Annotated in this window: 68 protein-coding genes and 2 pseudogenes (2 of these 70 running past the window's edge); 47 read left to right on the top strand and 23 right to left on the bottom strand. The window is 29.8% G+C overall.

Features of this window, described 5'->3' with window-relative positions; all coding sequences use genetic code 11:
• Positions 1-583 carry the 5' portion of a hypothetical protein gene (locus LQ617_RS07095; RefSeq protein WP_239740056.1) on the bottom strand. It extends 74 nt beyond the left edge of the window, so only the first 583 of its 657 coding nucleotides appear in the window; the start codon lies at positions 581-583; its stop codon lies beyond the left edge, outside the window.
• A 10-nt stretch (positions 584-593) separates the two neighbouring features.
• Positions 594-1,212: pseudogene (locus LQ617_RS07100) on the bottom strand (tyrosine-type recombinase/integrase); the annotation flags it as partial.
• Positions 1,213-1,746: 534 nt separating this feature from the next.
• Here LQ617_RS07100 and LQ617_RS07105 point away from each other — a divergent pair.
• From LQ617_RS07105 to LQ617_RS07115, 3 genes are all read left to right on the top strand, one after another.
• Positions 1,747-2,310: a hypothetical protein gene (locus LQ617_RS07105; protein ID WP_239740057.1), complete on the top strand. Its 564-nt coding sequence runs from the start codon at positions 1,747-1,749 to the stop codon at positions 2,308-2,310.
• A 108-nt stretch (positions 2,311-2,418) separates the two neighbouring features.
• Complete coding sequence (locus LQ617_RS07110) at positions 2,419-3,195, top strand: hypothetical protein (protein WP_239740058.1); 777 nt, start codon at positions 2,419-2,421, stop codon at positions 3,193-3,195.
• Between the two features lie 154 nt (positions 3,196-3,349).
• Entirely contained in the window at positions 3,350-4,954 is a 1,605-nt protein-coding gene (locus tag LQ617_RS07115; RefSeq protein ID WP_239740059.1) for an SIR2 family protein, read from the top strand.
• 123 nt (positions 4,955-5,077) lie between these two features.
• On the opposite strand, the gene LQ617_RS07120 is transcribed toward LQ617_RS07115, so the two are convergent.
• Positions 5,078-5,350 (bottom strand): hypothetical protein, encoded by a 273-nt coding sequence (locus LQ617_RS07120; protein ID WP_239740060.1) that lies wholly within the window; start codon positions 5,348-5,350, stop codon positions 5,078-5,080.
• A gap of 404 nt (positions 5,351-5,754) precedes the next feature.
• Here LQ617_RS07120 and LQ617_RS07125 point away from each other — a divergent pair, with 404 nt between their 5' ends.
• Complete coding sequence (locus LQ617_RS07125) at positions 5,755-6,540, top strand: hypothetical protein (protein WP_239740061.1); 786 nt, start codon at positions 5,755-5,757, stop codon at positions 6,538-6,540.
• 279 nt (positions 6,541-6,819) lie between these two features.
• Here the strand turns inward: LQ617_RS07125 and LQ617_RS07130 are convergent, their stop codons facing one another.
• The gene (locus LQ617_RS07130; RefSeq protein WP_239740062.1) at positions 6,820-7,704 is read right to left on the bottom strand and encodes a sulfite exporter TauE/SafE family protein; all 885 of its coding nucleotides are present in this window, start codon (positions 7,702-7,704) and stop codon (positions 6,820-6,822) included.
• A 254-nt stretch (positions 7,705-7,958) separates the two neighbouring features.
• Positions 7,959-8,456 carry a GNAT family N-acetyltransferase gene (locus tag LQ617_RS07135; protein ID WP_048539890.1) on the bottom strand — a complete coding sequence of 166 codons (498 nt, stop codon included), beginning with the start codon at positions 8,454-8,456 and terminating at the stop codon, positions 7,959-7,961.
• A 303-nt stretch (positions 8,457-8,759) separates the two neighbouring features.
• On the opposite strand from LQ617_RS07135, the gene LQ617_RS07140 reads away from it, so the two are divergent.
• Positions 8,760-9,398 carry a DUF4352 domain-containing protein gene (locus tag LQ617_RS07140; RefSeq protein ID WP_204255696.1) on the top strand — a complete coding sequence of 213 codons (639 nt, stop codon included), beginning with the start codon at positions 8,760-8,762 and terminating at the stop codon, positions 9,396-9,398.
• Between the two features lie 620 nt (positions 9,399-10,018).
• Complete coding sequence (locus LQ617_RS07145; RefSeq protein WP_239740063.1) at positions 10,019-10,576, top strand: hypothetical protein; 558 nt, start codon at positions 10,019-10,021, stop codon at positions 10,574-10,576.
• Positions 10,577-10,638: 62 nt separating this feature from the next.
• On the opposite strand, the gene LQ617_RS07150 is transcribed toward LQ617_RS07145, so the two are convergent.
• Positions 10,639-11,046 carry a hypothetical protein gene (locus tag LQ617_RS07150; RefSeq protein ID WP_204173373.1) on the bottom strand — a complete coding sequence of 136 codons (408 nt, stop codon included), beginning with the start codon at positions 11,044-11,046 and terminating at the stop codon, positions 10,639-10,641.
• A gap of 144 nt (positions 11,047-11,190) precedes the next feature.
• Between LQ617_RS07150 and LQ617_RS07155 the strand changes: the two genes are divergently transcribed.
• The gene (locus LQ617_RS07155; protein ID WP_239740064.1) at positions 11,191-11,796 is read left to right on the top strand and encodes a hypothetical protein; all 606 of its coding nucleotides are present in this window, start codon (positions 11,191-11,193) and stop codon (positions 11,794-11,796) included.
• Between the two features lie 97 nt (positions 11,797-11,893).
• Here the strand turns inward: LQ617_RS07155 and LQ617_RS07160 are convergent, their stop codons facing one another.
• Entirely contained in the window at positions 11,894-12,514 is a 621-nt protein-coding gene (locus tag LQ617_RS07160; RefSeq protein ID WP_037588780.1) for a LysE family translocator, read from the bottom strand.
• A 248-nt stretch (positions 12,515-12,762) separates the two neighbouring features.
• Here LQ617_RS07160 and LQ617_RS07165 point away from each other — a divergent pair, with 248 nt between their 5' ends.
• From LQ617_RS07165 to LQ617_RS07205, 9 genes are all read left to right on the top strand, one after another.
• A complete protein-coding gene (locus LQ617_RS07165; protein ID WP_037588781.1) occupies positions 12,763-13,116 on the top strand; it encodes a hypothetical protein in 354 nt (117 codons plus the stop codon).
• A gap of 20 nt (positions 13,117-13,136) precedes the next feature.
• Positions 13,137-13,295: a hypothetical protein gene (locus LQ617_RS07170; RefSeq protein ID WP_159315288.1), complete on the top strand. Its 159-nt coding sequence runs from the start codon at positions 13,137-13,139 to the stop codon at positions 13,293-13,295.
• 180 nt (positions 13,296-13,475) lie between these two features.
• A complete protein-coding gene (locus LQ617_RS07175; RefSeq protein ID WP_239740065.1) occupies positions 13,476-14,405 on the top strand; it encodes a thermonuclease family protein in 930 nt (309 codons plus the stop codon).
• An 18-nt stretch (positions 14,406-14,423) separates the two neighbouring features.
• Complete coding sequence (locus LQ617_RS07180) at positions 14,424-14,504, top strand: type I toxin-antitoxin system Fst family toxin (RefSeq protein WP_481816974.1); 81 nt, start codon at positions 14,424-14,426, stop codon at positions 14,502-14,504.
• A gap of 232 nt (positions 14,505-14,736) precedes the next feature.
• The gene (locus LQ617_RS07185; RefSeq protein WP_239740066.1) at positions 14,737-15,333 is read left to right on the top strand and encodes a histidine phosphatase family protein; all 597 of its coding nucleotides are present in this window, start codon (positions 14,737-14,739) and stop codon (positions 15,331-15,333) included.
• An 11-nt stretch (positions 15,334-15,344) separates the two neighbouring features.
• On the top strand, positions 15,345-15,812 hold the full coding sequence (locus LQ617_RS07190) for a GNAT family N-acetyltransferase (RefSeq protein ID WP_239740067.1): 468 nt from the start codon (positions 15,345-15,347) through the stop codon (positions 15,810-15,812).
• A 106-nt stretch (positions 15,813-15,918) separates the two neighbouring features.
• Positions 15,919-16,686: a hypothetical protein gene (locus LQ617_RS07195; protein WP_239740068.1), complete on the top strand. Its 768-nt coding sequence runs from the start codon at positions 15,919-15,921 to the stop codon at positions 16,684-16,686.
• Positions 16,687-16,825: 139 nt separating this feature from the next.
• Complete coding sequence (locus tag LQ617_RS07200) at positions 16,826-17,746, top strand: AEC family transporter (RefSeq protein ID WP_204168167.1); 921 nt, start codon at positions 16,826-16,828, stop codon at positions 17,744-17,746.
• A 170-nt stretch (positions 17,747-17,916) separates the two neighbouring features.
• On the top strand, positions 17,917-19,314 hold the full coding sequence (locus LQ617_RS07205; RefSeq protein WP_159315282.1) for an MFS transporter: 1,398 nt from the start codon (positions 17,917-17,919) through the stop codon (positions 19,312-19,314).
• Positions 19,315-20,285: 971 nt separating this feature from the next.
• Here the strand turns inward: LQ617_RS07205 and LQ617_RS07210 are convergent.
• The 5 genes from LQ617_RS07210 to LQ617_RS07230 form a co-directional block, all read right to left on the bottom strand.
• Positions 20,286-20,534: a GlsB/YeaQ/YmgE family stress response membrane protein gene (locus LQ617_RS07210; protein ID WP_025904335.1), complete on the bottom strand. Its 249-nt coding sequence runs from the start codon at positions 20,532-20,534 to the stop codon at positions 20,286-20,288.
• A gap of 119 nt (positions 20,535-20,653) precedes the next feature.
• A complete protein-coding gene (locus LQ617_RS07215; protein ID WP_204255689.1) occupies positions 20,654-20,848 on the bottom strand; it encodes a hypothetical protein in 195 nt (64 codons plus the stop codon).
• Positions 20,849-21,027: 179 nt separating this feature from the next.
• Complete coding sequence (gene arsC, locus LQ617_RS07220; RefSeq protein ID WP_204252751.1) at positions 21,028-21,423, bottom strand: arsenate reductase (thioredoxin); 396 nt, start codon at positions 21,421-21,423, stop codon at positions 21,028-21,030.
• Between the two features lie 17 nt (positions 21,424-21,440).
• A complete protein-coding gene (gene arsB, locus LQ617_RS07225; protein ID WP_239740069.1) occupies positions 21,441-22,730 on the bottom strand; it encodes an arsenite efflux transporter membrane subunit ArsB in 1,290 nt (429 codons plus the stop codon).
• A complete protein-coding gene (locus tag LQ617_RS07230) occupies positions 22,730-23,044 on the bottom strand; it encodes an ArsR/SmtB family transcription factor (protein WP_239740070.1) in 315 nt (104 codons plus the stop codon). Before LQ617_RS07230 ends, arsB begins: the two co-directional genes overlap by 1 nt.
• A gap of 200 nt (positions 23,045-23,244) precedes the next feature.
• Here LQ617_RS07230 and LQ617_RS07235 point away from each other — a divergent pair, with 200 nt between their 5' ends.
• From LQ617_RS07235 to LQ617_RS15995, 5 genes are all read left to right on the top strand, one after another.
• A complete protein-coding gene (locus LQ617_RS07235; RefSeq protein WP_204252753.1) occupies positions 23,245-23,451 on the top strand; it encodes a hypothetical protein in 207 nt (68 codons plus the stop codon).
• Between the two features lie 26 nt (positions 23,452-23,477).
• The gene (locus tag LQ617_RS07240) at positions 23,478-23,798 is read left to right on the top strand and encodes an ArsR/SmtB family transcription factor (RefSeq protein ID WP_204252754.1); all 321 of its coding nucleotides are present in this window, start codon (positions 23,478-23,480) and stop codon (positions 23,796-23,798) included.
• A gap of 85 nt (positions 23,799-23,883) precedes the next feature.
• Positions 23,884-24,768: a permease gene (locus LQ617_RS07245; RefSeq protein ID WP_239740071.1), complete on the top strand. Its 885-nt coding sequence runs from the start codon at positions 23,884-23,886 to the stop codon at positions 24,766-24,768.
• A 19-nt stretch (positions 24,769-24,787) separates the two neighbouring features.
• Positions 24,788-25,843, top strand: a complete 1,056-nt coding sequence (locus tag LQ617_RS07250) for a methyltransferase domain-containing protein (RefSeq protein WP_239740072.1) — start codon at positions 24,788-24,790, stop codon at positions 25,841-25,843.
• 24 nt (positions 25,844-25,867) lie between these two features.
• On the top strand, positions 25,868-25,990 hold the full coding sequence (locus tag LQ617_RS15995; RefSeq protein ID WP_275590257.1) for a hypothetical protein: 123 nt from the start codon (positions 25,868-25,870) through the stop codon (positions 25,988-25,990).
• A gap of 568 nt (positions 25,991-26,558) precedes the next feature.
• Here the strand turns inward: LQ617_RS15995 and LQ617_RS07255 are convergent.
• The 5 genes from LQ617_RS07255 to LQ617_RS07275 all read right to left on the bottom strand — a co-directional run bounded on the left by LQ617_RS07255 (position 26,559) and on the right by LQ617_RS07275 (position 32,143).
• Positions 26,559-26,930 (bottom strand): DUF6262 family protein, encoded by a 372-nt coding sequence (locus LQ617_RS07255; RefSeq protein WP_204252757.1) that lies wholly within the window; start codon positions 26,928-26,930, stop codon positions 26,559-26,561.
• Positions 26,931-26,934: 4 nt separating this feature from the next.
• Positions 26,935-29,031, bottom strand: a complete 2,097-nt coding sequence (locus LQ617_RS07260; RefSeq protein ID WP_239740073.1) for a tyrosine-type recombinase/integrase — start codon at positions 29,029-29,031, stop codon at positions 26,935-26,937.
• A complete protein-coding gene (locus LQ617_RS07265; RefSeq protein WP_239740074.1) occupies positions 29,031-30,041 on the bottom strand; it encodes a tyrosine-type recombinase/integrase in 1,011 nt (336 codons plus the stop codon). Before LQ617_RS07265 ends, LQ617_RS07260 begins: the two co-directional genes overlap by 1 nt.
• A gap of 192 nt (positions 30,042-30,233) precedes the next feature.
• Positions 30,234-31,487 (bottom strand): Y-family DNA polymerase, encoded by a 1,254-nt coding sequence (locus LQ617_RS07270; protein WP_239740075.1) that lies wholly within the window; start codon positions 31,485-31,487, stop codon positions 30,234-30,236.
• 116 nt (positions 31,488-31,603) lie between these two features.
• Positions 31,604-32,143, bottom strand: coding sequence for a GNAT family N-acetyltransferase (locus LQ617_RS07275; RefSeq protein WP_239740076.1), 540 nt, complete (start codon positions 32,141-32,143; stop codon positions 31,604-31,606).
• A gap of 329 nt (positions 32,144-32,472) precedes the next feature.
• Between LQ617_RS07275 and LQ617_RS07280 the strand changes: the two genes are divergently transcribed.
• The 4 genes from LQ617_RS07280 to LQ617_RS07295 all read left to right on the top strand — a co-directional run bounded on the left by LQ617_RS07280 (position 32,473) and on the right by LQ617_RS07295 (position 34,958).
• Positions 32,473-33,012: a 2'-5' RNA ligase family protein gene (locus LQ617_RS07280; protein ID WP_239740077.1), complete on the top strand. Its 540-nt coding sequence runs from the start codon at positions 32,473-32,475 to the stop codon at positions 33,010-33,012.
• Positions 33,013-33,081: 69 nt separating this feature from the next.
• Positions 33,082-33,342 (top strand): hypothetical protein, encoded by a 261-nt coding sequence (locus tag LQ617_RS07285; RefSeq protein WP_239740078.1) that lies wholly within the window; start codon positions 33,082-33,084, stop codon positions 33,340-33,342.
• Between the two features lie 113 nt (positions 33,343-33,455).
• Positions 33,456-33,833 carry a YxeA family protein gene (locus LQ617_RS07290; protein ID WP_239740079.1) on the top strand — a complete coding sequence of 126 codons (378 nt, stop codon included), beginning with the start codon at positions 33,456-33,458 and terminating at the stop codon, positions 33,831-33,833.
• 135 nt (positions 33,834-33,968) lie between these two features.
• A complete protein-coding gene (locus LQ617_RS07295) occupies positions 33,969-34,958 on the top strand; it encodes a LysM peptidoglycan-binding domain-containing protein (protein ID WP_239740080.1) in 990 nt (329 codons plus the stop codon).
• A 51-nt stretch (positions 34,959-35,009) separates the two neighbouring features.
• Here the strand turns inward: LQ617_RS07295 and LQ617_RS07300 are convergent, their stop codons facing one another.
• Positions 35,010-35,909, bottom strand: a complete 900-nt coding sequence (locus LQ617_RS07300) for an arsenic resistance protein (protein ID WP_345773047.1) — start codon at positions 35,907-35,909, stop codon at positions 35,010-35,012.
• Between the two features lie 197 nt (positions 35,910-36,106).
• Here LQ617_RS07300 and LQ617_RS07305 point away from each other — a divergent pair, with 197 nt between their 5' ends.
• The 7 genes from LQ617_RS07305 to LQ617_RS07335 all read left to right on the top strand — a co-directional run bounded on the left by LQ617_RS07305 (position 36,107) and on the right by LQ617_RS07335 (position 41,037).
• Positions 36,107-36,850 (top strand): hypothetical protein, encoded by a 744-nt coding sequence (locus tag LQ617_RS07305; RefSeq protein ID WP_239740082.1) that lies wholly within the window; start codon positions 36,107-36,109, stop codon positions 36,848-36,850.
• A 12-nt stretch (positions 36,851-36,862) separates the two neighbouring features.
• Positions 36,863-37,297: a pyridoxamine 5'-phosphate oxidase family protein gene (locus tag LQ617_RS07310; protein ID WP_239740083.1), complete on the top strand. Its 435-nt coding sequence runs from the start codon at positions 36,863-36,865 to the stop codon at positions 37,295-37,297.
• 242 nt (positions 37,298-37,539) lie between these two features.
• Positions 37,540-38,091 carry an NADH-quinone oxidoreductase subunit J gene (locus tag LQ617_RS07315; RefSeq protein WP_239740084.1) on the top strand — a complete coding sequence of 184 codons (552 nt, stop codon included), beginning with the start codon at positions 37,540-37,542 and terminating at the stop codon, positions 38,089-38,091.
• Positions 38,092-38,366: 275 nt separating this feature from the next.
• Entirely contained in the window at positions 38,367-38,636 is a 270-nt protein-coding gene (gene rpsN / locus LQ617_RS07320) for a 30S ribosomal protein S14 (RefSeq protein ID WP_025904347.1), read from the top strand.
• 48 nt (positions 38,637-38,684) lie between these two features.
• Positions 38,685-39,884: a GTP-binding protein gene (locus LQ617_RS07325; RefSeq protein ID WP_239740085.1), complete on the top strand. Its 1,200-nt coding sequence runs from the start codon at positions 38,685-38,687 to the stop codon at positions 39,882-39,884.
• A gap of 131 nt (positions 39,885-40,015) precedes the next feature.
• A complete protein-coding gene (locus LQ617_RS07330; protein ID WP_204170683.1) occupies positions 40,016-40,522 on the top strand; it encodes a GNAT family N-acetyltransferase in 507 nt (168 codons plus the stop codon).
• A gap of 11 nt (positions 40,523-40,533) precedes the next feature.
• Positions 40,534-41,037, top strand: coding sequence for a GNAT family N-acetyltransferase (locus tag LQ617_RS07335; protein ID WP_239740086.1), 504 nt, complete (start codon positions 40,534-40,536; stop codon positions 41,035-41,037).
• A 558-nt stretch (positions 41,038-41,595) separates the two neighbouring features.
• Here the strand turns inward: LQ617_RS07335 and LQ617_RS07340 are convergent.
• Positions 41,596-42,264, bottom strand: coding sequence for an HAD family hydrolase (locus LQ617_RS07340; RefSeq protein WP_198471393.1), 669 nt, complete (start codon positions 42,262-42,264; stop codon positions 41,596-41,598).
• A gap of 236 nt (positions 42,265-42,500) precedes the next feature.
• Between LQ617_RS07340 and LQ617_RS07345 the strand changes: the two are divergent.
• The 3 genes and pseudogenes from LQ617_RS07345 to LQ617_RS07355 form a co-directional block, all read left to right on the top strand.
• Positions 42,501-42,652, top strand: a pseudogene (locus LQ617_RS07345) (ArsB/NhaD family transporter); the annotation flags it as partial.
• A 240-nt stretch (positions 42,653-42,892) separates the two neighbouring features.
• On the top strand, positions 42,893-44,521 hold the full coding sequence (locus LQ617_RS07350; protein WP_239740087.1) for a peptide ABC transporter substrate-binding protein: 1,629 nt from the start codon (positions 42,893-42,895) through the stop codon (positions 44,519-44,521).
• Positions 44,522-44,670: 149 nt separating this feature from the next.
• Complete coding sequence (locus LQ617_RS07355; protein WP_025904351.1) at positions 44,671-45,171, top strand: GNAT family N-acetyltransferase; 501 nt, start codon at positions 44,671-44,673, stop codon at positions 45,169-45,171.
• Here the strand turns inward: LQ617_RS07355 and LQ617_RS07360 are convergent.
• Positions 45,168-45,569 carry an NUDIX hydrolase gene (locus LQ617_RS07360; RefSeq protein WP_025904352.1) on the bottom strand — a complete coding sequence of 134 codons (402 nt, stop codon included), beginning with the start codon at positions 45,567-45,569 and terminating at the stop codon, positions 45,168-45,170. The genes LQ617_RS07355 and LQ617_RS07360 overlap by 4 nt on opposite strands.
• Positions 45,570-45,711: 142 nt before the next feature.
• Between LQ617_RS07360 and LQ617_RS07365 the strand changes: the two genes are divergently transcribed.
• From LQ617_RS07365 to LQ617_RS07385, 5 genes are all read left to right on the top strand, one after another.
• Positions 45,712-46,401, top strand: coding sequence for an MBL fold metallo-hydrolase (locus LQ617_RS07365; protein ID WP_239740102.1), 690 nt, complete (start codon positions 45,712-45,714; stop codon positions 46,399-46,401).
• Positions 46,402-46,475: 74 nt separating this feature from the next.
• Positions 46,476-47,012 carry a hypothetical protein gene (locus tag LQ617_RS07370; protein ID WP_239740088.1) on the top strand — a complete coding sequence of 179 codons (537 nt, stop codon included), beginning with the start codon at positions 46,476-46,478 and terminating at the stop codon, positions 47,010-47,012.
• Between the two features lie 165 nt (positions 47,013-47,177).
• Complete coding sequence (locus LQ617_RS07375) at positions 47,178-48,338, top strand: DUF4352 domain-containing protein (protein WP_239740089.1); 1,161 nt, start codon at positions 47,178-47,180, stop codon at positions 48,336-48,338.
• A gap of 47 nt (positions 48,339-48,385) precedes the next feature.
• Complete coding sequence (locus LQ617_RS07380; protein ID WP_239740090.1) at positions 48,386-49,318, top strand: nucleoside hydrolase; 933 nt, start codon at positions 48,386-48,388, stop codon at positions 49,316-49,318.
• Positions 49,319-49,514: 196 nt separating this feature from the next.
• Positions 49,515-50,915, top strand: a complete 1,401-nt coding sequence (locus LQ617_RS07385; RefSeq protein WP_037588804.1) for an MFS transporter — start codon at positions 49,515-49,517, stop codon at positions 50,913-50,915.
• 59 nt (positions 50,916-50,974) lie between these two features.
• Here the strand turns inward: LQ617_RS07385 and LQ617_RS07390 are convergent, their stop codons facing one another.
• Positions 50,975-51,391 carry an organic hydroperoxide resistance protein gene (locus LQ617_RS07390; protein ID WP_239740091.1) on the bottom strand — a complete coding sequence of 139 codons (417 nt, stop codon included), beginning with the start codon at positions 51,389-51,391 and terminating at the stop codon, positions 50,975-50,977.
• A 139-nt stretch (positions 51,392-51,530) separates the two neighbouring features.
• Here LQ617_RS07390 and LQ617_RS07395 point away from each other — a divergent pair, with 139 nt between their 5' ends.
• Positions 51,531-52,493: a DMT family transporter gene (locus LQ617_RS07395; RefSeq protein WP_239740092.1), complete on the top strand. Its 963-nt coding sequence runs from the start codon at positions 51,531-51,533 to the stop codon at positions 52,491-52,493.
• An 87-nt stretch (positions 52,494-52,580) separates the two neighbouring features.
• Positions 52,581-52,763, top strand: coding sequence for a CsbD family protein (locus LQ617_RS07400; RefSeq protein ID WP_037588806.1), 183 nt, complete (start codon positions 52,581-52,583; stop codon positions 52,761-52,763).
• Between the two features lie 69 nt (positions 52,764-52,832).
• Here LQ617_RS07400 and LQ617_RS07405 read toward each other — a convergent pair whose 3' ends face one another.
• Positions 52,833-53,627: a DUF4352 domain-containing protein gene (locus tag LQ617_RS07405; RefSeq protein WP_204170694.1), complete on the bottom strand. Its 795-nt coding sequence runs from the start codon at positions 53,625-53,627 to the stop codon at positions 52,833-52,835.
• 271 nt (positions 53,628-53,898) lie between these two features.
• On the opposite strand from LQ617_RS07405, the gene LQ617_RS07410 reads away from it, so the two are divergent.
• The 3 genes from LQ617_RS07410 to LQ617_RS07420 all read left to right on the top strand — a co-directional run bounded on the left by LQ617_RS07410 (position 53,899) and on the right by LQ617_RS07420 (position 55,830).
• Entirely contained in the window at positions 53,899-54,312 is a 414-nt protein-coding gene (locus LQ617_RS07410) for a universal stress protein (RefSeq protein WP_239740093.1), read from the top strand.
• Positions 54,313-54,424: 112 nt separating this feature from the next.
• Positions 54,425-55,162 (top strand): type I 3-dehydroquinate dehydratase, encoded by a 738-nt coding sequence (gene aroD, locus LQ617_RS07415; RefSeq protein WP_037588809.1) that lies wholly within the window; start codon positions 54,425-54,427, stop codon positions 55,160-55,162.
• A gap of 128 nt (positions 55,163-55,290) precedes the next feature.
• On the top strand, positions 55,291-55,830 hold the full coding sequence (locus tag LQ617_RS07420) for a nitroreductase family protein (RefSeq protein WP_126476604.1): 540 nt from the start codon (positions 55,291-55,293) through the stop codon (positions 55,828-55,830).
• Positions 55,831-55,881: 51 nt separating this feature from the next.
• Here the strand turns inward: LQ617_RS07420 and LQ617_RS07425 are convergent, their stop codons facing one another.
• Complete coding sequence (locus LQ617_RS07425) at positions 55,882-56,202, bottom strand: thioredoxin family protein (protein WP_037588811.1); 321 nt, start codon at positions 56,200-56,202, stop codon at positions 55,882-55,884.
• A 141-nt stretch (positions 56,203-56,343) separates the two neighbouring features.
• Here LQ617_RS07425 and LQ617_RS07430 point away from each other — a divergent pair, with 141 nt between their 5' ends.
• Positions 56,344-56,697: an arsenate reductase family protein gene (locus tag LQ617_RS07430; protein ID WP_025904366.1), complete on the top strand. Its 354-nt coding sequence runs from the start codon at positions 56,344-56,346 to the stop codon at positions 56,695-56,697.
• Positions 56,698-56,764: 67 nt separating this feature from the next.
• Positions 56,765-56,890: the start of a glycine cleavage system protein GcvH gene (gene gcvH / locus LQ617_RS07435; RefSeq protein WP_025904367.1), read on the top strand. It continues 255 nt past the right edge of the window; 126 of the gene's 381 nt are visible here — the first part of the coding sequence; its start codon is at positions 56,765-56,767; its stop codon lies beyond the right edge, outside the window.

Below are 56,890 nucleotides of genomic sequence, written 5' to 3' on the forward strand. Positions count from 1 at the left end.
TTTCTTCATAGTTGTTATCTAATTCAATGAAATTGTTTAATATATTAAATTCTTTAAGAGTAAATATACATAGTCTTTTTTCACTATTCTTATATTTATCTTTGCATATGAATTTGAAATTGAATGTTTTAATCTGATTCTTTTCCCAATGATCTTTTAATAAATATCTAGCAAATACTCTTATAGATTCCTGACTATCTAAAGTAAAACTTGTTATACCTGGATTTTTATTGAATTTGAATATAAGATATTTACAATATTTAATCATAATGACGTTCATACGGTCAAAATAAGTCTGTGGATTTTCTTTCTCTGTATATCTTAACGCTGCACGTAATTGATATACATCACCAATTTTTATTTCTTCTTTACCAGCTATTAAAAATAATGTCTTTCTCCACTCTGATTTTGAATCAAGGTTATCTAACATTGTACGACTAAATGTCTTAAACGTAGTATATATAGTAAAGATACCAATACCCAGTGTTGCTAATGGAGTACCAATTGAATTTATTAAATCAACCCAAGTATATGATGACGTGGATATATAATTTTGTATTAATGTAAATCCTGCTTCAAACATCTATTTCACCTCATAAATATTTCGCTATTTCTTTTTGTGTACTAGGGTATAAATGCCCGCATCTGTTCATTAATTCAGTTGTATCAGCATGTCCTAATCGCCGGGCTATTATCATTATGTTAGCACCATGATTGATTAAATATGATGCGTGGCTATGTCCTAATTAATGTATAACAATACGTGGGAACGTTTGCCCGTCAGGTAAGTTATCATCTAAAATTTCAAGTGCAATTGTAACCCAACTATTAATTGTTGATTCACTGAATGATATAAAGAACGTTCCAAATAATACATAGTTATTATATCATGATTTATATTCATTTAAATAGTCCATAAAATGGTGTGGAAAGTATATAACACTTATCGCTGCTATAGTTTTAGGAGTAGTTACTGTACCATGAGAATCTTTTTTGTGAATGCAGATATATAATTATCACTAAAGTTTATATCACGTCACGTAACATCCCTTATTCAACTTTCCTAGAAGTAGAATAAATAACAGTTTACATAAAGAAAAGTTTTTGTTGAATAGTTAGTAATACTTCTATAAATTCATTATTTTGTTCAACAGCCTAATATTTTAATCGTTTGTTTAATTCTATCTTAAAATTACCTACAAGAGACGCAACATATTATATAATACGATTATAAAATGTATTTAATATATTCCAAAATCATTTCGAAAGAACACATCAATTCTAATGAATCGTGATCATTATAATAGCTTAGTAATAGAGTTAGGAGAGAAGGGATTAGGAGCATTGGCTACTGAGTTGAGAAAAAAACTAATGTTAATAATATCGTAGTGAATGATGATACAGAAGATGTATTTGTTGGTGACTTAAAATACAGTGTATAAGCCAAATATGAGTCTATAATGTATAACAAACGAAAAGATGCAATGAAAGGTGTATACCAATTTACATTAAAATATATATGATGTAAAAGTTGTACCTGAATTATTGAGAATAGTAAAAGTAAAATAGTGAATACCCTCCCACCAATGCGGCAGTGGAGCGGTTTCCTTGTAACAAGAGATGCCACTTACTTTACAACGCGGAGGATTTTTCATAAAAGGGTGAAAATAGTAAAATCTTGTTTAAAATAATGAATTAACATAATATAAAAAAGAAAATAAATTTATATACATAGTGAGGTAAATAATGATAGTTGAATTAGGTGTTACAATATTAACTTCATCAGTGATTTCAGCTGGAATATCAAGTCTTGTAAGTTGGAAAATGAAAAATAAGGAGTTAATCGTAACGTTAAAACTCGAAGAAAAAAATATGTGGATCAATAATATCAATCAAGGAATTAAAGAATATAACAATCATTTAATTGATTATTCATCAAGTTTAATGAAATATTCTCTTAATGAAATGGATAAAAATGAAATTGCTAGTAAATTAATTCAGTGCAATAATTCAAAAAATAGTTTGATTTACTTTATATTACAATGTGAATATGCAGTTAATTTGAGAAGTGAAGCAGTTGAGTTATTAAATGAAATTACTAATAAAGTCAATCAACAAAGAGAACTTGCTGTAAAAGGTAATAGGGAGAAAATAGATTATCAACATTTACATAAAGGTATGGATGAATTTGAACAAGATATAGGAAACTTAAACTTTAAATTTACAGAAAAACTAGGTGAAATGGTAAGAGTTGAGAAAATCATTATGACAAATGAAATAATAGAAGGGAAAAAACAATCATCTATATAGATTGATTGTATAGATTAGGAGTGTTTTTGTTCGTTTTATGTTCTGTCTATTCCTTTTTTAATAAGTTGTGTATTATGTATTTAAATTTAATAAGTGGATGGGTGAAAAATGAAAAATACATATGAAATAACACTGTTTGATGGAAATGGGTATAACATTAATGGTCATGTTAAGTATTTACATTTAAATGTGTTTGAAAATGACCATGATATTAATATTAAAAGGTATTCTTTTACATCTGATTTGACCAACGATGAAGACTATAGTGATGAAATTAATTGGTGTATTAACTATTTATTACTAGAAATATACAATGGTGGTCGCATTTTATGTGGCCACAAACCTTTTATACCACATTATATGAATAATCAATTAAAGAGTTTGGATAATCATGTAAAAGCTTATGAAGCCATAAACAAACATATTTTTGATTCTAATAGTCTAAATGCAAAAGATACAGAATTTACAAACGTGATGCGAATAATAATGGAAAGTAAAAATTTAAGAGATTTAAGTATATTGCTAAACAGAGTTACTCTCCAAGATGAAAATTCACTTATCAATTTGTATAAAATCAAAGATTTTATTAGAACTTATAAAGATTTATTCTCAAAATATAATCAGCAATATAATGATGAAATAAAAAGAATAAACGCTGTATATAAGAGCTTAGATAAGTACCATAGACTTGTAAATAATTACTTGACAATTGGTTTAGCAGCAAGACATGGACTACAAACACAATCGCCTACTAAAAAAGATTATGATATAAATGAAATAATAAAAGTTTCAATTGAAGCTATTCAGTTAGTTATAAATTTTAGTAAAAGGAATATATTGTTTAATATTGATAATTTAGTAGAATTAGATTTGAATAATAAGTAATTATAATTTATAGTTAACCTCATAATATATTTAACAACGCGACAAGCAACAGGTGCTACTCATTTTGTTAAGCACTTTTCTATAAAGTTAACTTTTAAAATTAAAGTGCAAAATGTATAATTAATATAAATTGAAAAAGGAGGTATTTATTAAGTTGAGCAATGTCTTAGATGAATTAATTCAAACGAATGAGTTTCCGATAATTTTTATTGGATCAGGTATCTCTAAAAGATTCATAGAAGATTCACCTTCCTGGGTGGAATTATTAAAAGAATGCTGGGAAAAAGCTGATATGGGTAATTTTTACGGCGAATTAAATAAATTAAAAAGTGATATTATTAAGAAAAGTCCTGAAAAGTCAAAATACGAAATTAATCATGATATTAATATAAAATTAGCTACTGAAATTGAAGAAAAGTTTAATAATGAATTTTATGAAGATAAAATAAAGATTGAAGGATTTTCATCTAAAGAAGCTTACCAACTTGATATATCACCATTTAAAAAGTTTCTATCTAATAAATTTAAACTTATTAAATTAAAAAAGGAAATGGAAAATGAGCGTATTTTATTTCAAAAAATGTTGCGTAAATCTCAGATTATTTTAACTACTAATTATGATGAATTTATTGAAAATATCTATAATAAAGATAATAACTATAAAGTAAAAAAATACATAGGCCAAAAAGGCTTTTTCGAAGATACAGAAAATTATTCCGAGATCTATAAAGTTCATGGATGTATTTCCGAACCAAAAAGTATTGTAATAACTGAGTCTGATTATAATTATTTTTATGAAAATTCTGTATTAATAAGTGCAAAGATTATTTCTATGATGATTAATTCTCCCATTATTTTTATGGGATATTCATTAACCGATGTTAATATAAGGAATATAATCGGAGATTTTACTAAATCATTAGATGATAAAGAACTTATGTATTTTGAAAAAAGACTTATTTTAATTGAATATGATGAAAATGAGGACGATATTAAAGAAGAAAGAGTAAAAGACTCAGATCTTGGTTGTAGCATTAGAGTTATAAAGACTAATAATTTTTATGAGGTATTTGATAAAATATCTAAGATAAATCAGGGGATTGCACCGGCAGAAGTGAGAAAATATAAACACGTAATGAAAAAACTTATTATTGATAGAGGAAAAGAAGGTGCATTAAATTCTGTATTAATTTCACCAGAAGAAATTGATAAAATTGAAGAAAAAATACAAAATAGTAATATAGCTATAGCTATAGGTGATAGTAAGTACATTTTTCAAATACCAGACAATATTTCATATGCCTTGGATTACATTTCAGATAATGATGAAATAAGTAATGAAACTAGGTTAAGATATGCTAACATGCAAACTGGTAATGCAAGGTTTCCCTGTAACAAATTTTTAACAATGCATAATATTAATAACTCAAAGCTACACGATACTGAGAAAGAAAAGCTGCGAAATAAAGTTTTAACACTTTCAGATTTTTCTAAGCATTATAAATCTATTAATAAATCATCGATTATTAAAGATTGGAACTTATCAATTGAGGGATTAGTTAACATGGGAAATAAAAAAGCAAAAATATATGAAACAATTGCTTATCATATTAAAGAATTAAACCTTGTTGATGTTAAAAATTTTTTAATTGAGGAATTAAATGAACTAAGGGAAAAAGGAGAGATACAATTAACTACAGAGTTAAGAAGATTGCTATTAATATACGATATAATTAAATACAAAGAAGGCAGCCCCTAACCACTAAGTGTGATTGACACTGCCTCCCTGTTTTCTTACTCTAATTTTAACAAATAATATGTATAAATTCAAACTAATTATAAGTAGTATTATTTTATCACCCACCTTAATTGGTGGGTGTTTTTATATTAGTCCTTCACGTTCGATTTCATTTAATTTATGCATATTAACTAAAAAGTCGTGTTCTCTAAATTTTTCACTAGGATTATAATAAGGCATTTCAATTATACCTGAATTGAAAAGAACTTGTAGTATATCAGAAACGTCTTTATAATCATGTCCGTTTTGATAGACCCTGTCTTTTAAAACCTGTTTACTTGTTATTTCTTCTTTAAAAATGGAATTAGTAATAACTTTTATAACTTCCTTATCATATTTGTGTATTTCTTGATTCATGTTATATCCCCTCCATATATATAATTTTACTCTATCTCCACAATACAATCCATTTTCTTTTAGTATAAACTAATACCTGCGTAGTCAATTTAGGTATGCAGGTCAAATAATCTAGGGTACCAAATCAATAATTCGATTTATAAGTCATTGTTATAAGACAGACACCTTAATAAAAAGACGCCCCAATTTAGGGCGTAAAATAAATAGTAGAAAATCACTACTTCATCATTTAATAGAAAGTCGGAAATCACGACAATAGATTATAAATAACACGTTGCTCATTGTGATTCTGACAACAATTAATACTTTTATGTGGGTAGTTATAGGTTAACTTGCCTAGAAATCGCTTTGAGTGATTTAATTTTATAAAAAATAGTGTATGATTAATATAAAAAGGTGAGAAAATGAGTAAAGAAAACTTAAGAACAATCATTGTGATCATTGTTGTAAGTATGATTGCTATATTGTCTTTTGGCTTAGTAATAGGGCAAATGGTAGAAAAAGAATACATATATGAAACGTTACTGCTTATTATTTCATTTGTCGGTGTTTTTGCTACATTTGGCGGTGCCTATTTGGGTGCTCGTATAGCAGGTGAATACACTTTAAACGCAGTGGAAAAACAAAATGAGAAAGAACAGCATAGTAAAAATATAAAAATAAGAAATAAAATGACTTTATCGATAGTTAGAGTTGAGGATGAAATTTCAGGTTTATCAGAGCACTTGAGCTCTTTTTACGAAACGAATGATCCTAAAGGTTTGACAGAAAGTAATGTTATAGTTGATGTTTTCGCAACCCCATTCTTAGAAATATCAAAAAACGATGAAACGTATGAAAGTGATAAAGATATTTACATACCAATGTTACAATTTATTTCGGCGTGTAATAGAATGCAAAATTATAGTAGTCATTCATTTGATTACTCGCTACCCAGTGAATTAAATCAACCTATAATAACGAGATATAGAGATATATTTTTAAATGAATCCGAAATTTGTGAAAGAAAAGAAAAAGAAACAGATTACCATCCATATATAGTAGATGCATCCATTATATTTAATATTTTAGTAAAAGAATTAAATGTTTTAAAAGAAAAAGTATTAGAAGAAGATTTGTATAACAGTATTGGATTTATTGATGGTGAATATCATGAACAGAGAGTTTATAAAATTGGTAATTATAAATAAGAACATAATCAATCATAGAGTGCACAAATTTATGTTGTTTTTGCAATTTTAACATTTTACACTTATGTACTAAGGCAATGTAAACATTGATATGACAATACTTATAGCGATTTTTAAATGTATATATAAACGGTATAATGAACTCCCGCCGTCTCCATTATATAGCCTATAACCCTTGTGGTTATGGGCTTTTTATTTTTGACGCCACAGTATTGCCCCAGATTTGCCACAGTAAACCCTCTCATCCGCAATGGTTGAGAGGGGGTTTTTGTCTTATTTTTATGTACTTGTGTTTAATTTTTTAAATTTACTTTTATAAAAAGTTACCAATACTAATGATAACCAAGATAGAATGATCAGTATTTTAATAGACCAAATAATATGTGAATTATTAATATATAAGCTTGCTAACGAACTTACATTTGTAAATATTATAAGACCTCCAACTCCTATTGCAAGGACACTAACTGGTAAAGATTTTACTAACCAAGCTGATATAGGAGCAGCTACTACGCCACCTAAGCTTAAGGATAATACTAAAATCCAATTGATTGATGACCAATCTAAAAATATTAAAAAGCCTATCGAAGAGGCAACAGTTACAAAAAATTCACTTGCTGAAACTGTACCAACAACGTACCTTGGTTCTAATTTTTTACTTGATAATAACATAGGCGTATTTACAGGGCCCCAGCCACCGCCTCCTATAGAATCAAGTAATCCTGCTACTGTAGCTTGTGGTACTAATACAAAATTAGATATCTTTTTTACACCAGTAATTTTTGGTTCATCTGGTTTATTTTTAAATAGAAATTGATAAATGATATAAATACCTAAAGATAATAAGAAGATTGAGATAAATAGTTTGATGAAATCTCCATTAATATTACTTAAAAAGAATGCACCTATAAATGCAGCAATTGAACCAGGGATAGCAAGTTTTAAAACTGACGGTTTGTGGACATTTTTAAACTTTAAATGTGATGTTCCAGCTGCGGCAGTTGTTAAAATTTCAGCAAAGTGGACAGTTGCTGATGCTATGGCTGGGGCAACACCAAATGTAAGTAACACTGATGCAGATGAAGCGCCATATCCCATTCCAAGGGAACCATCTACTAATTCTGCTAAAAATCCAGCTAAAGCAAATATAATAATTTTGTTCATGTAATAGCCTCCAGTTAATTGTTAATTATATTAATCCTATCTGTTTACTAAGGATTAGTACATATATTATCTTTTATTTATACTTATGTCAATATTATTTATAATTATTATTGTTTAATATAAAATTTATTAGTAATAATTTTTTGATTGATGGTTAAAATTTTGTTTTTTTCGTCCGATTATTGCCCGAAATTTGCTAAAAAAATCCACTGCCTCATTGGTGAGGAGTGGATATAAAGTAATATTGTATTATTTTATGAAATATACTCATGCTTTAACAATGCCATGATATATGCATCTTTGTATTTACCTTTTGTATAAAATTGTTCTTTAAGTAATCCTTCGATATTAAAACCTTGAGATTCGTATATATGAACTGCTTTTTCATTATCTGTATCAACATATAAATAGATCTTATGCATGTTTAATATATCAAATGCATAGCTTGTTGCTTTTTCAAAAGCAAATTTAGCATACCCTTTACCATTAAATTCTGGTTTAATAATTATTTGAATTTCACAATTACGATGAATATAATTAATTTCAACTAACTCTACTATTCCCACAACTTGATTCTCATCTTCTACAATAAACCGTCTTTCTGATTCGTCTAATAAATGCTTATCAAATAAATATTGAAGTTCCGTTAAAGATTCGTAAGGCTCTTCAAACCAATAAGACATAATTGAATATTCATTGTTCAATTTATGGACAAATGGTAAATCACTAACTTCTAGTGCTCTAAGTTTCATAATTACACTCCTATATTTTTCTATTTCTAGTTTAACGAATGAATATAATCATTAGCAAATATTATGAGAGTTGAATAATTTTAATAACAGTAACAGGAAAGTCGTTTCGAAACAACTAATTTTATCGTGTGATATTGGTTGTTTTTTTATGAAAAAATTTAATAGGGGATTTACTGACTATAAATGAATTTTAATGTTTTTAATAATAATGAATAGTAAATCTTGAAAATACAATTTAGTGCTATTAAAATTGTAAAAAAATAGGTATTATAGATTGGATATAGGGTAAAGGAGCAATGTGGAATGGATAAGGGAAATCAAAGGATTGAAAGTGGAAATGGTTGGCTTTACGCACTTTTAGGTTGTTTAGGTGGAATTATGATTGTAATTACAATTGTTGGTGTGATTTTAATTCTTTTTTTCTTTGCTATAGATGAAGAGATTAATGAAAAAGAGGAAGTGCATGTAGCTCGTAAAGAAATTTCGAACAAGATTTATGAATTAGGTGATACGGTTAAGAATGATGGAGTAGAAATAACATTGGTTAAAGCTGAATTTGTAAAGCCTACTGATGATCTAGATTTTCCACCGAATAATGGTAAAGCTTTGAAAGTTTATTTCAAATTTAAGAATAATAATGATGCACAAGTACTAATTCAAAATGATGGTTTTACCATGAAAGTTAATGGAGAAAACTATCAAGAATGGTTTGGTAATAGTGATAGGGCAGTTGGTTTCTCACATCAACTAAATAAAGACAATACAGGCTCTGGGTATATCGTATACGATGTACCTGATAATGATAAATATACTTTGGAAATGAACTTTATGCCAAATATTGAGCCGACTCAAGCAAAATGGGAAATTAATAGTTCGAGTATTTCTACGGTGAATAACACATCTAATAAATATTCTGTAGAATCTTCTGATATTAAACAATAGTAGAAGATTATAAGGGAAGTACATTAGATATTTATAAGTATAGAGAACATGAAAAGAGAGATGTAGGTAGTTGGGTATTTGCATTTTATACTAAAGATGATGATCTTGCAGATTCATATAAAGTAGATGAGGATGTTGTAGAAGAATAAATTGAATTTGTAAATTTAGTAAAAAAGTGATCAAGTTAGATAGATGGTGGCTAATCTCTTATAAAGGGGTGATGCCTATGGTTATAGTTGTTACTCCTAGAAAGGAATAACATGTCTGACTATGAGATTTTAATGATAGTCTTTACTGTCATTGCTTTAGTCATGATTAAAGAAAACCAAAAAAAATAACCATCACTAACTTTGACCGAGTTTGATGGTTCTTTAAGCATTTTTACAAAGTCACCGTCTTTTTAACGGGCTCACTTGGGTGATACACAATAAGTGTGTCACCCTTTTCTATATATAAATTAACATATTTCATTTATGTTGTCTATTTCAAATGATAGGTTGAAGGTGTAGAAGAGTAAATAGAATTTTCCGCTCAAAAATAAATATAAAAAGTATATACTAATCAAGTATAATTAGATTATAATCAAGTTAATAATATTATATTTATATAAGGGGAGAAATATGAAAAAGCTAATTGTTTTATTATTATCATTATTACTAGTATTAGGAGCATGTGGAGAGAAAAAAGAAGAATCAATTTTAGATCCTGCACCAAAAGATGAGAAAAAAGAAAAGAAAGAAACTAAAAAAGAAAATAAAGATTCAAAAGACAAAGAAACAAATAAGGAATCAGAACCTAAAACAGAAGAAGAGTCTACTGAGGAAAATATAACTAATGAACAACAAGTAACAGAAGAAGTAAATACTTCAGAACAACCACTTCAAGAACAACAAAGTGTCGAACAGCCGGTTGAACAAGAGCAAGTTTCTCAGAATCAGAATAATCAAGCTAATGAATTGAATGACTTTTGTGCTAATGCCTATCCTGAAATACCAGAACCATGCAGAACACCAGCTATTGAAGAAGCTGGAAAACAAAAGTATGAAATGGAAATGAAAGCAATGGAAGATAGAGATAATGGTGTGATTTCTGAAGAAGAAAGTATTAGAAGACAAGAAGAAGCAACTCAAATTTTAATAGATGCTCAAAGAAGTGAATTTGGTCAACCAACAAATTAAAAAATAAATTTTTATAAATATCTGATTAATAAAAGTCCTAGCTGATTAGTTAGGACTTTTTGTTAAATAAATGACTTTAATTTATTTATAAAGATATGAAAGGATTCCTTAGTAACATTCATACGTACTGAAAATCCCGATTCAGTAGCCATATTCATGTGATTTAATCCAGAATCAAAATTTATATATAAAACTAAATCTGTCTGATTTAATTGAATAATTGTAAACCAAAAATCTGGTTCATTAAAGAAATAGTCTGGAGAATTATTGGTGAAATTACTAAGTTTTAAGTTTTGAATATCATCCTCGAATAAAAGTATTTCTTTTTCAATACTAGTATTTTCATAAGTTATCATCATCTTGAAAAAGATATATCTTATATCATCGATAGTTATAGACTTAATATGCTCAAGTGATAATAGTATATTATTTACTTTAAAATCAATATCCTTTAATGTTATAGAGCTCATAACAATATTTAATACTCCTTTCTGAAAAAGTTTAACCGCTTATAAAATTTGTAAAAATATGTATAACTACTCTTATTATTATATAATAATCTTATGAGTTTGAAATAATTTAATAGGTCTTAATAAGTATAGGAGGTGCTACTTTTGAAAAATAAAGCTTATATTGAATTTTATATTGATTGGTATTGTATGTTTTATGACTTGTATGAATATGAAGTAAACTTTGGATCAGGCTTATATGGAGATTTTAGAAAAGAATTTCAACCATATTTTCGCATGATTCGAAATGATGGAGAGCATACTAGTTTTTTTGGTGTCAATAAAGAGCAATCAGAAGAACGGGTAAAGAAAATAAAAAGTAATACTAATCATTGTTTATATGAGTTGTATCACATGTTAAAAGGCAAAAAAGTATATGATTTATTATTTGACCCGAAAGAACATTTTATTGAATTCCAAAGTAACCAACCAAGTTATTGTAATAGCGTATTACATGATTTAGTAAAAGATTATTTCAATAGCGAACCTTATTACCCTTATTCTGAGATACTGAATGTACCTGTAACTGATGCAGATCAGGAGATCATTGATGCGTATAGAAAAGTTTTTGCAGGGGTCGATGTAAAGACTTATCTTTCCATAGATGAACATACGAATAGAACATATGAATTACATATAACTTTAGATAAAGAAGAAGTGAGCCGTCAGAAAATTGAAGCTTATGAAAAGGAAAATAATATCATATTATAAGTGCTTTCCTAACTCTAGATAATATTGTAATTGAATAATAAAATGAATGTTTACGTCTAATAAAAAGTCCTAGCTATTTAATTAGCCAGGACTTTAATTATTTCTCCAATCTAAATATACTGATAGCTAAGCCGATTAAGACGGTGCCTATTGCATAGTCGAGAATGGATTTAAATTTGTGATTATTAAATAATTGTCTTATGTAATTAAATAGAAAACTACAGATAAAGAACCACACAAATACTGTGATGATAAATAAAGAGGATAGAATGATTATTGTCATTGATCCGTCTTGTTTTGTAATAAATTGAGGTAATATACTCACATAAAATAGTATTGCTTTCGGATTAAACATTGTACTTAAAAATCCTTGTTTATACGATGAAGTCAGACTAATATTAGATTGTATTGTTGGTTCAGTTGTAATGTTAAAAGTCTTTTTAGCATTTAAAATGGTCTTAACACCTAAATAAGCAATATAAACAGAACCTAATATTTTGATAGCACTAAAAACATAATACGAAGTTGTTAATATAAAAATTAATCCAAATGCTGCTAAAGCTGAATAAAAAACATGTGCACTCGATATTCCTAAGCCAGCCATAATGCCATTTTTAGCATTTCCTTTTAAAGTATTATTTAATACAATGAAGAAATCCGGTCCTGGAATAATAATGATCATTAATGCAATAACTACGAAACTTAACCAATTATCCATATATGCAACACCTCTTATTGATGATTTGTTTTAAATAATATAACAAAGAAATATTAAAATAACTATACTATTTTATAATTAAGTGGTATTTTTCACTGAATTTAAAGGGTATTTTAGAAGAGTGATATGAAATTTTCATGGGCAATGTGTTACGACATGTTGCCCTTATTTCATAAGTATATTACTATTATTCATAACAAATGTTATTTATTAATTATGGAATTAATTAAAATACTAAAGGTGATTAAATGAAAGCATTCTTATTGTTGATGGCATTTATTGTTGAAGGTTTACTGATATTACTAGGAATAGGCTTTGATCTTTATACAGGGCATCTTGGTATTAGAGATGCATTTTATGATTCATGGATTACGAGTCACTTTCATGTGAAGCGGAATACGGTAGGTATGTTAACTGCAGTGGCTTTTGCTTATCTTTCTTTAATGACATTGTTTATTATCGTCCATATCGTTTATAGAGATAAGGGAGAAAAAATTAAAATAATGTCTGCTTTATTTATTTTAGGCACTATGGCTTATGCATTTTATATATTTATAAAAGGTATCAATTATCTAGTTGAATTTGCTTCTGTACATTTATAAATTGAGATAGGAGGCGTCATATGGGTAAAGAAAATAAAAAACATAAAGCTGATAAATTATCTTTTGGGGATTATTTAGAAGGGTTCTTTTATATTGGAGATATTATCAGAGCAATATTTGTTACAATTCCAAGAGCTATAGGCTGGATATTTAGAATGATATTTCGATTATTTGACTAAAAACATCGTAAAGGTGTTTTTATTTTTTTTGGTTTGAATCCATTGAACATTTTTTATTTATACATGTTGTAAATATAATCTTTTAAGGTAATTTAATCGAACAAGATAATAAAAACATACGATAAATTTTTGTTAATTTAGTATAATTAACAAGTGAATATTTAAGTAGGAGTAAGTGTTATGAAAAAGATTATATTGTTATGTGTAAGTATTTTATTCCTAGCAACTATTGCTAGTGGTTGTAGTAATGTAAGTACTGATAATAGTGAAGATGAAAACGTAAAACAAGAGAATACAGCAGTAAAGAGTATAAAAAAAGAATTAGAAGAGGCAAATAAAAATCTAAAGGAAAAAGTAGAGAATTCTGAGAAAAATTCCAATAATAATGAGAAATCAAGTCAAAATGATACGCAAGAAAAATCATATAAACCAGGTACAACTGACAGAATTCCAGTTGAATTAGCGGGTACTGTTGATGGAGATACTGCGAAATTTATTTATAATGGCAGCCAACAATCATTTAGGTTTTTACTAATTGATACACCTGAAACGAAACACCCAAGACTAGGTAAGCAACCATTTGGACAAGAAGCATCAGATAGAACGAAAGAATTGTTAACAAATGCAAATAAAATCGAAGTAGAGTTTGATGTAGGTGGACAAACAGATAAATATCAACGTTATTTAGCATACATATATGTAGACGGTAAAATGCTTAATGAAATATTGGTGAGAGAAGGATTAGCTAAAGTAGCATATGTATATCCGCCAAATACAAGGTACTTAGATCAATTAGAGAGTGTACAAGAAAAAGCCAAAGAAGAAAAATTAGGCATTTGGAGTTTAGGAAGTGCATTTGAAGATAATCAAGCAAGCACACAACAATCTACAACTGAACAATCAGCATCAAATAATACTCAAAGTTCAAACAGAGCAAAAAGTGCTACAACACAAACACCAAATAATACTTCTCAAAATGCAGGATCAGAATATTATCCAAATTGTACAGCACTTAGAAAAGTATATCCCAATGGCGTACCTAGTACACATCCAGCATACAATGGTAAACTAGATAGAGACAAAGATAACTTTGCATGTGAAGTAAATTAATTAGCGTTTAAATTAGTAATTATTATAGTTTCAACCATTATAAGTGGTAGTATTGTTGCTTTATTTGAGAATTGGTTACGCAAACAGAACAAAAAATAATAGGTGACTAACCACACTAAAAAACCCCCTTATTCTCCGAAAATAAGGGGGTTTGGTGTTGTCCATGATGGAAGCTATCATGTTTGTATTGTATGGAAATATTATACAATAATTATAAGACTAATTCAAATATTTTTAAACTAAATTTCAATGTATATTTACTGAAATTTAGCGTGTTATGTACCGTTATAAGTGATACAATAGATTTTAAATTATTTAATGTGAGGTTTGAATGATGACAAATGTATATTTTTTAAGACATGGTGAAACGGATTGGAATTTGGAAGGTAGAACGCAAGGTAGAACGGATATTCCTTTGAATCGTAATGGCGAATTACAAGCTAACGAAAGTGGCGTAGCTTTAAAGGATAAAGAGATTGATGTGATTATTACGAGTCCTTTAAAAAGAGCTAAAAAAACTGCCGAAATCGTTCAAGAACAATTGAATGTAGATTTGATTGAAAGAGAAGCGTTTATTGAATTATCATTTGGTGATGCTGAAGGTTTGACGCTTGCTGAAAGACTCGAACGATTCCCAGATCGCATATTTCCTAATAGTGAAGATGGGGCTAGCATCGAGCGTAGATTCGTAAATGGATTGGCTGAAATACATGAAAAATATCCAAATCAAAATGTAGTAGTCGTATCTCATGGCGCCTTTATAAATGCTATACTATATCATTATTCAAATGGAGAAACAGGGACAGGAAAAATTAAACTTACAAACGGTAGCATATCGTCGTTAAAAATATCAGACGATAAAGTAGAAATATTAGAATGTAATCAAGTAAATCACTTGTCTCAATATAAGAAAATTGGTGAGATATAAAGGATGATTGTATGAAAATTAGAATGTTCGATTCAAAAGATGCAAAAGCAGTTAGTGAAATGATTATTCACACATTGAGAACAACCAATGTAAAAGACGAGCCTGTTGAAGAGATAGAAAAAGTTGTGAGTAGCATGACACCTGAAGCAATAATTGAAAGAGCAAGTTTTACAAATTTTTATATATTTGAAGAAAATAATCAAATAATAGCAACAGGTGCAATTGGACCGTATTGGGATAGCGAAACTGAAAGTAGCTTGTTTACCATTTTTGTATCACCAGATCATCAAGGAAGAGGTGTTGGTAAGCTCATAATAGAAACTCTTGAAAATGACTATTACTTTAAACGCGCACGACGTATAGAAATTCCAGCGTCAGTTACAGCAGTAGAGTTCTATAGAAAGTATGGTTATGATTTCAAGAATGGTATCAAATTTCAAGATGATGAAGGTATTTATAGAATGGAAAAATTTAAATAAAACTACCTAAGCTTTAGTTATCTTTCAATAGTGGTGGATTTGATAATAAATGAATTAGTTCTTTAAACATAAATAAAATATAAACGCTTAAGAAAGGAGTGGTTTAATGTATTCTGAGACAGAAAGAGATTTAATAAGAGAGCAAGTAACAAGTAATTTAATAAATATAGGTGTTAATGGAATTATTCAAATTGGATCAGGTGTAAAAGGCTACAATGATCAATATTCTGATTTAGATATGATGATTGTTTACAATGGTGACTTAATACATATGATTGAAAAAATAAAAAAACTATATTATGAATTGGGTGCTTTTTATATTAAAGAATTGCAACTTAGAGAAAATATATATTTAATAACTCCATTTTTTGAAAATGGTTTAGAAATTAATTCTTCGTTATTACCAATTAATCTTGTGAGCATTAAATCACCCTTATGGAAAATAGTTCATGATGATAATGGGTCATTATATAATAAAGTGAATGAAGAAAATAAAAAATTTAATAAAAATACTGATAATAAAAAAGTAGATGAAAATGATATTTTTGAGTTTATGTACGCTAGAAGAAAATTATATATTGCTTTAAAAAGAAATGATTTAATAAATGCTAATCAAATGCTTGAAATGATGAGAGACTATGTATTGGAATTTCAAGTTAAATTTGAAAATAAAAAACTACATCAGTTTAAAGCATATAGTGATTTACAAGAAGATTTTCAAGAAGCTTTTATGAACACTTTTCCATCTAAAATTGACTTGAATAGTATAGAAACTAGTTGTGAAAAAGTTAGTGTTTTATTAGAAACCATAATAAAGGATAAAGTTGAAGTTTCGGATGAGATTAAATGCGTGGGTAGTGATTTATTTAAATAAAACTACCTAAGCTTTAGTTATCTATATTTCTATATTCATAACTTAAACTTATCATTCAAAATACTAAATTTGTCATATTTATTATGATTCATTTGTGATAGCTTGAATATAAGAGAAATATAGAGAGAAAGAGGATATTATGTTTGTATTCATTTTAACGGAAGTGTTATTACCGCTTCTTATTTTAATTTTTGTTGGGTTTTTATTACAGAGAAAGTTTGCATTTAATTTAAAACATTTTTCTACACTTATTACTTATTGTTTAATGCCTGTTGCGGTTTTTGCGAATATTTATGATATTACGATTCAGATGGATTTGTTGTTAAAGGTTCTTTACTATATTGTAGCTTATAGTTTAGTTATGATTTTAATTGGTAATTTATTTGCTAAAGTATTGAATCTTCAAAAAGGTGAGAGTGCGGCGTTAAAGAATAGTATCTCTTTGATGAATTCTGGGAACTATGGTTTGCCGGTCAGTCAGTTAATCTTTAGTCAAAATCCTATTGGTGTTGCTGTACAAATCTTCGTGCTTATTTTCCAAAATCTACTTACGTATTCTTATGGTATGTATAATTTACTTTCCACTACTAAAAGTTTAAAAGATATTGTCATTTCTTTTTTGAAGTTACCTGTTTTTCACGCACTGATTTTAGGTATTATATTTCAAGTAGGGCATATTAAATTATCTCAAGTGTTTCTTATTCCTATCCATCAAATTTCAGATAGTTTTGCGCCAATTGCTTTAATTTTATTAGGTGCTCAATTAGCGCATATTAAATTGAAATTATTGCATAGAGCGATTATGGGATCGTTGATTGGTAGGTTGATAATTGGACCACTTATTGCACTTAGTTTAATTTATTTATTCCATATTGATGGCGTTATTGCACAATCGTTATTTATAGCTAGTGCCTTTCCAACTTCAAGAAATACATCAACAATTGCTTTTGAATATGATGTGGAACCAGAACTACATGCTCAAATTGTATTATTCTCTACATTATTAAGTTCAGTCACAGTTTCAATCGTCATTTATTTTTCATATATACTATTTACTTAAGTGAATATCGTTTAAATTTATAATGTCCGTGCTTACTAATATGTAAGCGTGGACATTTTTTGTTTGTATACCATTAGATGAAAAGTGTATATTATTATATTTAAATATTAAGTTGACACTATAAAAAAGTGAGCGTATACTCTTTAAACATGAAAAGGAGCTGTATACGTTTGAAGTTTAATAAAAAGAAAATCAACGTCGTAGATATCGGTATGGCAAAGAAAAGTGTGTTTGCTACTGGTATTGGTAATGCAATGGAATGGTTTGACTTTGCACTATATTCTTACCTTGCAGTTATCATTAGTAAGAATTTCTTCAGTCCAGTTCAAAATGATGAATTAAAATTAATTTTCACTTTTGCAACATTTGCGATAGCATTCTTACTTAGACCAGTTGGCGGAATCGTCTTTGGTAAAATAGGTGACAAGCTAGGTAGAAAAGTTGTCTTAACATTTACAATTATAATGATGGCAATTTCTACTTTGATTATTGGACTATTACCTACATATGATCAAATCGGAGTTTGGGCACCAATTTTATTATTGCTAGCTCGTATTTTACAAGGTTTCTCAGTAGGTGGGGAATATGCTGGTGCGATGGTTTATATCGCAGAGTCTTCACCGGATAATAAAAGAATTAGATTAGGTAGTGGATTAGAAATCGGTACTTTATCTGGTTACATTGTGGCATCTATCCTTGTTACAGTATTATTCTGGACATTATCAGATGCTCAAATGAATTCTTGGGGTTGGAGAATTCCATTCTTCTTAAGTGCACCAATTGGATTGATTGGTCTTTATTTGAGAACGCATTTAGAAGAAACACCAATTTTTGAAAATGATATCGCTGATCAAAAAGATCAACTAAGCGTTATTGAAATTATAAAACAATATAAAAAAGATATCTTATTATGTATTGTGTTTGTAGCCTTCTTCAACATTACAAACTATGTATTATTAGGTTACATGCCATCATACCTAGATGAAACAGTTGGTATTAGTGATCGTATTAGTACACCGATAACAGCGGTTGTTTTACTGATTATGGTACCGTTCGCACTTACATTTGGTAGACTTGGTGACAAAATAGGTAATAAGAAAGTAATTTCTTTCGGTCTAATCTTAGGTATATTAGTATCTGTTGTTTCATTCCAATTCTTAAACATTGGTGGACTAGGATTCTTATTCCTTGGATTACTATTGTTAGGTATCGTATTATCAGTTTACGAAGGTACAATGCCAGGTTCATTACCAACATTGTTCCATACAGATATTCGTTACAGAACATTATCATGGACATTTAATATTTCAGTTTCGTTATTTGGTGGTACAACACCATTAGTAGCTTCATGGTTAGTACACGTGACAGGTAATAATTTAGCACCTGCATTCTATTTATTAGGTGTGAGTATTATTGGTCTGATTGTTGTCTTAACATTATTTGAAGATACTTCTAAAAAATCATTAAAAGGATCTTATCCAACTGTAGCATCGAAACAAGAATTTGTTCATGCTGTAGAAAATCCGAAAGATTCATTATGGTGGCATAACGAAAGTACAAAATCATAATTTATATTAAAGAGTCTGGTACAGAAATGTTCCAGACTCTTTTTCATATTTTTAGAAATATGAGGGTCAACATTGCAAGTGAGGTGTGACAAGCAATGTTGGAGGGCTGAATATTGCAAGTGAGGCGTGACTAGCAATGTTGGAGGACTGAATATTGCAAGATTGATCAAACAAGCAGCATAGAAGCTCCGTATATTGCAAGACTACCCAAACAAGCAACATAGAGGCTCCGTATATTGCAAGACTACCCAAACAAGCAACATAGACGCTTCCTATGTTGCAAGACTGATCAAACAAGCAACATAGAATCTCCGTATGTTGCAAGACTCATCAAACAAGCAACATAGAGATTCCGTATATTGCAAGACTCATCAAACAAGCAACATAGAACCTCACGTTTACATTGATTTTTCCTTATAAAAAGATTGGGACACAATATAATGTCTCAGTCTCTTGTAGTTTCTTGACAGTAGGTGACTGAATTGAAATGCGCTTGTACTAAGCTTTTTCAACTCTAGTCATCCTTGCAGAAACGGGACTACGAAATTTTTGTTATATGTGTAATGAAAGACTTAATTGGGTAAAGTAGTGAAGAAGTAATAGTAAATGATATATTGTAAGAGGAGCTGATAAGGATGGGAAACATAGTAAAACGTATTTTAAGATATGTTGGTACAGTTTTAATTATGAGACTTATAAGAAATCTTTTTAGTAAAGGTTCTAATAAACGTTAATAAATCATTAATTTCTTTAGATTATTATTAAAATAATGTTTAGAGTTTATATACGTCGGGTATTTTATTATTACAAAGCTATTTACCTAGAGTGGTTTTGAAAATATTTATTCGTATATGACATAAGCACCGCACAAATTTGTGTGGTGCTTTTATTTGTTAAATATATCTGTATCAAAAAAGAAGCATATCACAAAATCAATTAAGTGATATGCTTCTTTATATTTATTGTACTTTCTATTTTTTAATTGCTTTTAAAATGAATGAAAGTACTAAGATTAAGATGATTGAACCGATTAATGCTGGAATAATTGCAATTCCACCTATGACTGGTCCCATATCTCCTAATAATTTACCACCAATTGCTGAACCGATAATACCTGCGATAATATTGCCAATAATACCGCCTGGAATATCTTTACCTAAAATAACACCTGCTAGCCAGCCGATTAAACCGCCGACGATTAACATTAATATAAAGCCCATATATAATTACCTCCTATTTTTACACTTCTTTATATATATCCAATGTGAAGATTCGTTAAACACTTATAAAGAAAATAATTGGTAAAATTAAACAATAATTGTAGTAAATAGTTGGTTTTTTAAAATATTGGTATTATTTTATGAGCTTCCAGGATATCTTTAGTCCAAAAATATTGTTTGCCTTGTCCTGTATATGCTGGTACTAAAACATCATTTCTAATACAGGCATAGAACCATTCTGGATCGACACCACTATATAATAAAGTTTGGTATTCAATAAAATCTGATTCCCAGTTTATATTAAGTTCTTTCATAACTTTACACTCCATAAATATTAAGCTTTATGACCTGCAATTAAGTCTTTTCTTATCAATACTAAAATGCTAAAAATACTGATATAAGTGAATAAATATATAATATACATGTCCAATATACTAAAGGAAGAGGAAATAATATAATATAGTTTAAATTAGTTAATGAGAAGTGTTTATAATTATTTCAATTTAAAATTTTCTATAGCTAATTTGATTTCGTCTCTAACACGCTGGAATTCTGACCATTCTTTACCTGCGGGATCATCAAATCCCCAATGCTCTTTTTTAACGTTTGTTGGTAAAATTGGACAATTATCATCTGCGTCACTACATAACGTTACGACCAGGTCTGATTGTTTTAAAATCACGTTATTAATCAAGTCTGATGTATGGTTTGATATATCAATATTGACTTCTTTCATAGCTTCTATTGCTTTAGGATTCACACCATGTGTTTCAATACCAGCAGAATAGACATTCCAATCTTCACCCAATATTTCCTTTCCCCAACCTTCAGCCATTTGGCTACGGCAAGAATTTCCTGTACATATAAAATAAATTGTTTTTTTAGCCATAATTAAAACCTCTTTTCTTAAAATGTGATTAGTGTAAGGTATAAACCTAGTAGGGTTACGAATAGGACTGGAATAGTAATGATAATTCCAGTTTTAAAATATGTTCCCCAAGAAATCTTTACACCTTTTTGCGTTAAAACATGAAGCCACAATAATGTTGCTAAAGATCCAATTGGCGTAATTTTAGGTCCTAAATCAGAACCTATAACATTCGCATAAACCATGCCTTCTTTTAATATTCCTGTAGCACTGGATTGATCAATCGCTATTGCATCTATTAAAACTGTTGGCATGTTATTCATAATTGAAGATAAGAAAGCAGCTATAAAGCCCATACCCATGATACTGCTGAATAACCCATAACCAGAAATATTTGTTAGGACATCCCCAAGAATCGTTGTAATACCTACATTTTTTAGTCCAAACACAACAAGGTACATACCAATAGAGAATACAACAATATTCCATGGTGCGCCTTTAATTACTTGTTTTGTATGAACTGCTTTAGATTTACGAGCTAATATTACAAAGATAAGAGCAATAATACCCGCAATAATTGATACAGGAATTTGGATTAACTCACTTACAAGATATCCAACGAGTAGTACTGTTAATACTACCCATGAAATCTTAAATAATTTAGGATCTTTAATTGCACTTTTAGGATCTGAAAGATTTTCTGTATCGAACCTTTTAGGTATAGATTTTCTAAAATATAACCATAAAACGAGTATACTAGCAATCAGAGAGAATATATTAGGAATAATCATTCGACTAAAATACTCAATAAACCCAATATCAAAGTAATCTGCAGAAACGATATTAACTAAGTTACTTACAATTAAAGGTAGTGATGTAGTATCAGCAATAAAACCACTAGCAATAATAAAAGGAAAAATCACTTTTTTATTAAAACCTAGATTTCTTACCATTGCTAATACAATAGGAGTTAAGATTAAAGCTGCACCATCATTGGCGAAAAATGCTGCTACAATTGCCCCTAATAGCATGATGAAAACAAACATTTTTAAGCCATTACCGTTTGAAGCTTTGACCATATGTATTGCAGACCATTCAAAAAAACCAATTTCATCTAATATTAATGAAATAAGAATAACAGCTACAAAGGTTAAAGTAGCATTCCAAACAATACCTGTTACTTCTAATACATCGGAAAAACTTACGACACCCGTAATGATAGCAACAACAGCTCCAATTAAAGCTGTAATACCAATATCTAAACCTTTCGGTTGCCATATCACAAAGATTAAAGTTAAAAGAAAAATCACAATTGCTAAAATTGTCATCAACACTCACCTGACTTCATATTTTTACATACACATCGTTGGTTAGACAAGTTAATAAGGTTTAAACTTTGTTTAACATAATCTAAAATTTCATGATTAAGTTGATACATATGCTTATTTCCATTCTTTCGGGTTTTAACTAACTCGTTATCTACTAATGATTTCATATGATGACTTAATGTAGGTTGTGAGAATTGAAAGTGTTCCAATAAGTCACAAGCACATAATTCACCGCAAGATAGCAAATCTAATATTTCTAATCTACCTGGATCAGATAAAACTTTTAATATAGTAGATAGATCTTGATAAGACATAACCATACCTCCCTTACGATACATAGATTAACATCTATATAGATTTATGTCTATGAAGTTTTAAATTAATTTGTGCTTAGTTCAAGGTTTGACGTAAATAACTAGTTCTATTACCTTGCAAAAGTTGAAAGAATAATTTATATTTAATACATCAAAAAAAGTTGATGTATTGCTTTAGTATTTAAAAGGAGTTAGATTTTATGAGAATCAATCATGCAAGTACACTATCTGTTGATTATTTTGTAAGTTATTTAAATTTAATTATGATATCAAGAGAAGTTACTTTAAAAGAAGCTATATTATATATGAAGAAAGAATTTTTTAAAGGCGAAACTGATATGTATGGTGAAATAACAGAAACTCACTTTAATCTAGCAATACAAAAACTTAAACAAAAAGAGAGTTAATAAAATATAAGAGAGGTGATCTTTCAATGGAAGTTATTAAATCCTACCCTAATAAAACTGAGGAAGAGCAATTTGATTTTTATGAACAGATGTTTAATGCACTTGCTGATAAAGTTAGACTTAAAATTTTACATTCAATACGTCAAAGTGATACAAAATCTTTGTGTGTATGTGATTTAGAAGAATTATTAGAATTAAAACAATCAAAACTATCTTATCATTTAAAAAAATTAGTAGATGCCAATATTCTTATTGCTGAAAAGCATGGTACATGGAACTATTATAGAATTAATGAGCAACAAATACAGTTAGTTTTAAAAGAAGGTACTTGTTGTAAGATATTATAAGTATCTTTTTTTGATATATAAATCAACTTTTTTTGATGTATATATCAAAAAAAGTTGATTTAATAAATTTGGAGGCGTTATACTGATGTTAGATTCAATTATAGAATTCATAAAAACATTTTTAATGTTGTTTTTTGAATTGTTAATACTATTCATAATCGTGAGCTTTATTGTAAGTCTAATTCAACAAGTTGTTTCAGAAGAAAAAATCAAAAGACTTTTGAGTAAACCAAATCAAGCTGTTAATTACATATTGGGAATGGTATTTGGTGCTATTACACCGTTTTGTTCTTGTTCGACGATCCCAATACTAGCAGGTCTATTAAATTCTAAAGTTCCTTTTGGTCCAGCAATGAGTTTCTTAATTGCTTCACCATTAATGAATCCATTAATGCTATTTATGCTATGGGCTTTATTAGGTTGGAAAGTTGCAGTCGTTTATTTTGTAGTACTAGCAATTTTTAGCATTTTAACAGGTTTAGTATTTTCAAAAATGAATTTAGCTGATAGTTATAAAGGAGTTAATGTTAAAGGAGACGGATTTTTTGCTAATAAAACAGGATCTCGTTTAAAACAAGCATTAAATGATGCATGGGCATTTTTATACCCAATGCTTCCTTATTTGTTTATTGGTGTGTTTATTGGTGCCTTTATATATGGGTTTGTACCTGAAACATTTATTACTAAATATGCAAGTGGAGATGGCATTATATCCGTATTAATTGCTTCTATTATAGGTATTCCTATGTATATTAGACCTGAAACAATGTTACCGATAGCTGAAGCATTAGTATCAAAAGGTATGTCACTAGGAACTGTTGTGGCGTTAATTATTGGTGGTGCAGGCGCAAGTATTCCAGAAGTTGTATTACTTTCTAAGTTATTCAAGAGAAAATTTGTAATATCATTTGTTATCGCAATTTTAGTTGTAGCTATTGCTACGGGTTTAATTGTTAATATGATTGTTTAAAATTAAGGGGGATAAATTAATGAATCAAGAAGCATCAGTAATCAGTAGATATGGAAGTGCTGCAAAAAATTATGAAGAAAATTTATGTTGTCCAGTAGAATATGATACAAAATACTTAAAAATAATACCTGATGAAATCATAGAAAAAGATTATGGTTGTGGTGATCCTTTAGGTAAGATTAAAGAAGGAGATATCGTTTTGGATTTAGGTTCTGGCGGAGGTAAAGTTCCTTATATAGTTTCGCAGATTGTCGGTGAAACAGGCAAAGTTATTGGCGTAGATATGAATGATGATATGTTAAATCTTGCTAAAAAATACCAGGATCAAATGATTAAAAAAATTGGTTATGATAATGTAAGTTTTTATAAAGGAAAGATTCAAAATTTAAAATTAGATTTAGAAGTATTGGATAAATATTTACAAGAACATCCTGCTAGCGATCTAAATACTTATCAATCTATCAATCAATATATTAATTATTTAGAAAATGAAATGACTATGATAAAAGATAATAGTATAGACGTGGTTATATCTAACTGTGTTCTAAACTTAGTTTCAACGGAAGAAAAAGAGGCGCTTTTCAAAGAAATTTATCGTGTTTTAAAAGATGGTGGAAAAGCTGTTATCTCTGATATTGTTTCTAACGTAGAAGTTCCAGAACAATTGAGACAAGATGAAGACTTGTGGAGTGGTTGCTATTCAGGCGCAATTGAAGAAAAATCTTTTGTTGAAGCTTTCGAAAAGGTAGGCTTTTATGGTGTGGAAATAGACAAACGCGAAAGTACATGGACTACTATAGAAGATATTAACTTTAGAAGTATGACCGTTATAGCCTATAAAGGCAAAGAAGGTACTTGTGTTGACAAAGGTCAATCCGTTATATACAAAGGTCCATTTAAGCACATTGAAGATGATGATAATCATATTTTTGAGCGTGGAGAAAGAACCTTTGTATGTGAAAAAACATTTAATATATTACAGAAAAATCCATATAAAGAAGTCTTTGAATTTATCAATGAAAATGAAGGGAAAATTGATATAGAAGAGTGTTGCGATGCATCATGTGATTGTTAAATAATAATTAAAGGAGGTGTTAAAATGGAAAAAAACGCATTTAAAAAAGCTATTTCTAAATTAAAACCTAAAGAACAAGCTTGTTGTTCCGTAGAGATTGAAGAAAATAAAGAGAGCAAAAAAGAGAATACAAATAAAGATAAATAGAATAATAAAGCATGTAGTTAATGCCGTATCATTAACAATTAGGTTAGGGAGCATAAAAGTATGCTTCCTTTTTTTATGAAGGTATTGAAATAAATAAAAATTTAGCTGACTTTATCGAAGAAAATTCAATTAAGTATAAATAACACATGAGAAGAAAAATATATTTTAGAAGTTGAAAATAAAAAGATGAATTTCGTAAATGGCTTGATACATTACATTGAATACAAGAACAAAAAGAGAGTACCTCAGTTTGTAATGGCGATACGACTTTTACACACAAAAGTAATAACGATATCTTAAATAAAATAACAGTTAATAAAGATTCGTTTGATAAACTACAATTAATGGGACTTACATACAAAAATAATTCATAGTATAGAGAAATTAATAGAATTTGCGAGGTTAAGAGATACAATTATTTCCTAAGAATTATATCAACTAATTATAATATTGGCGACTAAGATACAAAACATCCATTCAAGGTCGATAGGTTACTATCAACCTTGTAACGGATGTTAATTAATAATGTTATAATTCAGTGTTGATATTGGTGGAAAGTGTTTAATATCTAATTTATATTTGCGTTTTCAAATACTTTTCCATAAGCTTTTTTTAAAGATAGTTTCAGCTCCTTATTTTCATCTTCTAGCTTTTTGATTTTTCGTTTTAGAGATTGAATTTTTATATCTTTTTTAGAAAATTCATGTGTTTTATAATTTTTTTGAATAGACAATTCTCTGTAGTAAGCTATCTTTTCTTTCACCTTCGGTAAAGTATAAAGTGTCGATTTGCCAACGTTAGCTTCTTTTGCTACTCTTGAAAAATTTATCGTTTGATTCGTATTAATCATATAAGTTAATGCCTTATCTATTTTATCTATTGTTTCTTTTTTTCTGTTTTCGTGTACAGATTTTAAATGTGATTTCTGATCAAATGACATAGATTTAAACCTCCTTTAAAGGATTTATTCTAGAATCTCTTCCATATATAACTGAATCATCATTTATTCTTTGGTTGATTGCTTTATACCTCTCAAGTAACGTCATATTTTTCTCGGCCATATCGTGACGATTATTTTCCTTTAATTTATTGATAAGTTTTTCTGTGGACTTTATATGAAGTCTATATTTGTCTTTATCTAACTCTGATAATCCAATTGCTAAATCTTTACATGGCTTACCATTATTACAAGTTAAGCATGGTGGTTCAGTGACATATGGACAATTGCCGTTTGTTCTAGATAGACATGTACCATATGGATTATCTACTGCGTTAAGTTTATAATTTTGCCATATAGCTACTACCGTTGAATCATTTACCTGAGAAATATCTGTTTTTTCAATGTTTCCACTATGATCAAATTCAAATGTTCCAGTAGCCATGACTTTTTCAAACTCTTTACGCTTTGTATCATCTAATAACTTGGCGTATACCATCGTCATCTCTGGAGAAGCATGCGCTAATAACTCTTGAACTGTTACAATGTCAGCGCCATTATTGAGTAATTTCACCGCATATGTATGTCTAAATTCATGCATGCGAAATCTATAAACCTCACCTTGTTTATCTCGTATATTTTTAGCTATTGCTAAGGTGTTGAGTTCTTCTCTTATGTAACTTTGCAAGAAAGGTCTGCCTTTTCTTGGGCCATTCAATCTGACAAATAAATAACGATGTGGATTATTATCTTCATTTGTTTCTATTTTGGTTTTGTTTATTAAAAATTCTATAATTTCTTCTAAATGAGCATCAATCGGTATTTTATGATTGTTTATTTTGGTTTTACTTATGCTCGTTTGGATATATGGCTTATCTTGAATATATATTAAGCAGTCTTCTTTTAGTGAAAGTGTGTCTGATATTCTAAGGCCTGTTTTAAAGGAAATCCAAATAACAGGTATGACATCAGGTTTTAAGTCCTGAATATTGTCAAATAATTGTTTCAAAACATTATCAGGAATACAATTGACTACTCTAGAATTTTGATACTTAGGAAAATCGTCGGGATGTATAATTTGTGAAATAGACTTTTGTGGTGCATTACTATAATCCAGGACTTGTAAATCTTCCAAAAAAGTTCTGATATGACCAAGAGATGTATGGAGGTGATTATTCAATGTTCTGCTACTTTCCCAACGCTTCATTTTACTAATCATTTCTATATACTTTAATATATCTGCTCTAGACATATTTCTTAATGCTCTTTTTTCATATCCAGTTGGAGAAACAATGTTAAATAGGCGACTTATATCTCGAGCATAGGTTGCTGCTGTAGACCAAGACATACGACGCTTACCCAATATGCGATCTTTAATATAATCTTTTAAAATATTTTTTAATTTTTCATTTTTGATTTCGCTAAACTTAATCATTCCATTACAAGAGCTTTTATTGAAGTCGAAGTCATATTCATCTTTAAAATAGGTTATTTTCCATTCGTCTTTGTCCCAATGATTTCTATTATCTACATATTCACTTAAAGCGTTGTAGATAGCCCTTAAATATTTCGCAGCTCGAGTCTTTTGCTTATGGGGAGGACGACCATATCGATGATTGATTGTTTCTATAATTGGAATTTGTTGCTTTTTTAACCAATTCATATACTTGATTTCTGCTTTATCAATATCTAGCTCCAAAAGAGAATTGTACTTGGGGTAGTATATATTCATGAATTCTATTATTCGGTACCTATGAGTATGTTTTTGAAAAGCAGAATATATAGACCATTCTCCTTGAAACAATCTCATTTTATATAAACATTTTAATTCTAAGTTTATAGTATAGCTACTGGATTTGAAGTCTATTGTATATCTGTGATGTTTTTTATTTTGTTGGTATCTATCTAAATCATCTTTAAATTGTGGTAGCTCATAAAAAAATGAGAAAGCCCAATCATCACTTCTTAATAAATAATCATCGTATATCTCATCATTTTGTACAGTACCATCAGAGTTTATAACTTTCCTATTGTAATTACTTAATATTTTTTTGAGCTTTTCTTCATAGTGTTCTATAGTATATGCTGAATTAAAGAAAGTCATTAGTATCCCTCCATCTTAAATGCTTCTTGAGCTTTTAACCACTGTTCTCTTTTTTCTTCTTCAGATGGGTGTAAATATAAATTCATTGTAGTTTGTATTTGTCGATGTCCGAGACGTTCTTGAACAGATTTAATATTTTTTGTTTTATTAAAATATTTTGTTGCATGTGTGTGTCTAAATAAGTGAGGGTGTAAGTGATAATCAACAGCATGAGAAAGTCTTCTGAAGAATGAACAAATATCAGAATAGCTCATTTTTTGACCTTTGTGTTGCCCCTTTAGTTTTATAAACATATGTGGGCTATCGTCAAAGTCTATGATGTCATACATGTAATCATCAAATAAATCAACAAGATTCATAGATATAAAAATAGTTCGTTCGCCTGTTTTTAACTGTGCATCATTAAAATGCATATTCCTATCCCTAATATATAGTTTGTGACCATTTTCTATATCAAAAACAATATCTTCCTTATATAATGATAATATTTCTCCAATTCTTAAACCTGTTTCGTAGAGTAAATATAATAAGAATAAATCTCTAGAATTTTTAGTGTACTTAAATGATTTATTTATAATATCATCTGGTATAATTTTAGCGGTACTTTTAGGTTCTTTTATTTTTAAGATATTTTTGGATAAAGTCTTTCCTTTATTAATGTGGTATAAAAAATCTTTATAAGATTTTATGTTTTTTACTTTTATATATGAATTTCGAGTAATGTCTTCGTTAATATACTCGAATTGAAATAAAAATCTGTAAAAGGCTAAAATAGTTGTTATTCTCAAATTTATTGTTTTCTCACTCCTCAATTTTGGAGAAGTAAAATACTGCACCTTTTTTAAAACCGATGGATTGACTAGCCATGTTAAAAAGTTGGATAATGTAGTCAATTTGACATCTTTATAATTCAAATTAATTAATTTCAGATATATGAAAAAGTCCCTAAGCCCATAACAATATGTTCTTTGTGTATTTGGACTTTTTTGCACGCTATCTAAATATTTCATATAAAGTAATATAGGCTCTATCGGTTTTTGATCACCATCAACTACTATGAATCGTGAATTACCATTACTTAAATATACTTCTTGAACTTTAATATTAATTCCCCCCTAATAAATAAACGAGTATAATAGACTGTGTATCGCATACTGTCTATTATACTCGTGAGTTATTATATAATAGATATAAAATACTCTTTATATTTTACTATAGATAACTTTTCTTTCTAATAATGTACCACTATTTAATAGACTTGAACCGCGCATAACAACATCTTTGCCATATTTCATACGTATAAAATCTAAATGATTTTCGAGTGTCTCTGTCTTAATTTGATATGGATCATCGAATAAAGATAATTGTTTAATTTGGTTCGGAATAAATTTGCCAAATGATATCGCGATCGTTCTATAAAGTCTGTCCGGTTCTAATCGTTGAGATAAATAATCCCATAATAATTGTGTGATAACATAAGTATTCATAAATCCCGTTTTATTTGTAAATTGCTTCCGCACACCGCCAACGTCTGCATAACCGACACTCACGCTAATACGTGTAGGGTATAAATTGAGCTTTCTAGAACGGAAATAAACTTCATCTACTTGTTCATTTAATACAGTCTTAAGCTCATTCATACTGTAATCACGCATAAGTATTTGCGACTTACCTAGAGATTTATCATATATACGATGAGGATTTCTAATGACGCTTTCATCAATACCATTAGCATGCAAATGAAGGTCAACACCAATAACGCCAAAGTCCCGCTTCAAATATTCCACAGGATAATTAGCTAAGTGACCAATTGTAAATATCCCTTTCTTATTAAGCTTAGCTTCTGTACGTCGATTGATTCCCCACATGTCTCGTAAAGGTTGAATGGACCAAACTTTAGACGGCACATCTTCATAGCGCCATTCTGATATACCAAGACTTGTATGCTTAGCATCAATATCCATTGAAAGTTTAGCGAGTAATAAATTAGATCCAATGCCAATCGTGCTACGAATTTGAGTATAATTAAATATACGCTCTTGAAGTTGCATCGCTAATGAAAAGGGAGAATGCGCAAATAAATGATACGACTCTGATACATCCATAAAGAATTCATCTATACTGTATTGATGAAAATCTTCAGGAGCAACATAATCCAAAGCAATTTTGCTAATCTGTGTTGATAATTGTATATATTTCTTCATAGATGGATTAATAACATAGATATCTTTACGTTGAGGTATTTCATATAAACGAGAACCTGTTTTAATGCCAATTGCTTTTAAAGGTGGTGTAGCTGCCAAGACAACAGAACCTTTACGCTTCGTATCAGCCACAACAGCTAGCTTAGTCGTTAGCGGGTTCAAACCTTTCTCAATACATGAAACAGACGCAAAGAAACTCTTTAAATCCACACATAAAATATCCCGATTTAGACAATAACTGTAGTCATACATAAAAATCACCCTAGTCATATTGTACTTTTATTATACGAACATACGTTCTGTTTTGTAAAGTATAAACTTGTATAAAAGCACAATATGTTATCATTTTATGAATGTTACATACTACATTAAGACTTTAAATCTTGCCATTCTTCCCGTAAAAGTCCCATTCTAATAGAGTCGTAATAAGTCCCGTTATAATATCTTACTTTTCTAATTCTAGCTTCCATCGTCATACCAAGACGTTCTCCAATTTTGATCATGCCTTTATTTCCTGACCAAGTTGTATAACCAACGCGAACAATATCTAAAGTATTGAATAAATGATCAATCCACATACGCATGACATTTGTGCCAATGCCTTTACCCCAATTATCAGATTGATAGATTGAAATACCCATCTCTAGCCACTTAGAAGGTTCATGTTCCCAATAATAAGAGACTGTACCAATAACTTTGTCGTTGTAAATTACAGCCCATCTATTCGGAACATTGATCCAATCATCCTTTTGGAGCAAAAAATCATCATACGACATAGCATGATGAGGAAAATAAGGCGCATCCCATAACTTCCATTCAGGATTTGAGTCCTTAAAAGCCATCTGCCATATACTCTTTAAATCTTCTAATTTAATAGGTCTAATATATAATTCACGATTTTCAACCATGTTATCCCTCTGTTCTATATAAAATAATTAAAATTATTTTATCATGTGAATTGGAAAAATTATACTTATTTTATTTTTACAGTTTTGAAAATAAGCTATATGAATTATTAAGAATATGTAGCCAATCAATATAATCTAATAAAAAATGGTTACTTTCCATCGCATAATTTTAAAATACAGTTTTTGACAATTATATTTATAAATTATAAAATATAAAAAGAGAGGTGCTCATTATGTCAGAATATATTACAAGAAATGAATTTGAACAATTGCTCTGATTTAAGCTAGTATTAATAGATACATTAATTTACTAACAAAAGAGGGATATGATGAGTAAATATTTTATTGGAATTGTGCCACCTGAACCTATGTATAGTACGGTACTTAACTTACAACATCAATATATGGATAGAATAGGTGTAGAACCACATATTACTTTAAAAGCTCAAAGTAATTTAACAATAGATGAAAATTGGATAGAAGATATTACTAATTTGATTAATCATACTTCTAAATTTACTGTAACACCAAAACAAACAGCTTATTTTGGTAAAGAAGTATTATACGTGTCATTTGATTCACTAGAAATTCATGACTTACATCAACAAATAGTGGGATTATTAAATGTTACAAAGGAAATGCAACAAAAGTATTTTGAAGGGGATTTATATGTACCACATTTAACTGTTGGTAAACAAAGTTATGGAGATGACATTAGTACTGGAAATAATATAAATAATTTGTTGAACATGGAAAAAGAATTGAATCAGAAAGATATATTTAAACCATTTCAAGTGAATGAGGTTTATATTTATAAATATGTAAATAATAAGTATGTTCGCCTAAAGAAAGTTGGATTGAAAGATTAAAATTGATAAATACATTTTTTAGAATCTAAATTTACTAATTATAAAATATAAAAAAGAGAGGTGCTCATTATGTCAGAATATGTTACGAGAAATGAATTTGAACAATATGAAAAGCGTGTTGATGAACGTTTCGATACTTTGAACAACAAGATTGATCATTTGCCAAATATCATTCAAGACAAAATTACAATTTCAATGAACAACCTTGAAAGAAGTATTAATGAAACCAATAAGAAAAATAGAAAAGCGGTTATTGCATCTATTCTATCGGGTGTAGGTGTATTAATAACACTAGCAGGGTTAATTGGAAATATATTAGGTGTGTTTTAATAAGAGAGACTTAATCTTACAAAATTGTAAGCTTAGAAGCCTGTTGTGACAACAATGTTAGGACTATTTCAAGTGATATGATGCTATCATTTTACTTGAAAGGAGAGATAACATTGAAAGGTTTATTAAAAGGTATTGTTTTTCTAATTATATTTGTCATTTTATGTTGTTGTTTATTAATCGTTATATTTAGTACATCTGGCTCAAGTGAGATTAAAGGTGTATCAGACCAATTAAATCCATTTATGAAAGAGAAATACGCTTATGTAAAGACAAAGCTACCTGATGCTGTTGAAGAACATAATATTAGAAGATATAAGCAAGATATTGTAGATGAAGATGGTAAACGTACGAAAGTAGAATTTATATCATCAGATGAGCTTAAATCAAATCACTATTTAAAAATTAAGCATAAAGGAACACATGTGGAATCATTTGAAGAAGTTGATAAAAGTGAAATACCAAAGAAAGTTCTAAATGCTATAGAATAGAGGGAACGAGATAATCAAATTATCTCGTTCTTTTTTACTTGTAATAAATATTTAATATAACGAAATATTCTTCAAGTATATTAATTAATTATAGTTTGTAATACAATATAAAAATAAAATATAAGGGGGATTATTATGAAGTACAAGTTTGGAACAGCAATAATTTTGACGACAAGTGTATTATTTTCTCAATCTGTTGGATATATCAATGCAGAAGAACATCAAAGTGAACAAACAGAGAATACAAGCAAATCGATTAGTTTTGAACAAGCACAAAAGATGAACCCGAAAGAATTAACAGGCTTGCTAACGGATGAAGATCTTAAATTACATAATAAAGATGCAGAAGAAAATTCTACAGAAATAGAGTCAAATCAACATACAAATGAAGCTTATCAAGATGTTAATAATTATATTGCTAAAAATAATATTAAGCCGTCTACAATCACGCAAGATTCTAGAATGGATAGTTTGCCGAAGTATGATTATAAATCAGATAAGTTTATCGGTGTGATTATACATGAAACAGCTAATCCTGATAGCACAATAGATGAAGAAATCAATTACATGTATAACAATTATGAAAGTGCGTTTGTTCATGCTTATGCAAGTAGTAGTAAAATTGTTCAAACAGCATCTAGTGATTATTTAGCTTGGGGTGCAGGCGCAAAAGCCAATCCATATTTCTATCAAATAGAATTGGCTCAATCAAGTACATTTGACCAGTTTGCGAAATCGGTTAATAATCAAGCATATTTAACTGCGAAAATGTTACACCAAAATGGACTGAAACCATCATTAGCCGATAATAATGAAGGGACAGGTACAGTTATCAGTCACAATGCCATTAGTCAGTATTATGGTGGAACAGATCATACAGATCCAATCAATTACTTTAGTCAGTGGGGCTATGATATGGATCAATTTTATAGTCTCGTTCAAAAGCATTATAATGATTTAAATGAATCGAGTGACAGTATTACAGGCGATACACATACTGTTGTTTCTGGAGATACGTTGTATAATATCTCTCAAAGAAGCGGCGTAAGTGTAGCTAAACTTAAATCATTAAATAATTTAAATTCAAATGATATAAGTGTAGGACAAGTATTGAAACTGAAATAATTAAAAACACCTCTAAAGTGCAAGCGTTACTGTAACTTTAGAGGTGTTTCTTTATTTAAATTTAGGTATCAATTTAATATAGAATAGTTCACCAATAAGCTCGACAAGTGTTTGTGTGACGACAACAGTTGTCACAATTGTTGACCATTTGTCTGGTAGAGATAAAGCTAATGGCAAGACAACTAACGCATTTCTTGTGCTAGAACTAAAAGCAATCGTGCGTTTTAAATCTGAAGGTAAAGCAAAGATTTTACCAGAAAGATAACCAATAAAAGGCGCGATGATCATAAAACAAATGTAAACAGGAACAACTATCCATACGACGTGTAAATCATTAAATATTTTTGAAATTTGAGAGCCTATAACCATCATTAATACGAGTCCCATAAAAGGAACAGGCAACCATTCTGATAAAGATAACATGTTCGACATAGCATCGGACTTTTTACTTAAAACTTGTATAAAAATAGCTACGATTAAAGGTAATAGAATAAGATATACAAAAGTCTTTAGAAAAGGTATAAAGTCAATGTATTCAGAGAAATCTTGGTTTAAAAATATTAGAAAATATATCGGTAATAAAATGATTTGTAGAATAAATAAAATAGGTGTAGCAATCAACATAAAGCTTTCATTTCCATGACCTAACTTCGTAAAAACAATCACATAATCAATACAAGGTGTCAGTAAAACTAAGTAAATTCCGATTAGAAGCGGTGTAGAAGTAATATGAAATGCTGTGACAATTAGAAAAACAAGAATAGGAATAAAAATAAAATTAGAAATAATAAGTGCCACAAGAAATTTAAAATTTAATGCCTTTTGACGTAAAGATAAAAAAGGAATTTGCGCAAACATACTAAACAATAGAATCGCAATTAAAATAGAAATAAAAGGTTCAAAAATAAGACTAGCATGGTCAAACAATAGACCGAAACCTACGCCCATCATAATAAATAAAAGATATATATAAATTTGTTTATCCTCTAAAAAAGACTTCAAGTAAGACATCATAACCTCCTGTAAATCGCTTAATATAAATCATAGTATGAAGTAGAAATTAATTCAATTGAATAAAAAGATAATGAATATTGTTATAATATGATTACTAATACTATATTTATTGATATTTGTAAGGGGATAGACACATGAAATCTATTTTTATGATGGATGAACTAAATGATATGGAAGAAACTCAAAAAACATCAAAATATTTTATAGATAAAATTGAAAATTATATTGATATTCTGAAAAAAGATTACGAATTAAATGACATGCCAGAACACGTCATATGGACTAGTGATTATGTAATGACGCATGTATTTAAGAAGAATGTACCAGCGTTTACAAATGAAAAAGGTATATTTATGAATATTGAAAAAGAAAGTTGGATGACCTTTTTAAATGGTCAAATCAAAAGTGACATGTCAGAAACGACTCAAAACATATTTAATAACTATTTAGAAAAAGAAATATTGTGCATATTAGGTCATGAAATTACGCACCATTGCGACTTCTTTTTAACAGAATTTGATGATCTTGACTTAACATCAGATGACTTATGGTTTGAAGAAGGATTGGTTACTTTCTTACCAAGATATTATTTATATAATGACAAAGAATTTAAAGAAATTATACAGTATGAAACAGAATTGTTTAATTATTACAAATCAAAATATGATGAAAATAATTTAGAATCATTCACATATGAAATTTATAAAAGTAATGATAATGCATATGTCATGTTTCATTACTGGAAAAGCTTTTTAGCAATAGTTGATTTAGTTGAAAACTACTATGAAGGCAACATCCATAAGGTGATCAAAGAATATCAACAATGGAATAAAGAAGGAAAAAAACAAAAATTAAGTGAATACCTATTTCGGGAATAAGGGAGTGAGATAATGGATAGTTTGACAGAGCAACAAAGATTATTATGTGAAGAAGTGTTGTCGAAACCTTTATTTGCCCATTTATCTACAGTAGAAAAATGTGAGCCAAGAGAATCTCCAGTATGGTTCTTTTGGGATAATAAATCATTATGGATTATTGGAAACTATAAGACGGATTCTTTTCCAAAGAGAATAGAAGAAAATGGAAAATGTGCAATAGGCATTGTAGAATATGATGTAACAAATGGAATCGTTAAGCATATAGGATTCAGAGGTTATGCATACCTAGAAAAGGCAGATAATAAGATTATAAAAAAATTATTCCATAAATATATGGGTGAAGAAAATAACTGGCATCCGAGATTTAAATCAGTACTTGGTAATACTGATTATGTATTGATTAGATTTGAATATCAAACAATAGTAGCAAGAGAGCAATCATACTAATGATTACAAGAAGAAGCGGTAGAAAAAGTGTTGAAAGATATTGATTTTAAAGAATAACAACGACTTTTCAATAAAAAAATTTTAATATTCACCTATCCATGATATAGCAACTGGGTTAACGCTTTCATACTTTAGCATAATATTGATTTATTTCGAAAACTGAAACAAAATAGATGAAATATTAGCTGAGATGTTCTAATATGTACAAATATGATAGTGAATAAATCAAGGGAGTAATGAAAATGGAAAGTTTTATATTTAGCGTTATTGGAGTATTAGTATTAATAGCTTTTATTGTGATGTTAGGCACGACGGTTGTTAAAGCGATTAGAGATACTAGGTTCAGGATTCCGTTGCTAAGTACCATTATATTATTCTTTTTAACTTTAGGTTGTGCTGTTGGAGTTGTTTCAACTGAACCTGTACAAGATAATCATTCAAAAATTAAGTTCGATGATCACGTAGCAGAAGCACAAGCGAATGAATATGTTCAGAAAAAAATGAACCATTCTAAAGAGATTAATTATGACAAGTATAATAATGAAACATATAGCCATAACGAATTGTTGAAAATCACAAATGCTAAGGTTGATAAAATTAGCCATAGTGAAGCAGGTGATAAAATCGTCGAAGTTACAAAAGGTAGTGGGGACGATAAAGTGTCATATTATATTATAGATTATGATCATAAAAAACTTGAAGAAGGCGAAAGCTATACTTTTTATGGTAAAGAAGATTTGAAATATGATGCAAACAGCCAATTACATGGATTTAATGTATGGAAAGTTGAATAGAGAAAAGCAGAGTCTAAGACACATTACGTTGTCTTAGGCTCTATTTTTTCGATTGTCATTATCAATTCTAAATGAAAAATAAAAATTTGCTCTTGCCAAATAAAAATTCATGTATTATAGTTAAAACGTAGTCATTACGATTTACCTCCGGAAATGAGATGGCTACTTTACTTACTTAATATACGATTTCAAAAGAGTGAGACATCATTTACCGTCTCACTCTTTATATCTAATGATTTATTTCAAAAATTTTAAATGTAAAAGGAGTATATAAAATGGCGAAAAAGTCAAAAATTGCAAAAGAACAAAAAAGAATTCAAATGGTTGAAAAATACCGTGAAAAACGAGAAGAATTAAAAGCTAATAAAGATTACGAAGGTTTGAAAAAATTACCGAGAGACGCTTCTCCTACACGTATTACACGAAGATGCCAAGTAACTGGCAGACCAAGAGGTGTATATAGAAAATTCGGTATGTCTAGAATCGCTTTAAGAGAATACGCACATAAAGGTCAAATACCTGGATTGAAAAAATCAAGTTGGTAAGATTTTTGGTTTATATGGGATAAATAGATAAAAGGTAGGGGAAATGTGTTGAATAAAATACCAGTTACAGTGTTGAGTGGTTATTTAGGATCTGGAAAGACAACGCTGCTCAATAATATTTTGAAAAATAGAGAAGGATTAAAAATTGCAGTCATTGTAAATGATATGAGTGAAATTAATATAGATAAAGATTTAGTCATACAAGGCGGAGGTATTTCACGAACTGACGAAAAATTAGTAGAATTATCGAATGGCTGTATTTGCTGTACTTTAAGAGAAGACTTATTAATAGAAGTCGAAAAGATAGCTAAACGAGGAGATGTCGATCAAATCGTAATAGAATCAACTGGTATTTCAGAGCCGGTACCTGTTGCCCAAACTTTCTCATATATAGATGATGAATTAGGCATTGATTTAACTAGTATATGTCGTTTAGATACGATGGTTACAGTTGTAGATGCACATAGATTTGTTCATGATATGTATTCTGAAGATTTGTTGAAAGATAGAGACCAAGGCGTCAGTGAAGAAGATGAACGTTCTATTTCAGACTTGTTGATTGACCAAATTGAATTTTGTGATGTACTTATTTTAAATAAAGCTGATTTAGTAGAAGAAAAAGATTTAAAACAATTAGAAATCGTTTTGAAAAAGTTACAGCCTAAAGCGAAATTTATCAAGACGAGTTATGCAGATGTGCCGCTTCAAGAAGTACTTAATACAGGTTTATTTAATTTTGAAGATGCAAGTCAATCAGCTGGGTGGATTAAAGAATTAACAGAAGGTGGTCATGCGCATCATACACCAGAAACTGAAGAATATGGTATTTCATCATTTGTCTACAAGAGAAGACTACCATTTCATGCGGAAAGATTTAATCAATGGATGGAAAATATGCCAACAAATATTATAAGAGCTAAAGGTATCGTGTGGTTAGCTCAATATAATCGCGTAGCATGTCTATTTTCTCAGGCAGGTTCTTTTGTAAATATTCATCCAATTACATTCTGGGTTGATGCAATGAAAGAAGAAGCGAAACAAGAAATCTTTGCATCTAGACCAGAAATTAAAGCTGATTGGGATCCAGAATATGGCGACAGAGAAACACAATTTGTCATTATCGGTAGTGACTTAAATAAAGAAGAAATTACAAAAGCATTAGATCAATGTTTATTAAATTCAGAAGAAATCGATGCAGATTGGACAAAGTTAAACGAACCTTACCAATGGCAACTATCAACAGTATAAGTTAAAAGCATGAGTATAAGTAACTGCTCATGCTTTTTTGTATGCATAAAAATATCTACGACCTCCCAATATGAGATGCTTAATGTTATGATATTAAATAAATAAATTGTAACTAAAAAGGAGTCATTACAATGATATTAGAAACGGAAAGAATCAAGCTCGTACCCCCAGCATATACATATCTTGAAAAATTATTTGAAGTCCATCATGATCCTGCAAATCAAAAATACAACCCAGCAGGTCCAGCAACAACAATAGAAGCTTTTAGAGAAACATTAGATCAATGGATTAAACATTATGAAGACCATGGATTTGGATATTACGTCTTGATTAAAAAAGACCACTATCTCCCGTTTGGCGTATGTGGGTTGCAGTATAAAGAAATATTAGGACAAACATATTTGAATATTTACTATCGAATAGAAGCTGCAGAAACACAACAAGGACTCGTATCAGAAGCAAGTAGAAAAATAATCGAGCACGTCAAAGAATTAACAAATAACGAATATAAAATCGTAGCATTAACTAAAAAAGAAAACACACCTTCAATAAAGACAGCAGAAAAATTAGGATTTAAACATAATCCAGAACTAGATGATTACGACGGAGAAGGCAATGTGTATTACTTTAGTGAATAAGGAGTGGTGGGATGGAAGTAAGGTTACTAAATAAAAATGATGTAAATGCATTTAGGAGTCTTAGGTTACTAAGTTTGCAGACAGATCCATCTGCGTTTGCGTCTTTATATGATATTGAAATAAACTATCCGATGAGTAAATTTGAACAGCGATTAGAATGTAGTGATACAAAATTTACAATGGGTGGCTTTGAAGATGATAACCTAGTTTGTGTAGCTACTTTTTATAGAGAAGCGGTTAAGAAGATGCATCATAAAGGAAATTTAGTGGCGATGTATTGTCATCCTGATTATCGAGGTACAGGTATTGCTGAGAAAGTAGTCGATAAATTGATTATTGAAGCATCGAAGTTAACAGATTTAAAATACATTGATTTAAGTGTCCTTTCTAATAATCAACGCGCAGTAGAATTTTATAATAAAGTCGGCTTTGACAAATATGCTACTGAACCTAATGCAATATTAGATGGAAAAGATTATCATGATGAAGACATGATGAGATATGAAATAGAGTGAAGAGACTGGATCGAGAAATATGGACCGATAAAAATAATTACCGGTCCAGAAATGAGAAATATGGACCGATAAAATAAATTACCGGTCCAGAAACGAGAAATATGGACCGATAAAAATAATTACCGGTCCAGAAATGAGAAATATGGACCGATAAAAATAATTACCGGTCCAGAAATGGGAAATATGGACCGATAAAATAAAATACCGGTCCAGAAACAGAAAATACGGACCGATAAATAAAAATATCGACCCGAAAACGAGATTTGCAGGCCGGTAAATAAAAATATCGACCCGAAAACGGGATTACCAGGTCGATAAATAAAAATATCGACCCGAAATTTGTAATATGAGGCTGAGACATAATTCTTATTTTGTTCGCTTTTTATTTGAAATGTTGAATTATATTAGAGAGATTAAGTAACTTTGAACTAATCGTTCTCTTTTCTAGATTCATCTTTATATCACAAGTGTATTTACGTTATAAAAGTATAGCTAGTTTAGAAACTGTGAAATTCTAAAAGTATTTAAAGTGAGCTTGTAGTAAGTGATACAAAAATCTTATTTATTAAAATACAATTCTTGCAAATTATTAATGATTAAATCTGGTATTACATCAGTTTTATTTTTAATATCGTTTGGGTTGTACCAACATGACTTTAATCCTGCTTGCTGACTTCCTAGAATATCATTTATTAAATGATCACCAACATAAAGACATTTTTCTGGAGGTAATTTTAATTTATTTAATGCTTTTTGAAATATTTCAACATTTGGTTTACTGACACTTACTTCATCAGATATGATAACTACTTCAAAATATTTTTCTAGATTAGAATTTACTAATTTTTGTCGTTGGCGCCTTGAAGTACCATTTGTAATTAAAGCGATCTTATATGATCTTGATAAAATATCAAGTAGTTGTATTACTTTTTTATCAGGCTTAAAGCATTGTGGGAAGTTATTGTTCCAAAAATGTGATATATTTTCTAAATTTATTGCTTGATTTAAGGGGTATTTTAAAATGAAATTTTTAAATATTTTATCCTTTTCATCTTTCCCATAATACTCCTTATCTAGATTTATAAAGTCCTTCATCATTGTATCTACGTCGTATAAATTGTTATTTAAATAGTATTTACTATAGAATAGTTTGAATAATTCAGTCACTGCATGATTTCTATCAATTAATGTATCGTCTAAATCAAAAATTATTGCTTCAAATTCCATAATCACATCTCCTCGAATTAAATTGATATCCTTCTGATTAATAACAATATAACTTGCTAGAAAATTACCTGTTCTGCATTCGAAAAAGTGCTCAAAGGTGCACCATGGAATATTGATGTATCCTCAATTGGTATGTTTCTAGTTATATTTAAACTTAAAGTATAATCGTTATTACTATTTCAAATAATATTTTATCAGACAATATCCAGCATGTGTTATTTGTAAATGTTAACTGTTCATTAGCAACATTATTGTGGCTACATGTATTGTCACAAAAGAGGTTAAAATACCTTGGTAAACAAACTTTAAAATAGGTTTTATCATAACGATACCTGTATTATTCATTACATTAGTAGGTTTGTATATAACATTGTTAATCTTAAAATAGCATTTGGGTATAGTTCCTAACTCAAATTAAACAATATTTCATTCTACTGATGTATTTTTAATTTCTAAAACATTTCTATCCCAGACGCTTATTTTCATCTACTAGGCTTCTACAAACTACATAACAGTTCGTTATTGTTGCTATATTAAATTAATCGAACATAATCAATTGAATATTCAAAATATTATGATAAAATAAACGCAATTAAACATTATCAAACAAGCAAAGGGGATTGATTTGATGAAAAATATTTATAAAGTGGGGATTTATGTATTAGTTTTAGCGTTGTTTTTAGCTGGTTGTAGTAGTGGTGGGGATAGTGATGGTGCGAGTGGTGATTCAAAGGATACGCTGCGTTTAATTGTACCGTCTGATTTAACGACATTAGATTCTAGTTTGGCTGTTGAAGCTGGTGCTTTTGAAGTGATGAATGCGACACAAGAGGGATTATATCGTTTAGACAAAGATGATCAAGCAGAACCAGCGATTGCAACTGGTGATCCTAAAAAATCAAATGATGGGAAGACATGGACATTTAAATTAAGAAAAGACGCGAAATGGTCTAATGGAGATCCAATTACTGCACATGATTTTGTTTATTCATGGAGAAGGGTTGTAGATCCAAAGACTGCATCAGAATATGCATACATCATGTATGATATTAAAAATGCTGAAGCGATTAACAAAAGTGAGAAAAAGCCTGAAGAATTAGGTGTAAAAGCAATTGATGACCATACTTTACAGTTAACGCTCAATCAAGAGTTACCTTACTATAAAGAATTATTAACGTTTGGAACATTCATGCCATTGAATGAAAAATTTGTTAAAAAACAAGGCAGTAAGTATGGGACGACTGTTGATAAGACGTTATATAGTGGACCGTTTGTAATGAAGAGTTGGAAAGTTGAAGATAATTACTCGCTTAAGAAAAACAAACATTATTGGGATAAAGATCATGTCTCACTTAAAGGCATTAATTATAGAGTCATTAAAGACGAACAAACGGCACTCAATTTATATAATAATGATAAAGTGGATACAACAGAATTAAGTTCTCAAAACGTAGAATCTAACAAAGATAAAGAAGGCTTCGATACGAAGTTAGAATCTGCTACTTATTATATTCAAATTAATACGCAAACGAATAAAGACTTACAAAATAAAGATTTACGTGCTGCACTTGCACAAGCAATCGATAAAAAATCTTACGTAGAACATAATTTAAATGATGGATCAAAACCGATAGATACATTTACACCTGAAAAAGTATTTACGAATGAGAAAAAAGAAGATTATAACAAGTTAGTCAATGCACCTTATACGTATGATGTTAAAAAAGCACAAGCTTCATTGAAAAAAGCTAAAAAAGCATTAGGTAAAGATAAAATAGATATAGAATTTTTAACATTTGATCAAGATAATGCTAAAAAAGATGCAGAGTATTTTAAAGAACAAGTTGAAAAACATTTACCTGGTGTAACAATGTCGATTAAACAACAACCGAACAAACAGAAAATAGCACTGACTAAAAAAGGTGATTATGATGTAGCAATTACAGGTTGGGGACCAGATTATCCAGATCCAATGACATTTTTAGATTTATTCCATAGTGAAACAACTAAAGGTGAAACGGGATATAATAACCCTGAATACGACAAAATTATCAATGAAGGTAAATCTTCATTACTTCAAGATCCAGACAAGAGATGGAAAGAACTCGCTAGAGGAGAAGAAATGTTATTGAATGATGCAATGGTTATCCCGCTTTATCAAAAAGGTAAAGCAAGATTAACAAAAAAAGAAGTTCACGGGCGTATCATTCATTACGTAGGTACGAAAGAGTATAAACATGTAAAATTAGATAGATAATTTATTTATTGCTAGGGCATGATTCAATGTCCTAGCACTTTATTTTTTATAAAGTTGAGTATTCTTATAAGAATAGTTTTGTATAGTTAGAAAATTATGATAAGATATTCCCAATCATTAAATTACATATCATCATTGGAGGATTTTAAATGGATTACTATACTAGGGATTTGAAACGATCAGATATAGAAGATATTCATGCATATAATGCTTTACCTGAAGTGAGTCAGTATCAAGCTTGGGAGCCACAAACATATGAAGAAACAGAAGCTTTTGTTGAGATGTTATTAAATCGAGATGAAAATTGGATGTACAACGTCATAGTAGATGCAGAACATGATAAAGTCATTGGCGCAGTGCAATTAGTTTGTGATACGAAAAATAAAAGCGGAGAACTTGGTTATATCATTCATCCTGATTATTGGGGTAACGGTATCGCAACTGATATTGGTAGAACGATTATTAAATATGGTTTTAAAGTATTGAAACTTAATAGAATTTGGGCATCAACAGATATTCGTAATACAGCATCTGAAATTGTTCTACAAAAGCTAGGTATGAAACATGAAGCCATCTTAAGACAAGATACAAAGCTTAAAGATGGCTACAGAGATTCATTGATTTATAGCATTTTAAAAGAAGAATATTAAAATGAAACAACAAAAGGTTCAGTACGATTTAAACAGTACTCGAACCTTTCTTTGAATGTTTGTCGAGTAACCATATTCATAACTTCATCATAAGTAAAAAAGCCTACCTCTAAACTCTCATCACTCGTTTGAAGCGTACCACCTGTATAACGCGCTAAAAATAATGTGTTGACGATAGAACTTTTCGTATTTTGGAAAATACCACAAAATCTTATAATTTCGATATCAGCACCAGATTCTTCTTTAACTTCGCGAATTGCCGCATCATATAAAGGTTCACCCAATTCAACTTGACCTCCAGGCATTTCCCAACCACGTTTAGGACCTTTAATAAGTAATATTTTATCTTCGTCATTTAAGACAATACAAGCAGCTGAAACAATATGTTTTGGAACCATAAGTAACCTCCTGTGAAAATTAGATTCTATTTAATCGAAAGTCGTACAAATAATATTTTATGATTAAATGACTAAAATGTCATATAATTACTTTAAATGTATATAAATATACGTCATTTTATAAAGGAGAACTTTTATGCCTATTAAAGTAGAACAGTTAAATATAAATTTTGATTATGAAGGAGATAACTACGAAATACATCCTACACTTATCATCCAAGATGAAGAATTGACACTCGTTGATACAGGTTATCCAGGTTTCATGGATAAAATTGAACGAGAAATTAAACGATTAAATTACAATATAGAAAATTTTAAAAATATTATTATTACACATTATGATGATGACCATATTGGTGCGTTAAAAGCTTTTAAAGATAAATATCCTAATACACAAATTATAAGTAGCTTTGTAGAAGCTAAATATATAGGTGGACATGCTAAATCAGAAAGATTGATTCAAGCTGAAGATTTGTTAAATGAAATGTCAGAAGATGAAAAACCATATGGTGAAGCATTTGTTAATATGCTACAGGAATTAGAACATGTCGATGTTGATGTAGAAGTCACAAACGGTGCGCTCATATTAAATAATGAAGTGGAAGTTATTGCGACACCAGGACATACGTCAGGGCATATTTCATTATATATACAATCAGTCAATAGCGTCATTACTGGAGATGCTGCTGTGAAAGAAGGAGAGACTTTAAACGTAGCAAATCCTGAATATAGTATGAATTTAGAAGACGCAGAAAATTCCTTAAAGAAAATTAAAGATTTAAATGCTGAGAAATATTATTGTTTCCACGGAGGATTGTTAGAGAAAGCTTGAAGATTATAAATCTATGATTTACACGTACACAAATGGGTATAATTTAGGACAAGGTTATATTGTGAGGTGAGCGCATGATTAATATTATTCAAGCGATTGGTTCTATAGGGACCTTTATTATGGCGATTCTATATTTTATATCCGTCATGATTCAAATTCGCCAAATTAAAATATCATTTATACCTTATTTATCTTTTGATCAGATTATATTGGAGAAGAAACAAAGTGGTATTAAAGTGATGAATTTAACTTCGTCTGATCATGAATATTTAAATACAGCTTTTAAGCTATTAAATTTAGGCGGGGGTTCTGCTAAAAATATTGAAGTCGTCTTAAAGTTAAATGGCGATGAAGTGATACAATGTAAACGTATTAATATTTTACCTAATAATCAATTCTATTTAATTCCTCTTAACCAAAAAGTCTTTAATGAATTTAAGAAGACAGTCGACAATCACTATTTTGAAACGAATATGACAATTGAGTTGAAGTATGATGGTCAAGTTTCTAAAAAACGATCTTCCAATGAATATAGAATATCCATCGATGATTTTGTGAATATGGATGATAAAGATTTATATGAAATAACTTTTGAAAAATTAGAAGAATAAAGGTATTACATCAACAGGTTTTGAATTTATTTTTTAACCTGTTTTTTTAAGTGAAGCCATATATAAATAGGTCAATTATAGTTAATAATTATTTGATTTTGCACTATTATTTTGAATAATTCATGCTATGATGAAATTATTAATCATTTGTAGAGGAGAGAAAAAATGAGTAGTCTACTTTTTGCGTTATTATGGGTTGTTATTTCGATTGCCTTTATAACGACTTTGATTATTACAGTCGTTAAATATGCTAAAGAAAAACAGTATAGTAGCTATTTAGTGAGCACAATTTTACTATTTGTAATTGGTGTGATTAGTTTTGTATGTATATTTGTCAGTCTGTCATTCGATAAAGAATATTCATATAAACAATTATTTAAGGAAGATAAGCCTAAAGCTGTTAAACATGTTTCCGACACACCTAAAAAAGAATTAAAAAATATCAAACTAGGTGATAAAATTATTGTTGATGGTCTAGAAGTGACCGTTACGAAAGCAGAAGTTGTTCATCCTGATGACGGTTATTCTTATTCACAAAATGGCAAAATTCTTAAAGTCACTTATAAGTTCAAAAATTTAGAAAAAGATAAAAAATTAATCGATAATTCTAATTTTCAACTAACTATTGGTGGAGCGGTACAACCGCAATTTAATGGTATGAAAGATAATAAAGGTGGATTCCAACATCAACTTGATAAAGATGACAGCAAATCAAGTTATTTATACTATGATGTAGCGGACGCTGATAAATATGATGTTAAAATGAATTACGAAACTTCTAAGAAAACGTATAATGCTAATTGGCGTATAAATGATAAGGATATTAAAGATAATACGCCTAAAGAGAATCCAACTGAAGAAATCAATTCGACTCAAGAAGCGCCAACTTATGAACAAAGAACGGTTCAACAACCTAACAATAACGCGGATGAAGAGAAGAAAAAAGCAGAAGCTGAGAAAAAACGTAAACAAGAAGAAGCAGATAAAGAAGCTAAAGAAAAAGCAGATAAAGAAGCAGCAGAGAAGAAAGCTGAAGAAGAAAAGGCAGCTAAAGAGGAAGAAGAAAAACGTCAAGAAGAAGCGGATAAAAAAGCTGAAGAAGCTGAACAAAAACAACAAGAAGCTGACGAAAAAGCAGCAGCAGAGCAGAAAAAACGTGATGAACAAGCAGCAGCTGAACGTGAAAAACAACAGCAACAACAAAGAGATCAAGAGGCACAAAGAGAGAAAGATCGTGCAGCTCAAGATGCAGCACAAAAAGCAAAAGAAAGATCAACAGAGCAAAGACAATCTCAAAATAATTCAAATGAACAAAAAGAACGTTAGTTAATCAAATGAACAATTTATGCGTAACATAAGAAAGAGGTAACCAAATGACGACAGTATATTTCAACCATGATGGTGGCGTAGATGATTTAATTTCATTATTTTTATTATTACAAATGGAAGATGTAAATTTGATTGGTGTAAGTGCAATTGGTGCAGATAGCTATGTAGAACCTGCAACAAACGCTTCTTGTAAAATCATTAATCGATTTTCATCACATAAATTAAATGTTGCAGCTTCGAAAGAAAGAGGGAAAAATCCATTTCCTAAAGATTGGAGAATGCATGCCTTCTATGTAGATGCGATGCCAATGTTAAATGAAGATGTTGAAGTAAATTCTACAATTTCTGAAAAAGAAGCATATGAAGATATCATTGAAAAGGTAATTAATAGTTCTGAAAAGGTAACGATGCTGTTTACGGGACCGTTAACAGATTTAGCTAAAAGTTTGAAAGTTGAACCAAGAATTGAAAGTCGTATTGAAAGAGTTGTATGGATGGGTGGCACATTGCTGAATAAAGGTAATGTTGAAGAACCTGAACATGATGGTACAGCTGAATGGAATGCTTTTTGGGATCCAGAAGCAGTAAAGACTGTTTTTGGTACGCAATTACCGATTGATATTGTCGCATTAGAAAGCACGAATAAAGTACCTTTAACACCAGATGTACGTAAACGTTGGGCGAATGAAAGACAATATGAAGGTGTTGATTTCTTAGGTATATGTTATGCGCTTGTGCCACCATTAACGCATTTTGTAACAAATTCAACTTATTTCTTATGGGATGTATTAACAACGGCATATGTTGGTAAACCTGAACTCGTTAAGAAAGAATCACATAAAGTATCTGTCATTACAGATGGACCTAGTCAAGGTAGAACATTCAAAAGTGATGAAGGTAGAATGATTAATATCATTAATGATGTTGATAGAGATGGATTCTTTGATTACATGACAGATTTAGCTAAAAAGATATAACAAATAAGTACTTCATTCAGTGTCGTTAGGATAAAATAGCGAGCTGAATGAAGTTTTTTTATGAAAAAATTAAAATTTTAAATTGCATAATGATAGGGCTCAACACTGTTCAACTCATAAAATAGTGAAATTTCTGATTAAAACCATTTTATTAGGTTATATGATTATATAGACAAAATGGGGAGTGTTTATAATTATGAAATTTAAAAGAAAGAACGTTAATGTTGTCGACGCCAGTAAAACGAAAAAAACGGTCGTTGCAACAGGTATTGGTAATGCGATTGAGTGGTTTGACTTCGGTCTATACGCTCAACTAGCCGTCATTATCAGTATGAATTTCTTTGGTAATATGCCAAAAGAAATTCAGCTTGCATCAACATTTGCGGTATTTGCTTTTGCATTTATAGTAAGACCGATTGGTGGTATATTCTTTAGTCATTTAGGAGATAAACATGGTCGTAAAGTTGTCCTTTCAACTACAATTATTATGATGGCTTTATCTACACTTGCTTTAGGACTATTACCGACACAACACCAAATCGGTATTTGGGCACCAATTTTATTATTAATTATTAGAATGATTCAATCATTCTCTACTGGTGGTGAGTATGCCGGTGCAATGACTTATATTGCAGAAATATCACCAGATAAGACGAGAGGCAGACTCGGTAGTGGACTTGAAATTGGTACTTTATCAGGTAGTATTTTAGCCGCTGCTTTAGTAGGGATTATGTATGCACTATTGAGTGATGATCAAATGGCAGCTTGGGGCTGGAGAATCCCATTCATTATAGCTGCACCTCTTGGTATTATAGGTGTCTATTTAAGAAATAATTTAGATGAAAGTCCAGCTTATGAAACAACACTTGAAGAGCAAGAAGAGCTTGAATACTCTTATAAAGATATCTTCAGAAAATATTGGAGAGATATCATTGTTTGTTTCGCAGGTGTAGCTTTCTTAAACGTTGCTAATTACATGGTATTATCATATATGCCGTCATTTTTAAATGGCACTTTAGATTTAGGTGGTACGATGAGTAGTATATTAAGTACGTTAACGATGGCAGCAATGATACCAGCAGTATTCTTCTTTGGTTGGTACAGTGATAAAGTTGGGAATAAAAATACCATTTTATTTGGATTAATAGGATTTAGTTTATTCTCAGTATTAGCCTTCTGGTTAATGAGTATTCCTTCAATACCAATTGTTATTTTAGGACTATTTATCATTGCACTGTTTATGTCTACATTTGAAGGCGTTATGCCATCTGTATTACCAAGTATTTTCTATACAAAAGTGAGATTAAGAACATTATCACTTGTTTACAATATTGGTGCAGCGATATTTGGTGGTTTAACACCATTTATTTTAACAACTTTAGTCGAAACAACTGGTCAAAAAATTGCACCATCTTATTATTTAACATTGATTAATGTCGTTGGACTTGTCATTTTCTTATTTATGTTTAAGACAACGTCTAATAAATCTTTAAGAGGATCATATCCTAATGTTGATAATAAAGAAGACTTACAAGAAGTTTATGAAAATCCGAAAGATGCGCTATGGTGGAATCACGAAGAACCAAATAAATCATAAAAAAATAAAGGCTGAGACAAAATTTTGTCTCAGTCTTTATTTGTGTAACTTATATTTAATTAAACAGCTTCTACTTCTAAATTCACGTCAATATTTCCACGTGTTGCTTTAGAGTAAGGGCAGAAATCATGCGCTGCTTTTAAATATTTCTCTGCGTCTTCTTGAGATACGTTTTTTACTTTAGCGGCAATATCTACTTCTAATTTAGGACTTTCAGCATTTTCGTCATCAACTAAACGAACTGTTAACGTAACTTCTGGTTCAGCATCACGAACTTTGTTTTGTTTTAAAATTAAATCAAAAGCACCGTTGAAGCATGAAGCGTAACCTGCTGCGAAAAGTTGTTCTGGATTAGTGGCATTACCATCTACTTGTTGTGGTGGTAATACATCTACATCGATTGCTTTATCGTCAGTGTAAACATGACCTTTACGTCCACCTGTGTTTGTAGCTTTTGTTTCATAATGAGTTGCCATAAAAAAATACCTCCTTTAAAGTATAGTATCTATTTACCCGTATATTGTTTTTTAAATCATTTATAAATTATAAATTTTCATATATAAATTGTCGGAAATATGAAATAATATACAATATCAAAATAAGAGAGGTCACAACATGAAAGCAATCTTAATAGGTGTCTTGGCAGCTTTATTTTTTGCAGTTACATTTGTCGTTAACCATATGATGGCTAATGATGGTGGAAGTTGGTATTTTAGTTCCTCTTTACGTTTTATTTTTATGCTGCCATTTTTATATTTGTTTGTACTCATCAAAGGTAGAACAAAGTTTGTTTTAAAGCATATTCAACAAGAGAAAAAGGCTTGGTTCATATGGAGTGCAGTTGGGTTTGTATTATTTTATGTACCGATAACTTTTTCAGCAGAGTATAGCCCAGGGTGGTTGATTTCAGGTACTTGGCAAATAACAATTATTTGCGGTATGATTCTCGCGCCATTATTTGTAGAAACAGTTGTTATAAATGGTAAAGAAACAATCGTTAGACATAAAATTCCATGGCGTTCATTATTGATTTCAAGCATTATGTTTATCGGTATTATCATTATCCAAATTCCTCAAGCAAATGAAATTAAATTGAATTTATTTTTATTAGGTTTCTTACCGATTTTAATTGCAGCCTTTAGTTATCCTTTAGGAAATAGAAAAATGATGCAAGTTGTAAATGGTGAGCTTGGAACTAGTGAACGTGTATTTGGTATGACATTAGTTACATTACCTATTTGGGTAGTCATTTTTATTGTTGGTGTACTTAAAGAAGGATTACCTTCTTCTAGTCAAGTCGTACAAGCATTTATCGTCGCACTATTTTCAGGCATTATCGCAACAATTCTATTTTTCTATGCTACAAATATTGTGAAAGATAACCAAGAACAATTAGCAGCCGTTGAAGCAACACAGTCATTAGAAGTTGTATTTGCCATTATTGGAGAAATGATTCTCCTAGGATTACCGTTACCAAATGGTTTAAGTATGATAGGGGTAGCACTCATTATAATAGGTATGTGTATATATAGTTTTATCGATCATATTTCTATTGGTAAAATTTTCAAAAAATCATGAAGTGAGATGTTTAAAAATCCTTTTACAGGGTAAAATATACATGAATGGTCAATCATTCAATTAAAGTTTAATGAAGGGTGATATAAAATGGCAGACGAAAGCAAATTCGAACAAGCAAAAGGTAACATTAAAGAAACAGTTGGTAATGCAACAGATAACAAAGACTTAGAAACTGAAGGTAAAAAAGATAAAGCTTCAGGTAAAGCTAAAGAAGCAGTAGAAAATGTTAAAGATAAAGCGAACGAAGTTATCGATAAATTTAAGAAATAATACATTTTCTAATTTATTTAAAGCATAAGAAAAGCCATTAGACACGATGACTGTCTAATGGCTTTTTATTTACTTTACATCGTCTTTATCGATTTCCCATTTCATTTTGTAACGTTTATCAGATGAACGTAATTGTAATTGTACGTCATATTGATCCGCTTCAGGAACATCGTAGTATACATAACCAGTATCAGATTCTCCAGGTTTTAGACTGAATGAGAATCCATCATTTTTGTCATTCATACCATAGTATTTTGAAACTCTGCTTCCATCAGCAGTAACACCGAAGTTAGCATCTCCAACGATTAAGCTAGAGTTATTAATATTTTCAAGTTTGTAGTTAACTTTTAATATTTTATCTTTTAAAGGTTTACTTCCGTCAGATGGTGGAGTAACAAATTCTGCTCTTTCAACTGTAATCTTTGTACCGATTGCACTAATCCCGTTACCAACTGATGTTTGTCTATCGATGATTGATGAATCATTATCATCTTCATCTGTTTTTTCTTCAGTTGTAGATTCTTCAGTAGTAGACTCTTCAGTCGTTTCTTCCTCAGTAGACTCCTCAGTTGTTTCTTCTTCTGTTGAGTTTTCTTCAGTAGAATTATCTTCAGTTTTGTTTGTGAACTCATCGATTTGGTCTTTAATTGGACCAGCAGCGCATGCACCTAAAATAACAGCTAAAATAATGAATATAACTAAACATCCACCACAGCCGAATAACCAAGGTTTCATACTAGAGCCATTGCCGTCTCCCGATTGTTGTTGCTGATTGTTACCATTTGTTTCGTTAAATGGATTATTTTGTTGTTCTGAGGTGTTCTGATTAAAAGGATTCTGATCTGATTGATTAGAATTAGCCATAATATTTCCCCCTTATTCATTACTTTATTTTAATAAAAAATTATTGTTTCCACTTAATCGAAATTCTTGTGTATAAGTTTTCAACTATTGATAAACAATTGTGTTATTTATTAATTATTTTTAGTTTATAGTAAACTGGGAAATAAATCTAGGCTTATTATTAAATTTATAAAAAATTTATAGTACTTTAATATTTAATGATTTTGTAGAATATGAATGTTTGTAAATTTTATGCAAAAGGGGGTAATATAGTAATAAAGGAGTGATAAATATGTATAAAAATATTTTGTTTGGCATTGATACAGAAATGAAAAATCAAAAGGTTTTAGAACAAATTAATCACCTCGTAGGAGAAGGGTCTGAGGTTACACTACTTAATGTTGTCGCTGATAAAGACCTTCAAGCTTCAGTAAGAATGGGCGTTCATTTAGATGAAATTCAAAAAAAACGCCAAGAAGCTATGAAACATGTCTTAGATTATTTCCATGAACAAAACATTCAATATAAAATTGAATTTGCGAAAGGAAATCCGAAGACAGAATTAGTGCATAGAGCAAATAGTGGTGATTTTGATATCGTTGTGTTGAGTAATAGAAAAGCAGAAGACACAGATAAAATGGTATTAGGAAGTGTCAGCCATAAAGTCGCTAAAAGAGCTAAAATTCCTGTATTAATTGTGAAATAGTAAGCACACATTGATTTAAGTAATAGATTTCTTGAATCATCATGCATCGTTTCATAGAAAAAAGTCCTCGACTCATGTAAAATGAAAATAGAAGCATATTGGAGGAATGACTATGACTGATGGACAAAAGAAAGCGTTTCCGTATATCGTTGCAACGATTTCATTAGAAACTCAAGATGATATTGAAAAAACAGTGCAAGAACTCAATGCTCATAAGGATTCAATAGATATTGTTGAATTTAGAGCAGATACTTTAAAAAATACTTCAATTGAAAACATTAATGAAACATTAGAGAAATTTAAAAGTGCATATCATGATGCGCCAATTCTGTTCACTTATCGTTCAGTAGGACAAGGTGGTCATGGTGACTTTGATCATGAAACATATTACAAAATCATGCAAGATATTATATGTAACAAAAAAGCTGAATACGTCGATATTCAACTCGATACGTACGAAGATAATCTTATGAATTGCATTACGAAAGCTCAGCATAATGATGTTAAAATTATTATTTCACATCATGACTTTAAATCGACACCTGACGTTGAAGAAATGTTTGTCACATATGAGAAAATGGCAGAGTTAGGTGCAGATATTGGTAAACTAGCTGTGATGCCTCAGAACGAACGTCATTTATTATCGATGTTAAATGCTATGAATAGAGCTTTTCATAAGTTGGATATTGATGTAATTGGTATATCTATGGGTGAACTAGGTAAGATGACAAGAATAACTGGTGGTATGTTTGGATCTAAATTTACTTATGGTTTCGTAGGTAAAGAAGCGGCACCAGGTCAAATTCATGTAAAAGATATTAAAGAGCAGTTAGCTTTATATCAAAATTAATCACATTATTAAGCATAATAATGATGAAGCGAGTGTAGAAATCTTTAGGATAATTTTAGATTTCTATCTCGCTTCTTTATTTTATGATACAATTGATAATAATTATCAATGAATTAGGAGTGTAAATAATGGAATTAAAGAAAGCGATTGAAGAAAGAAGAAGCGTCAAAAAATATGATTATGATATGTATATAGACGAAGAAAAAGTATTTTCTTTAGTTGATTTAGCAACATACGCACCAAACCATGGTATGAGAGAACCTTGGAGACTTGTGTATATCAATAAAAAACAAATTCCTGAATTTGCAGAAGAAGTAGCACAATCAGCATTTGTTAACGATCCAGCTAAACAAGAAAAATATATCAATAAAGTGACCAAAGTTGGTGGCATGTTTGTCATCTTGTCAAAAAGAGACTCAAGACAAAAAGAAAATCTTGAAAATCAAATGGCAATCGGCGCATTTGTACAGAATTTAATGTTATTGATGCATGATGAGGGAATGGGTTCATGTTGGAAAACACCTGCATTTATATTTAATCCATCATTTAGAAAAACAGTCGGTGCTCAGGATGATGAAGATGTATGTGGATTTTTATATTTAACTGAAAAAGATTCAAGTGTAAAAGCGGCCGAAAGAAAAAATAAATCATTAATCACTGAGTGGTAATAACGAAACCCACAACTGAGTTCTTATACTCAATTGTGGGTTTTAATATGATTATTTTAAGTTCTCAGCTAAGAACGCTTTAACATCTTCTGGTGTTTTTGCGTTTGCTGAATGTAAGTGTGCAAGTTTTTCGTTGTTTTTAAATACTAATAAACTTGGGATACCCATTACATCATTTTCAGTTGCTGCTTCAGGAACTTGGTCACGATTGATTTGATACCAATTGTATTGATTGTATTCATCGATGATTGGATCGATCCATTGATTCATTCTTGTGCAATCTGGACACCAATCAGCGAAGAATTTAACGACAACTGGTTCATCGCTTTGTGTAATTTCTTCAAATTCAGCATATTGACTTATTGTTCTCATATTTATTCTGCTCCTTAGAAATAATGATTATAAGGTAAGTATATCTTATTTCTAATATTTAAAAAAATATTTAACTCATTACTACATGTTCTGTACTAATATTGTTATAATAAAATTAAATAGACATATGGAGGTAAAGACATGATAAAATTTTATCAATATCCTAATTGTACAACTTGTAAAAAAGCAGCAAAGTTCTTAGAAATGAACGGTGCCAGTTTTGAACCGATTGATATTACTCAATTAACACCAACAGCTAAAGAATTAAAAGATATCATTGATGGGACAGACATCAATGTTAATCAATTATTTAATACTCGAGGCGCTAAATATCGCGAATTGGGATTAAAAGATAAAATGGATGATTTATCAGACAACGAAAAGTTTGATTTATTAGCATCTGATGGCATGTTAATTAAAAGACCTTTAGCTGTTTTAGGAAATAAAGTGACACTTGGATTTAAAGAAGACGAATATCGTCAAACTTGGTTATAAAAATAGTTGCTTGAATAATGGCTTTATGTCATGATTATAATTGAATTACATATAGGAGGGGATTACTTTGACAGTGCCTAGTGAGTTAAAATATTCAAAAGAACATGAATGGGTAAAAGTAGATGGAGATATCGTAACAATCGGTATTACTGATTTTGCTCAATCAGAATTAGGGGACATCGTGTTTGTTGAG

The organism is Mammaliicoccus sp. P-M59 (assembly GCF_022386135.1).
In the GTDB taxonomy this organism is placed as follows: domain Bacteria; phylum Bacillota; class Bacilli; order Staphylococcales; family Staphylococcaceae; genus Mammaliicoccus; species Mammaliicoccus sciuri_A.

What these genes read in the sequence shown, in the direction of transcription:
- LQ617_RS07240 (WP_204252754.1), top strand. Translation starts at nt 23,478, where the DNA reads ATGGAAGTTATTAAATCCTACCCTAATAAAACTGAGGAAGAGCAATTT.
- LQ617_RS07270 (WP_239740075.1), bottom strand. Translation starts at nt 31,487, where the DNA reads ATGTATGACTACAGTTATTGTCTAAATCGGGATATTTTATGTGTGGAT.
- LQ617_RS07250 (WP_239740072.1), top strand. Translation starts at nt 24,788, where the DNA reads ATGAATCAAGAAGCATCAGTAATCAGTAGATATGGAAGTGCTGCAAAA.
- LQ617_RS07160 (WP_037588780.1), bottom strand. Translation starts at nt 12,514, where the DNA reads ATGGATAATTGGTTAAGTTTCGTAGTTATTGCATTAATGATCATTATT.
- LQ617_RS07200 (WP_204168167.1), top strand. Translation starts at nt 16,826, where the DNA reads ATGTTTGTATTCATTTTAACGGAAGTGTTATTACCGCTTCTTATTTTA.
- LQ617_RS07110 (WP_239740058.1), top strand. Translation starts at nt 2,419, where the DNA reads ATGAAAAATACATATGAAATAACACTGTTTGATGGAAATGGGTATAAC.
- LQ617_RS07310 (WP_239740083.1), top strand. Translation starts at nt 36,863, where the DNA reads ATGGATAGTTTGACAGAGCAACAAAGATTATTATGTGAAGAAGTGTTG.
- LQ617_RS07430 (WP_025904366.1), top strand. Translation starts at nt 56,344, where the DNA reads ATGATAAAATTTTATCAATATCCTAATTGTACAACTTGTAAAAAAGCA.
- LQ617_RS07265 (WP_239740074.1), bottom strand. Translation starts at nt 30,041, where the DNA reads ATGAAATATTTAGATAGCGTGCAAAAAAGTCCAAATACACAAAGAACA.
- LQ617_RS07195 (WP_239740068.1), top strand. Translation starts at nt 15,919, where the DNA reads ATGTATTCTGAGACAGAAAGAGATTTAATAAGAGAGCAAGTAACAAGT.
- LQ617_RS07385 (WP_037588804.1), top strand. Translation starts at nt 49,515, where the DNA reads ATGAAATTTAAAAGAAAGAACGTTAATGTTGTCGACGCCAGTAAAACG.
- LQ617_RS07340 (WP_198471393.1), bottom strand. Translation starts at nt 42,264, where the DNA reads ATGGAATTTGAAGCAATAATTTTTGATTTAGACGATACATTAATTGAT.
- LQ617_RS07390 (WP_239740091.1), bottom strand. Translation starts at nt 51,391, where the DNA reads ATGGCAACTCATTATGAAACAAAAGCTACAAACACAGGTGGACGTAAA.
- LQ617_RS07260 (WP_239740073.1), bottom strand. Translation starts at nt 29,031, where the DNA reads ATGACTTTCTTTAATTCAGCATATACTATAGAACACTATGAAGAAAAG.
- LQ617_RS07145 (WP_239740063.1), top strand. Translation starts at nt 10,019, where the DNA reads ATGAAAAAGCTAATTGTTTTATTATTATCATTATTACTAGTATTAGGA.
- arsC (WP_204252751.1), bottom strand. Translation starts at nt 21,423, where the DNA reads ATGGCTAAAAAAACAATTTATTTTATATGTACAGGAAATTCTTGCCGT.
- LQ617_RS07125 (WP_239740061.1), top strand. Translation starts at nt 5,755, where the DNA reads ATGAGTAAAGAAAACTTAAGAACAATCATTGTGATCATTGTTGTAAGT.
- rpsN (WP_025904347.1), top strand. Translation starts at nt 38,367, where the DNA reads ATGGCGAAAAAGTCAAAAATTGCAAAAGAACAAAAAAGAATTCAAATG.
- LQ617_RS07305 (WP_239740082.1), top strand. Translation starts at nt 36,107, where the DNA reads ATGAAATCTATTTTTATGATGGATGAACTAAATGATATGGAAGAAACT.
- arsB (WP_239740069.1), bottom strand. Translation starts at nt 22,730, where the DNA reads ATGACAATTTTAGCAATTGTGATTTTTCTTTTAACTTTAATCTTTGTG.
- LQ617_RS07400 (WP_037588806.1), top strand. Translation starts at nt 52,581, where the DNA reads ATGGCAGACGAAAGCAAATTCGAACAAGCAAAAGGTAACATTAAAGAA.
- LQ617_RS07300 (WP_345773047.1), bottom strand. Translation starts at nt 35,909, where the DNA reads ATGATGGGCGTAGGTTTCGGTCTATTGTTTGACCATGCTAGTCTTATT.
- LQ617_RS07285 (WP_239740078.1), top strand. Translation starts at nt 33,082, where the DNA reads ATGTCAGAATATGTTACGAGAAATGAATTTGAACAATATGAAAAGCGT.
- LQ617_RS07190 (WP_239740067.1), top strand. Translation starts at nt 15,345, where the DNA reads ATGAAAATTAGAATGTTCGATTCAAAAGATGCAAAAGCAGTTAGTGAA.
- LQ617_RS07405 (WP_204170694.1), bottom strand. Translation starts at nt 53,627, where the DNA reads ATGGCTAATTCTAATCAATCAGATCAGAATCCTTTTAATCAGAACACC.
- LQ617_RS07210 (WP_025904335.1), bottom strand. Translation starts at nt 20,534, where the DNA reads ATGGGCTTTATATTAATGTTAATCGTCGGCGGTTTAATCGGCTGGCTA.
- LQ617_RS07335 (WP_239740086.1), top strand. Translation starts at nt 40,534, where the DNA reads ATGGAAGTAAGGTTACTAAATAAAAATGATGTAAATGCATTTAGGAGT.
- LQ617_RS07295 (WP_239740080.1), top strand. Translation starts at nt 33,969, where the DNA reads ATGAAGTACAAGTTTGGAACAGCAATAATTTTGACGACAAGTGTATTA.
- LQ617_RS07315 (WP_239740084.1), top strand. Translation starts at nt 37,540, where the DNA reads ATGGAAAGTTTTATATTTAGCGTTATTGGAGTATTAGTATTAATAGCT.
- LQ617_RS07150 (WP_204173373.1), bottom strand. Translation starts at nt 11,046, where the DNA reads ATGAGCTCTATAACATTAAAGGATATTGATTTTAAAGTAAATAATATA.
- LQ617_RS07230 (WP_239740070.1), bottom strand. Translation starts at nt 23,044, where the DNA reads ATGTCTTATCAAGATCTATCTACTATATTAAAAGTTTTATCTGATCCA.
- LQ617_RS07255 (WP_204252757.1), bottom strand. Translation starts at nt 26,930, where the DNA reads ATGTCATTTGATCAGAAATCACATTTAAAATCTGTACACGAAAACAGA.
- LQ617_RS07170 (WP_159315288.1), top strand. Translation starts at nt 13,137, where the DNA reads ATGGGTAAAGAAAATAAAAAACATAAAGCTGATAAATTATCTTTTGGG.
- LQ617_RS07375 (WP_239740089.1), top strand. Translation starts at nt 47,178, where the DNA reads ATGAGTAGTCTACTTTTTGCGTTATTATGGGTTGTTATTTCGATTGCC.
- LQ617_RS07370 (WP_239740088.1), top strand. Translation starts at nt 46,476, where the DNA reads ATGATTAATATTATTCAAGCGATTGGTTCTATAGGGACCTTTATTATG.
- LQ617_RS07410 (WP_239740093.1), top strand. Translation starts at nt 53,899, where the DNA reads ATGTATAAAAATATTTTGTTTGGCATTGATACAGAAATGAAAAATCAA.
- LQ617_RS07130 (WP_239740062.1), bottom strand. Translation starts at nt 7,704, where the DNA reads ATGAACAAAATTATTATATTTGCTTTAGCTGGATTTTTAGCAGAATTA.
- LQ617_RS07280 (WP_239740077.1), top strand. Translation starts at nt 32,473, where the DNA reads ATGAGTAAATATTTTATTGGAATTGTGCCACCTGAACCTATGTATAGT.
- LQ617_RS07330 (WP_204170683.1), top strand. Translation starts at nt 40,016, where the DNA reads ATGATATTAGAAACGGAAAGAATCAAGCTCGTACCCCCAGCATATACA.
- LQ617_RS07350 (WP_239740087.1), top strand. Translation starts at nt 42,893, where the DNA reads ATGAAAAATATTTATAAAGTGGGGATTTATGTATTAGTTTTAGCGTTG.
- LQ617_RS07140 (WP_204255696.1), top strand. Translation starts at nt 8,760, where the DNA reads ATGGATAAGGGAAATCAAAGGATTGAAAGTGGAAATGGTTGGCTTTAC.
- LQ617_RS07275 (WP_239740076.1), bottom strand. Translation starts at nt 32,143, where the DNA reads ATGGTTGAAAATCGTGAATTATATATTAGACCTATTAAATTAGAAGAT.
- LQ617_RS07420 (WP_126476604.1), top strand. Translation starts at nt 55,291, where the DNA reads ATGGAATTAAAGAAAGCGATTGAAGAAAGAAGAAGCGTCAAAAAATAT.
- LQ617_RS07360 (WP_025904352.1), bottom strand. Translation starts at nt 45,569, where the DNA reads ATGGTTCCAAAACATATTGTTTCAGCTGCTTGTATTGTCTTAAATGAC.
- LQ617_RS07380 (WP_239740090.1), top strand. Translation starts at nt 48,386, where the DNA reads ATGACGACAGTATATTTCAACCATGATGGTGGCGTAGATGATTTAATT.
- LQ617_RS15995 (WP_275590257.1), top strand. Translation starts at nt 25,868, where the DNA reads ATGGAAAAAAACGCATTTAAAAAAGCTATTTCTAAATTAAAACCTAAA.
- LQ617_RS07355 (WP_025904351.1), top strand. Translation starts at nt 44,671, where the DNA reads ATGGATTACTATACTAGGGATTTGAAACGATCAGATATAGAAGATATT.
- LQ617_RS07215 (WP_204255689.1), bottom strand. Translation starts at nt 20,848, where the DNA reads ATGAAAGAACTTAATATAAACTGGGAATCAGATTTTATTGAATACCAA.
- LQ617_RS07135 (WP_048539890.1), bottom strand. Translation starts at nt 8,456, where the DNA reads ATGAAACTTAGAGCACTAGAAGTTAGTGATTTACCATTTGTCCATAAA.
- LQ617_RS07185 (WP_239740066.1), top strand. Translation starts at nt 14,737, where the DNA reads ATGATGACAAATGTATATTTTTTAAGACATGGTGAAACGGATTGGAAT.
- LQ617_RS07245 (WP_239740071.1), top strand. Translation starts at nt 23,884, where the DNA reads ATGTTAGATTCAATTATAGAATTCATAAAAACATTTTTAATGTTGTTT.
- LQ617_RS07105 (WP_239740057.1), top strand. Translation starts at nt 1,747, where the DNA reads ATGATAGTTGAATTAGGTGTTACAATATTAACTTCATCAGTGATTTCA.
- LQ617_RS07425 (WP_037588811.1), bottom strand. Translation starts at nt 56,202, where the DNA reads ATGAGAACAATAAGTCAATATGCTGAATTTGAAGAAATTACACAAAGC.
- LQ617_RS07395 (WP_239740092.1), top strand. Translation starts at nt 51,531, where the DNA reads ATGAAAGCAATCTTAATAGGTGTCTTGGCAGCTTTATTTTTTGCAGTT.
- LQ617_RS07165 (WP_037588781.1), top strand. Translation starts at nt 12,763, where the DNA reads ATGAAAGCATTCTTATTGTTGATGGCATTTATTGTTGAAGGTTTACTG.
- aroD (WP_037588809.1), top strand. Translation starts at nt 54,425, where the DNA reads ATGACTGATGGACAAAAGAAAGCGTTTCCGTATATCGTTGCAACGATT.
- LQ617_RS07120 (WP_239740060.1), bottom strand. Translation starts at nt 5,350, where the DNA reads ATGAATCAAGAAATACACAAATATGATAAGGAAGTTATAAAAGTTATT.
- LQ617_RS07175 (WP_239740065.1), top strand. Translation starts at nt 13,476, where the DNA reads ATGAAAAAGATTATATTGTTATGTGTAAGTATTTTATTCCTAGCAACT.
- LQ617_RS07235 (WP_204252753.1), top strand. Translation starts at nt 23,245, where the DNA reads ATGAGAATCAATCATGCAAGTACACTATCTGTTGATTATTTTGTAAGT.